Source organism: Kitasatospora sp. NPDC058046, from assembly GCF_042885595.1.
Lineage (GTDB): Bacteria > Actinomycetota > Actinomycetes > Streptomycetales > Streptomycetaceae > Kitasatospora.
On the sequence record NZ_JBHVRS010000017.1, the window covers coordinates 114,316 to 171,986 of the forward strand.

Here is a 57,671-nt window from a genome sequence, read left to right on the forward strand (position 1 = left end):
CTGTACGCCGACACGGGGTCAGCCGACGCCGAGCAGAACGGCGACGGCCACCAGGTCGTCCTCCCCGCGCCCGCGGGTTCGTACCTCCACGTCGGCCGGCGCACCGATTTTCCGCGTCTGCCGCCTCGGGGCGTTTTACGGCGGGGCGGCGGGAATTTCGACAATACTGGCGCCCGTTCGCCAGGAGGGGAATTTCTGCCGGACCGGCCGGCGATCGTATTCAATGGGCTCCGGCCGATCAGGCAACGCAGCGGCGGAACGGTCCGCCGTGGAAAAGGAGTGCGCATGGACAGCCGGTTGGATTCCGCCGAAGCTACCGTCGACGTCCTGTCGTTCAACATCCACCACGGGGAGGGAACGGACGGCGTCCTCGATCTGGAACGGATCGCCCGGGTGATCCGGCGCAGCGGTGCGGAGATCGTCGGGCTCCAGGAGGTGGACCGGCACTTCGACGGGCGCAGCCAGTGGAACGACCAGGTGGCGGAGCTAGCGCGGTCGCTCGGCTACCACCCGGCGTACGGGGCGAACATCGACCTGGACCCGGCGGCGCCGGCGGCTCCGCGGTGCCAGTACGGTACGGCGGTGCTGTCCCGGCACCCGATCACCCGTGCGCGGAACACCCACCTCTTCCGGTCCCCCGGGGAGGAGCAGCGCGGCCTGCTGCACGTCGAGATCGACCTCGGCGGAATTCCGCTGCAGGTCTTCGTCACGCATCTGGAGCTGTTCTCGGAAATCGACCGGATCCGCCAGGCGGAAGAAGTCGTGGAGTTGATCGGGGAAACCGGTCCGGCCATTTTGCTCGGCGATTTCAACGCCGCCCCGGGGACGTCGGAGATAACCAGGCTTCGGGCTGCTTTCACCGATTCCTGGACGGTTCTCGACGGTGGTCCGGTGGCGACGTTCCCGGCCGATGCTCCGCGGGACTGCATCGACTACGTCTTCGCGGGCCGGGGGGTGACGCCGGTGCGGGTCGGCCTGGTCACCGAGGAGCCGGTGGCCTCGGACCACCTGCCGGTGCTGGCCCGGCTGGTGGTCTCCGGCTGACCGCCGGCCCCCGAGGGTCCGGGCCGGGGCGGCGGGCCGGCCCGGACCCTCGGGAGGCGGTGGCGGTCACCCGTGCCGTTCCGCTTCCACCGCTTCGTACAGTGCCTTGATGTTGCCGCTGCCGAAGGTCGTGGCCCCGACCCGCTCGATGACCTCGAAGAACAGGGTCCGCCGAGGGTGCAGCGTCCGGGTGAAGACCTGGAAGAGCTGGCCCTCGTGGTCCTCGTCGACGAGGATGCCCAGGGCGGCGAGCGCGGGTACGGAGTGCCGGGTCAGCCGCAGCCGATCGGCGAGCATCCGGTAGTAGGGGCCCGGCGTCGACAGGAACGCCACCCCCTGCTCGGCCATCGTCCGGACGGTCCGCACGGCGTCGTCGGTGCGGAAGGCGATGTGCTGGACGCCGGAGCCGCCGTGGTTCTTGATGAAGTGGTCGATCTGGCCGGGTTCGCGGCTGGTGTCGGGCTCGATGATGGTGAGCGTGAGGCCGCCGGACGCCGACTGCACCACCTCGGAGTCCATGGCCTGGGCGCCGACGACGATCCGCTCGGTGAAGGTGTTGCGCAGGCCGAGGACCTGCTCGTAGAACGCGACGGTGGGCCGGAGCAGGCCCGCCTCGACGCACACCGCGAAGTGGTCGACCGCCAGCAGGCCGGTGTCCGCTTCCGGCTCGCTCCGCGGTGCCGGGGTGAAACCGGGCAGCGGCCGGTGGTCGGTTCCCGCGCGGCGCTGGACCAGGGTGTGCCGGAGGTCGCCGAAGCCGGCGACGGCCGCGGTGACCACGCCGTCCGTCTCCTCGGGTTCGGCCAGTGGCCGGGCGCCGCGCCGGACGGTCGCGGCGAAGGCGGCGACCACGTCGGGTACGGCCAGGGCGATGTCGGCGACGCCGTCCCCGTGCCGCCGGACGTAGTCGGCGGCGGGGTGGTCCTCCGCCAGGGCCTGGGTGAGGACCAGCCGGATGTGCTCCCGGCCGATGGCGACGGACCTCGCCTCGCCCGGCCGGTCGGCCGTGGCGTACACGGTGAACCCGTAGGCCCGGGCGTAGTGGCGTGCGCTGGCGTCGAGGTCCTCCACGTACAGCTCTACGTGGTCGACGGACAGGTCGAGCGGTATGCCGTCCGGGTGTGTCGTCATGGTGGTGGCCTCCTTGAGGGATGGTCTGCCGGGCGTGCCGGTACCGGTGCCGGTGACCGGTCCACTGGTGCTGGACCGGCCACCGCCAGGGCCCGCTACCAGGGGTCGACGCCGAGCAGCCGGCGGCCCAGCGGGGTCATCGCCGCGGTCTGCAGGTCGTTGTAGGAGTGACCGGCCGGGCGGTCACCGGGGCGTTCGCCGGCGTCCCAGGGCTGGTCGTCCCGCGCGTAGCGGACGAACTGGGCGACCCGGACCTCGGGGCGCCGGTTGTGCGAGGCGGCGTGCGGCATCAGATGGTGGGTCAGCACGAAGTCGCCTGCCTGCCCAGTCACTTCGACGCTCTTGAGATCCGGGATGTTGCGCCACTTGTCGTGCAGCTGCCGCCCCCGGCGGACGGCGCGGGACTCGGCCTCGACGATCCGGTGGCCGCCGGGCACGACGTGGATGCCGCCGCCGCCCGGGGCCACGTCCGTGAAGTAGTAGCAGCCCCCGATCTCGACCTCCTCGGGGGTGAGCAGGAACTCGTCCGCGTCCTCGGGTACCGCCGGGTCGATGTGCAGGTCCTGGCTCAGCTCACTGGGGTGCGCCGTGTCGTTGCGCATGGTGATGGCCACCGAGCCGTCCCGGACGAGCAGTCCGGGGTGCCCCAGGAGCTGGGCCGCCACCCGGTAGAGCCGCTCGTTCTGGAAGAGCGGGATGAACTCCGGTCCGTCGAAGGTCTGGTTCCCCGGGGTGTTGAAGGGCTTGAACCGGCCGTCGTACGCCTCCCAGTGGTCGGGGACGCGCAGGTCTCGCGGGAGCAGGTCGAGGATCAGGCCGGCGTGGTGCCTGGCCTGCTGCCTGGTCAGGACGCCGCGGATCAGCAGGTATCCGTCCCGCCAGAAGCGATCGACCTCCTCCTGGGACAGGACCGGCTCCGGCATTGCGTTGGTCATGGGTGCTCCGAGGGTCGGTGGGTCACGGATCGGTTGGCGCGGTCGCGTCCGCCGGGGGCCCGGTCAGCCGGCCGGCGCCGCGGGCCGGCCTCCGGCCCGGCCGGACGGACGGAGTTCCCGGGCCAGGCTGCGCAGGGTGGCCATGCCGCTGACCTGGGCGAAACCGGGCGGGTGGTAGCCGAGCCGGCGGAGCAGCTCCGCGAAGCGCGGGTAGTGCTCCGGCCGGCCGCCCGCCCGCAGGTAGCAGAGGTCGAGGTCCGGGGCCCGGCCGGGCCCGGTCCCGGTCCCGCTCAGGGCTGTGAGCAGCGCGGTGTCCTCGGCCGTGGCCGGGGGGCGGCCGGGGAGTGCCCGCCCGTCCGAGGCGTCGGCGCCGTCGATCCCGAACCAGTCGGGGACCGCCGGGATCGCGCCCGTGTGCGCGGCTCGGAGCAGTTCCTCCCGCAGGTCGAACGGGGTGAGCGCGCTGCCGTCGGCCGCGGTGACCCGGGCGGTCAGCCGGGGGGTGCCGGACGCGCCGCCGGGTTCGAGCGACACCCCGGCCGCCGTGACCCCGGGCAGGGCGAGCAGGAGGTCCTCGATCGCGCGGAGGTCGATCCACCGCCCGCCGGAGTGCCGTTCGCGGGGGCCTCGGGGAAGCCGGAGCAGTCCCACGGCGGACGCGACCTCGTCCGGCGAGCAGTCCCGGCCCGTCGCGGCCCGGGTCAGGACCAGCTCGACGCCGCGCAGCAGTGCCGCGCACTGCTCGGGTTCCAGGACCGTGGAATCGCCGTGGACGGAGAGCCGGACGGTGTGCGGGTCGGCCCAGCGGACCGACAGGCTGGCTCCGTACTCGTAGGAGGTCTCCGCGGTGCTCGCCCAGCTGATCCGGGAGCCGGGCCGGTCCGTGGGACCGGACCCGTCCGTCGAGCCAGGCCCGTCCGTGGAGCCGGACCCGTCCGTGGAGCCGGGCCGGCCCGTCGAGCCGGGCTCGGCCTCGATCAGCTCCCGCCAACCCTGGGGCGGCGGAATGAAGTTGAAGGCAAGGTCGGTGGAGAGGCAGACGCCTCGGCGGTGTTGGGCCTCGACCCGTTCGCGGATCAGGTCGAAGGGGTCGTACCGGCCGTAGGCGGGGTGCCCCTCGGCCAGGGTCCGCTGGACCTCGGCGGCCGCTTCCAGCAGGCTCCGGCCCTGCCCGCGGAGGGCCACCGGGGTGCGCTGCGCGGTGGCGCACAGCACGCGGCGGAGGTCGGCGTTGTGCCGGTTGTCGAGCGACACGTTGACGGTGCACGCGTCGGTGTCGGCACGCAGGCAGAGCAGTTGGGCGAAGGCGGCGAGGACGACGGCCGAGGGCAGCAGCCCGGTGTGGGCCATGCCGCGGGCGAAGAGGCCGTCCGCGCCGGGCAGGGTGAGCGTGCTCCGGTAGTAGCGGCCCGCCGTCCCTTCGCCCGGAGGGTGGTGCGGGTGCATCCGTGCCGGTGCGTGGGAGAAGTGCCGCCGCAGGTAGTCGAGCGCCCTGGTGCGTTCGGTGTCCTCGTCGGGGTCGGCCTCGCGCCGGGCCTGCTCGGCCGGCTGGATCCCGGGTCGCCGGTGCGGGACACCGGCGTCCGGGCTGTCCGGTCGTCCGTGCAGCAGGTCGGTGAGCTGCTGGTCCACCACGCCGTGGAACCCGGCGTCCACGGCCACGTTGTCGGCGACCACCGCCAACCAGCGCCGGTCCTCGGACCGGAGCAGGTGGAACTGCACGAGGAACCGGCCGACCCTGCCGTGGGTGTGCGCGGTGAACACCCGTACCAGGTCGGCCAGGCTCCGCTCGGCGGTGCCGTCCGGTGCGACGTCGACGACCCGCACCGGGGAGCCCGACGGGTGGACCAGCTGCCGCAGTTCTCCGCCGACGACGGCGAGGGAGGTGCGGAGGATCTCGAACCGGTCCTCCAGCGCGTGCACCAGACGCTGGGCGGCGGCCTCGTCGGTCCCCGCCGGGAGCGGCCGGAGTCCTTCGGCCAGCCCCTTCTCCAGGAACCACTGGAACTTCTGCGCCCTGGTCAGGGGCGCGTCGGCGGGGGTCCGGCCGCTCATGCGAAGCCTCCGGCGGGAGTCGGCCGCGGCGAACCGGCCGGAGCGCCGGCCGCACCGCTGGCCCGCACGGCGGCGGATCCGTCGGCCAGGGCGGACAGTCCGCGGATGGTCGGGGAGCCGATGACGTCACGCACCGTGACCGGGACGCCGGACAGCCGGGTCGCGGCGGTGGCCAGCTGCACCGCCGAGACGGAGTCGCCGCCGAGCGTGAAGAAGTCGTCGTCGATCCCGACCTCGGTGAGTCCGAGCATCTCGCGCCAGAGCGCGGCGAGCGCCGACTCCAGCTCGTCACGGGGGGCGGTCGGGGAGCCCTGGGCGGCATCGCGCTCCTCGGCGGGGGCGGGCAGCTTCGCCGCGTCCACCTTGAGGTTCGTCGTGAGCGGGATCGCCGGTATCACGGTGATCGAGGCCGGGCGCTGGTACCGCGGCAGCTCCGTCGAGAGCCGCCGGCGCAGGTCGGCCACCAGTTCCCGGTCGCGTCCCGCGCCGTCGGCGGTGCCGACAGGTCCGGAGGCCGGTCCGGAGGCAGGTCCCGAGGCCGGTCCGGAGGAGGGGACGACGTAGGCGTCGAGGCGCTTGTCCCCCGCGCCGTCGTCCCGGGCCACCACGACCGCGTCGTGCACCCCGGGGTGCCGGGTGAGCGCGGCCTCGATCTCGCCCGGTTCGATCCGGTAGCCGCGCACCTTGATCTGGCGGTCGATCCGGCCCAGGAAGCGCAGCGCCCCGTCCGGGCCGCGCCGGACGAGGTCACCGGTGCGGTAGAGCGGGGAGCCGGCGCGGTCGTCGGGGTCCGAGACGAAGCGTTCGGCGGTGAGTTCGGCTCGGCCGAGGTAGCCGCGGGTCATGCCGGCTCCGCCGATGTGGAGCTCTCCGCTCTCCCCGTCCGGAACGTCCTCTCCCTCCGGCCCGAGCACCCGGACCCGGACCCGGTCGAGCGGGGTGCCGATCGGGATCATCGTGGCGTCCGGTGCCATGGTCCGGACGTCCTGGTAGGTCGCGAAGCCCGTCGTCTCGGTCGGCCCGTACAGGTGGATCAGCCGCCCCGCGAAGGCCTGCCGCGCGAGGTCCGCCACCTCGGCCCGGATGGAGTCCCCGCCGAACAGCAGGGTGTGCACCCCGGAGAGGTCGGCGAGGTGCGCCGGCTCCAGCAGCCGGAAGACGGGGCTGGTCAGGTGCAGGACGGAGACGGCGTCCCGGTGGACCCGGCGGCAGAGGGCGGTCAGGTCGGTGCCGCCGAAGCTGTAGACGACGCAGGTCGCGCCGTTGAGCAGGGGACCCCAGATCTCGAAGGTGGAGGCGTCGAAGGACAGCGTGGCGAGGGCGGCGACCCGGTCGTCCGGCGCGATGGACACGTAGTCCTGATCGGTCACCAGGTGGACGACGCTCCGGTGCGGAACCAGGACGCCCTTGGGTGTTCCGGTGGATCCGGAGGTGTAGATGACGTTGGCGAGCTCCGGCCGGCCGACGGCGGGCGGGTTCCCGGAGGGGTGGTGGGCCGGGTCCTCGTCGAGCAGGACGACGGCCGCCCGGCCCGCGGGGAGCCGGTCGGCGAGCCGGCGCTGGGTCACCAGCACCGGGGCGGCGGTGTCCCGCAGCATGAACTCCAGCCGCTCGGCAGGGTATCCGGCGTCGAGCGGGACGTACGCGCCGCCCGCCTTCAGGATGCCCAGCAGCCCGACGATCATCGCCGCGGAGCGTGCGACGCAGATGCCCACGAGCGTGTCGGGCCCGACGCCCGCCTCGCGCAGCCGCCAGGCCAGCCGGTTCGCGCGGGCGTTCAGCTCGCGGTAGCTCAGCTGCGCGTCGTCCGCGACCACGGCCGTCCGGTCCGGGGCGAGCTCCGCATGGTGTTCGAACAGGGCGTGCACGGTGGCCCCCGGCTCGTCCCCGGTCGGTCCGTTGTTCCGCTGGATCACTGGCTGACTCCGTCCTCTCGTGCGCTGACCGGGTCGGTGGACACGGCGCCGCGTAATGCGTGTTGATGGGACCGACGCCGACGCCGCGCGGGTGGGCGGGAATCCCGGCGGCCGACGGGTCGCGCGGGTTCCCGTGAAGGTCCGGGTCGGCCGGGACGGAATTGTCAGGTGTCCTCGCTCCGGCCGGGCCGGGGAGACGGAAAGGGCCGACCGCGGCGCGTCCGGGAATTCCGTCGGATCCCGTTTTCCGCCGCACCGGGCAGGTGCCGGAACCTCCAGGAGCCTAAGCAATCGGAAGAGGTCCCGCCACCCTCTTCCGGGGAATACCGGCAATCATGCGCTATGTCCGATCCGACCCCGCTTGCCCAGATCGCCGGAGACACGCCCGGTTGTCCGATGGTCCGTCACATGCCCTCCAGGGAATCCCTGTCGAGCGCGCTGGAGGATCCGACTCCACTTGTGATCCGATGTGAAAATAGACGGCCAAAACGGGTCAAACGGGGACGCCGTCACCGTGAGATGCAATGTGCCATTGCACATCAACTGCTTGTCATGGACTATGGATCAAGAACCACGACGCCATGGTTCCGGAGCCGACCGGGGGGTTCGCGTATCCGTCGGAGCGTGACGGATACGTGGAACGGGACGCATTCCGCGCATCCCCGCAGGCATTCCCCCGGTCATTCGCGCCCGAGGCCCTGGCGAATTCGCCGAAGCGGCGGCATCAGGTGGGGCATTGCCACTGAATCGATGCACGAACATCGTGGGCTGGACCCGCCCCGTTCCAAAGGAGACCCGTGTCTGAGAACCGATCCTCGGCCCTGATCGTCGGAGCGGACCCGTACCTGATCCGGGCCGCGCTCCGCAACGGAATCGAGCCCGTCGTGGTGTACGGCCCCGGCCTGCGCGACTGGGGGTTCATCGGAATTCCGGACGGGGTCGAGACCGTCTTCGCCGAGGACACCTCCAGCGTGGAGAGCGTGCTGCTCGCGCTGCACCGGGCCGGCCTCGCCGACCGGGACTTCGACTGCGTCCACACCGGGGACGAGTTCGCCCTGGTCACCGTGGCGGCCCTGGGCGAGGTCCTGGGCGCCCCGGTCGCCGTGGACCCGGACACCGCCGTGCGGTTCCGGGACAAGTGGCTGCAGAAGGAGGCGCTCGCCGCGGCCGGCATCGAGGTCACCCGGTCCCGCCTGATCGAGGACGTCCACCACCTGGATCCGGCGAGCGTCGAGGACTTCGACAAGGCGGTCCTCAAGCCGGTCGCCGGTGCCGGCACCAGGAACACCTCGGTCGTCGAGGGCCGCGCCGGGCTGATCGCCCGGTGTGCCGAGCTCCGGCGCGCCGGCATGCCCCAACGGACCTTCGTTCTGGAGGAGTTCGTTGCGGGCGACGAGTGGATCGCCGACGGCGTGGTCTTCGACGGAGAGCTGCGGTTCCTCAGCGTCAGCACGTACGGCGAGCCCTGCCTGAGCACGGTGGACTTCAACCGGGCGCTCCAGGTCGAGGTGTTCGACCCCGTCACCGACGCCTCCGCCTACGACCTCGCACGCTCGGTCGTGGAACCAGCCCTGCGCGCGCTCGGCCTGCGGCGCGGCACCTTCCACATGGAGCTCTTCCACCAGCCGGACACCGGGAAGCTGGTATTCGGCGAGTGCGCGGCCCGGACCGGCGGACTGCTCCAACCCGAGCTGGTCGAAGCCAAGTTCGGCGTCGACCTGGCGCTCGCCGGGCTGCGCTGCGCGGCCGGGACCGACCCCCGGATCGAGCCCTCGGTGCGGCCCGACACGATCGGCTCCACCTACCTCAACAACCGTCCCGGCGTCCTGGTCGGCTACCCGACCCCGGCCGAGGTGCGCGCCCTGCCCGGGGTCGAGTACCTGCGGCTCGAACTCCCCTACGGCTTCCGCATGGCGGACGCGCTCGCGAGCACCACCGAGGCCGTCGGCCAGGTCGTGCTGAGCGGCCGCACCCGGGAGGAGTTCCGCGAACGCCGCGACTCCCTGACCGCGTGGTTCGACGAGCGGCTGCTGGTCGTGCCCGCGCACGCGAGCTACCCCGAACTGCGCCGGTGGCAGAAGGAGAACTGGCCGGAATCCGCTTCCTCCTTCGGCACCTACTCGGACGACTGAGGCCGCCCGCCGCCCGGGCCGCGGACCTCACCCGCGGGACGGCCGCCGCACGCGCCGAACCACTTCCCCCACCGCGTCTCGAAGGACCATCATGCAAAGCCACCACCGCTTGATCCGCTCCTTCCGTCAACTCACCACCGATGCCCTGCCGGCGGAAGCCCCCGTCGTCACGCTCTTCAGCGGAGGGCTCGACAGCAGCTTCCTCCTGCTGCGGCTGAAGAACGCCGGGTTCCGGAACGTCCACGCGTTGAGCGTGGACCTCGGCGAGGACGAGACCAGCGAACAGAAACAGCAGATCGCCGACGAGCTGGGTGTCCGGCTGCACGTCGTGGACGGCCGTGGAGCCTTCGCCGACGAGTTCGTGCGGGCGGCCATCGTCAGCCAGGCGGTCTACCTGGGGACCCACCCGGTGAGTTCGACCCTGAGCCGCCCGCTGATCGCCCGGTTCGCCGCCGAACTGGCGGCGGAGCTCGGGGCGGCGGCCGTCCTGCACACCGCCAACCGCTCCCAGAACACCATGCGCAGACTCAACGGCGCCCTGGAACTGCTCGGCTTCGACGGCGCCTACGGCAGCCCGTACGACCTCGACCCGGTGGGCCGGGAGGTCAAGATCCAGGAGCTGAAGGAGGCCGGCCTCGCCCGGATGAGCGAGCGCGTCGTGAGCGGCGACTCGAACCTCTGGTGCCGCGAGTTCGAGTCCGGGCTCCTGGACGACCCCGAGCAGCACGCGGTGCCGGAGCAGCTGTTCCGGTGGAGCGCGCGCCGACCGGCGGTCACCGAGGACGGCGTCGAGGTGCGGTTCGAAGGGGGCACGCCGGTGGCGGTCGACGGCACCCGCCTGCCGCTGGTGCCGCTGATCGACCAGCTGAACCGGCGGGTCGGCGCCTTCGGCCTCGGGCGGTACAGCGGCCTGGAGCACCTCGCCGGCGGCGAGAAGGTGCTGGAGATCCGGGAGATGCCGGCCGCCTGGCTCCTGCTGCGCAGCTACCGGCACCTCGAGTCGGCGGTGCTCTCGGCCGAGACGATCCGCGAGAAGATGCACCTCGAACAGCTGTGGGTGCGGGAGGCGTTGGAGGGCCGCTGGTTCGGCGAACTGCGGGCGGCCACCCAGTCGTTCATGGACTTCTGCGCCCGGCCGGTGACGGGCTCGGTGCGCTGGCGGCTCACGCCCGGCGGGGCCGAGACCCGGGCCATCGAGGCCGACCGACCGGTCTACCTGCGCGATCGGGAGAGCTGGGAGCAGCAGTCCGTGAGGGCGGAGCTCGCCGTGCTGGCGGGGGCCTGATGCGCGGCCCGTACCGTCCCGTACCCGCGCCGTCGGCCCGCTGCGGGAGCGGCGGGCCGACGGCGGGGGGCGCGGGACGTCAGCCGCCGAGGAGGTCCCAGGCCAGCAGGCCGGCACCGAGGCAGCCCGCCGTCTCCCCGAGTGCCGCCGGCACGATCTCCGGCATCCGCTCGAAGGCGAGCCGCTTCCCGACCGCCGCGCGCAGCGGTTCGAACAGGGTGTCCCCGGCCTCGGCCAGCCCGCCTCCGATGATCACGGTGCCCGGGTCGAGCAGGGTGAGGCAGGTGACGAGACCGTCGGCGAGCGCGGCCAGGGCGTCGTCCCAGACCGTCCGGGCGCGGGTGTCGCCGGCCTCCAGCGCCCGGACGCAGTCCGCCGCGTCGGCGGCGGGCCGGCCCGAGGCCGCGGCCCAGGCCCGTCCGACGGCCGAGGCCGAGGCGTACTGCTCCAGGCAGCCGCGCCGGCCGCAGGGGCAGGCGGCGCCTCCGGGCCGGACCACGATGTGGCCGATCTCGCCGCCGGCGCCGTGGGCGCCCGCCTCGATCCGTCCGCCGAGGGCGATCGCGCCCGCGATGCCGGTGCCGATGGCCAGGAAGAGGAACTGTTCGGTGCCCCGGCCGGCGCCGATCCGCTGCTCGGCGAGTCCTCCGGTGCGGACGTCGTGGCCGAAGGCGACCGGCACGCCGCCCAGGCGGTCGGCCAGCAGCGCGCCGAGCGGGAGGTCGTGCCAACCGAGGTTGGCCGCGAACACGACGGTGCCCGTGCCGACGTCGACGATGCCGGGCACGGCGACGCCCACCGCGGCCGCGGGCCGGCCGAAGCGGCGCTCGCCGTGGGCGCGCATTTCGGCGGCCGCCTCGAGCACCGATTCCACGACGGTGTCGGTGCCGCGTTCGCGAGGGGTTTCCCGGCGGGCCTGGTGAAGTAATTCTCCGCTGCTTCCGATCAGGGCGGACTTGATTCCGGTACCGCCCACATCAAGGGCTATGACGTGTTTCATGGGGGATGAGTATGGAGCATGCTCGGACGAGCTGGCAAACGTCCTGGAAAACGACCCGTAAAAGCCTCGTCGGTGCGCGCCCGCCGTTTTGTCCGGCAGGCCGGAAGAGTGGGAGCCTCCTGTGATCCTGACGGGACCAGAAATCGTTGAATCCGCCCGCGACGGCAGGATTTCCATATCCCCGTTCAACCGGGACCAGGTGAACCCGAACAGCTACAACGTCTGCCTCGGGGAGACGCTGATCACCTACACGGACAGCGTCATCGACGCGTACCGGCCCAACCGGACCGACGCCACCAAGATCGACTCCAGCGGCTTCGTGCTGGAGCCCGACCAGCTCTACCTGGGGCACACCGTGGAGGAGGTCGGATCCGACGTCTTCGTGCCGCTGCTCTTCGGGCGCTCCTCGGTCGGCCGGCTCGGGCTCTTCGTGGAGATCACCGCCCCGATCGGGGACATCGGCTTCCACGGCCAGTGGACCCTCATGCTGTCCGCGGTCCGACCGCTGCGGGTGTATCCCGGGATGAAGATCGGGCAGATCATGTTCTTCGACACGCTCGGCGATATCGAGCCCTATTCCGGGAAGTACCAGGGGGCGGTCGGTCCGCAGGAATCGCGCTACTGGCGGGACAAGTTGGGGCAGCCGTGATCCTCACCCGGGCGGAAATAGCCAGGTCGATCGACTCCGGTGACATCGTCATAGAGCCGTTCGACCCCCGAAGGATTTCCCCGAACGCCTACGACTGGCGACTCGGCGACACCATCCGGGTGTGCGAGTCCGAACTCGACGCGGCGCATTCCACGGAGTTCGAGGAGCGCACCATCCCGCCGGACGGCATGGTGCTGCTGCCGGGCAGGCTCTACCTCGGGGTCACCCACGAGCGCACCCATTCCGAGCGTTTCGCGCAGATGATCAACGGTGACCGCACGGTGGGCGCGCTGGGCGTCTGGGTGCACGTCTCGGCACCGCTCGGCCACGTCGGCCACGCCATCCGGTGGACGCTCGAGATCCGCGTCGTGCGCCCGGTGCGGATCTATCCGGGGATGACCTTCGGGAAGATCATCTTCCTCAAGACCCTCGGCGCGGAGGCCAGTTACCAGAACATGGGCCGGAAGTACACCCGGACCAGCGGCATCGACACGTCGCGACTGTACGAGGAGCTCGCGTGAACGTCCTCACCGGGATCGACCTCCCCCCGGACAGCCCCGGCGGCAGCGTCGAGCTGCTGCGCGACCTGTACGGCGGGCCGGAACCGCTCATCCCCGCCGACGTCTTCATGCTCGCCCCGGAGGACCGGCAGGCGCCCGACACCTCCGGTTCACCGGCCCTGCTCGCGGTGCCGGGCAAGACGGTGTCGGGGCCGGCGTTCTGGGCCTACGTGGACCGGCTCGGCGCCGCCGTCCGGGACAGGTACCCCGCCGCCGACCACGACGTGCTGCACCTCCAGCACCTGGCCTTCGGCGCGACGGCCGCCCTGCAGCAGGTCTTTCCCGACCGGCCGAGCATCGCGCTGGTGCACGGCACCGACCTGCTGTTCGCCGAGGACCACCCGACCCAGGCCGCCGTTCTGCGGGAGACCGCGGCATCGGCCGACGCGATCGTCGTCCCCACCGGGGCGTTGGCGGACCGGCTGCGCCGGATCGCCCCGGTCCCGTCGGACCGGATCGTCCACATCCCCTGGGGCGTCCCCGACCGGCTGCTGGCCGGCCGGCCCACCGGGCCGGGGCACCGCGCGGAGCGCGAAGCGGGCGTCCTGCGGGTGCTCTACGCGGGTCGGCTCACCGCCGAGAAGGCCACCTCCGGCCTGATCGCGGCGGTGGCCTCGCTCCCCGGGGTGGAGCTCTCCGTGGCCGCTCCCCCGGCGGAGTTCGCGGCCCTGGCCGCACGCTCCGACCTGTCGCGGGTGCGCCGCCTCGGCTGGCTGTCCCGGGAGGACCTGTGGCGCGCGTTCGGCGGACACGACCTCCTGATCGTCCCCTCGCTCCGGCTGGAGGCGTTCGGGCTGGTGACCATCGAGGCGCAGGCGTGCGGCCTGCCGGTCGCCTACCAGCCCGTGCCGGGCCTGACCGAGGTGCTCGGCCGCTCCGCGCTCCCGGTCGACTTCGGGGACTTCACGGCGCTCCGGGGCCGCATCGAGGAGTTCCTCCGCTCGCCGGAGCGGCTGGACGACCTGGCCGCGGCCGGCCTGGTCAACAGCGGGCGCTTCCCGCTGTCGCGGACCGCCGGCGACCTGGCCGAACTCTCCCGCCGGGTCGCGCGATGACGGCCCGGCCGACCACCGCGGCCCCTGCGCCCACCGGCGGGCCGGAGCGGGACCGGGGCGACGGCCCGCGGTCCGCGGACTGCGTGTTCTGCGCCATCGTCGGGGGCCGGCTGCCCGCCGCCGTCGTCCACGAGGACGAACGGACCATCGCCTTCCTCGACATCACCGCGGTCATGGACGGGCACACCCTGGTGATCCCCAAACGCCACGCCGCCGACCTCTGGGAGATCACCCCGGAGGACGCCGCCGCCGTGATGGCCACCGTCCACCTGATGGCCGGGCGGATCCGGGACGTGCTGGCTCCGGACGGCCTGACGCTGTTCCAGGCGAACCGGGACGCGGGCTGGCAGGACGTGTTCCACCTGCACGTCCACCTGGTGCCCAGGGCGGCCGGGGACCACCTCCACCGCCCCTGGAAGGCCGACCCGGTGCCGCTGGAGCGGCTCGCCGCCACCCGCGCCCGCCTCTCGGCACCGTCCCCCGAACACCCGGACCGGACCACGGTGTGACGGCTCCCCGACCAGCTCGATCCCGTCGGGCCAGAACGTGAAAGGCCTTGTGTGCGCGCCGACCTCTCCATCCTCCGAGACCGTTCCTTCCTGCTGCTGTTCTCCGCCCGGTCCGTCTCCCTGCTGGGTGACGCCATCGCACCGGTGGCGCTCGCCTTCGCCGTCCTCGGAATGCCGGACGGCTCGGGTTCGACCCTCGGGATCGTGGCCGCCGCCCGGATCGCCGCCCAGGTCGCGTTCCTGCTGTACGGCGGTGTCCTGGCCGACCGGCTGCCGCGGCACCGGGTCATGGTCGGGGCGGACCTGGCCGCGGGTCTCGCCCAGGGAGCGGTCGCGGTCCTGGTGCTGACCGGGACGGACTCCCTGGCGGGCCTGGTCGTCCTGTCGATGGTCAGCGGCGCCGCCAGCGCGCTGTTCACCCCGGCGTCCCGGAGCGTCACGGTGCGGCTCGTGCCCGCCGAGAAGATCCAGTCCGCCAACGCGCTGGTCCAGCTGTCGATGAACGCGGGCAGCATCGGCGGCGCGGCGCTCGCGGGCGTGCTGGTCGTCCTGCTCGGCGCCGGCTGGGCACTGGTGGTGGACGCGGCGACGTTCCTGGTGTCCGCGGTGCTCCTCGCCGGAGTCCGGCTGACCGGCACGGCGGACCAGCCGTCGCCCACGGAGGAAGGGATATTCTCCCAACTCCGGCACGGGTGGCGGGAGTTCACCGAACGGACCTGGCTGTGGGCGGCGGTGGCGCAACTCGCGCTGGTGAACGTGTGCATCGGCGCCGGCTTCATCGTGCTGGGACCGGTCGAGGCCGAGGCGCACCTCGGCGGCGCCTCCGGATGGGCCGCCGTCCTCACCGCGCAGGCGGTCGGCTTCGTGGCGGGCAGCCTGCTGGCCATCCGACTGCGGCCCCGCCGGCCCCTGCGGGCCGCGGTGCTGTTCACCCTGGGGATCGTGCCGTCCCTGGTCGCGCTGGCCTGCGCCGCGCCGGTCGCCGTCACCGCCTGCGCGATGTTCGTCACCGGCCTCTGCATGAGCCTCAACGACGTCACCTTCCTCACGGCACTGCAGAAGCACGTGCCGGAGGAGTCGATGTCCCGGGTGATGTCCTACGACGCCTTCGGCTCGTTCGTCTTCCTCCCGCTCGGCCTGGCGGTCGCCGCCCCGATCGCGGACCGGGTCGGCATCGGCGCCGTCTTCCTGGGCGCGGCCTGCCTGGTCGCCGCGACCGCGGGCGTCGTGCTGGCCGTCCCGGGGGTCCGCACCCTGCCGTCCGAGCCGCAGCCCGCGGCGGGGGCGGAGGCGGGGGCGGACCGTCCGCAACAGGCTTCGGCAGCAGTGCCGGCATCCGTCCGTACGACCAAGGAGGACCAATGACCGACGACACCCGGCAGCAGGACACGCGCGGTTCCGTGGCGGCACCGGAAGCCGCCGGGCCACCGCGCGACACGCTCCAGGAGACCTTCGCCCGGATCTACGCCAGCGGGGCCTGGACGCTGACCGAGGACAGCGGGGCCGACGACGACGAATCCCGCTCCGGCCTCGGGTCGAACCTGGCCCAGACGGCCGCGCTGCGTGCCGAACTGCCGTCCCTGCTCACCGGACTCGGCGTCCGGAGCCTGCTCGACGCGCCGTGCGGGGACTTCTTCTGGATGTCCAGGGTCGACCTGGGCGTCGACCGCTACATCGGTGCCGACATCGTCCCCGCGGTGGTCGAGCGCAACCGGGCGCGCTTCGCCCGCGCCGACCGCGAGTTCCGGGTCCTCGACCTCACCCGCGACCCGCTGCCGGAGGTCGACCTGGTGTTCTCCCGCGACTGCCTGGTGCACCTCGGAGACGACGACGTCCACCGCGCGCTGGACAACATCCGGCGCAGCGGCTCGACCTACCTGGCGACGACCACCTTCACCGGGCGGGCCGGGAACGAGGCCGCCACCGAAGCGGGCGGCTGGCGTCCGCTCAACCTCCGACGGGCCCCCTTCCTGCTGCCCGAGCCCTTCCGGTTGATCGACGAGCAGTGCACCGAGGTCTACGTCACCGAGGAGGACGGCAGGCGGGTCGAGCACCGCTTCGCCGACAAGTCGATCGGGGTGTGGCGGATCGCCGACCTCTAGACCCGCCGTCCCGGTCCACCCTTCCGACCCGTCTTCCCGGTCCGCCCCCGGACCGCCGCCCCCTCAGCCCCACAACGAAGGAGAACCCTTGCCCCAGGACCAGCCCTCGGCCCTGATCGTCGGCACGGACCCGTACGCGATGCGCGCCTGCCTCCGGAACGGCATCACGCCGTACGTGGTGCACGGCCCGCACCTGGCGGACTGGGGCTACCTGAAGCTCCCGGACGGGGCCGTGGGGATCTTCGCCGAGGACCCGACGAGCATCGAGAGCGTCCTCCTCGCCCTGCGCCGGACCGGCGCCGCCGAGCGGGAGTTCCGCTTCCTCCAGACCTCCGACGAGGAGGCCCTGGTCACCGTCGCGGCCCTCGCCCGGGTCCTGGACCTCCCGACGGCCGTGGCCGCGGACATCGCCCCGAACTTCCGGGACAAGTGGCTGCAGAAGCGGGCCGTCGCGGCGGCCGGCCTGGACGTCGGCGCCTCGCAGGTCATCGAGGACATCCACCACCTGGATCCGTCCGCCCTCGCGGACTTCGACAAGGCGGTGCTCAAGCCCATCGCCGGGGCGGGCACCCGGAACACCTCGGTCGTCCGGGGGCTGTCCGAGCTGATCGACACCTGCGCCGGGTACCGGCGCCGGGGCGTTCCGCAACGCACCTTCGTCCTGGAGGAGTTCACGCCGGGCGAGGAGTGGATGGCGGACGGCGTGGTCTTCGACGGCGAACTCCGGTTCCTCAGCGTGGGCACCTACGCGGAGCCGTGCCTGACCGCCGTCGACGCCAACCGGGTGCTCCAGCTGGAACGCTTCGACCCGACCGAGGACGCGGACGCCTTCGCCCTGGCGCGGCCGGTCGTGACCGAGGCGCTGCGGGCCCTCGGCCTGCGGCGCGGGGTGTTCCACATGGAGCTGTTCCGCCGGCCCGACACCGGCGGGCTCGTGTTCGGCGAGTGCGCCGCCCGCACCGGCGGCGGGCTGATCTCCGAAGCGGTGGCGTTCAAGTTCGGCGTGGACCTGGGCGAAGCCGCCATCCGGTGCGCGGAGGGGATCGAGCCGGCGATCGAGCCGGCCGTCCGCCCGGAGAGCGTCAGCACCCTCTTCCTCGCCAACCGGTCCGGCGTCCTGGTCGGCTATCCCTCACTGGAGCAGATCCGGGCCCTGCCCGGTGTCGAGCACGTGCGGCTGGACCTCCCGTACGGCTTCCGGACGGGGGACACGGTGCAGGACACCACCCAGGGGGTCGGGCAGGTCATGCTGAGCGGGCGCACCCGGGAGGAGGTGCGCAGCCGGCGCGAGTTCCTGACCCGGTGGTTCGACGAGCGCCTGGTGGTCGTGCCCGCCCACGCGACGTACCCGGAACTGTGGAGCTGGCAGCGGGCCAACTGGCCGGAGACCGCCTCGGACTTCCGCACCTACGCGGAGCCCGAGCGGCAGCGCTGACCCGCTCGGCCCGGTTCGAAAGGCAGTGAGCCGGCTCCTCCGCGGAGGAGCCGGCTCACTGCCCCTGCGGCGGTCGCAACGGCCGACCGCCCGGAGTGTCGCCTACGGGTGGGTGTTCTTGACCGTGGGCTGCGTCTTCTGGTTGTAGATCTCCTTGCCGTCCGCGTTGTAGGCGTGGACGTAGGGAGCCGGGGGGAAGGCGTTCGCGTCGGAGCCGGTGGAGATGGCAGCCGTGTAGGCGAACGCGCCGCCCGCCATGACGGCCGGGTACTCCGTCGCGTCGTCGCCGTAGCTGATGGTGACCTTGGCGACGTCGGCGGTGTAGTGCCCGGCGCCCAGCGAGAGGACCTGCCCGGCACCGGCCGGCGTGCTGAAGCTGTCGAAGAACTCGACCAGGTGACCGGTGCCCCACAGGCGGTCGTTGATGAACGTCGCGGGCGAGGACATGCTGGTGCCCTTGTCGCCCTTCGACTCGCACTGCACGTACTGGCCGGCGGAGTCGACGGCGACGACCACGCCGTCGGTGTCCGACGAGGCGACGGGAGCGCGGACCCCGATCACCGCCTGGTACTGCGAAGCCTCGGAGCCCAGGCAGGAGGCCAGGATCCCGGCGACGGTGCCGGCGTCGATCGGGGTCGTCGTCGTGCTGGTGACGGTGGAGGCCGCCGGGGTGGCAGTCGCTCCGGTCGCGGCCGAGCCGCCGCCGGAGGCCGGGGCGGCAGGCGCGGCAGGGGCGGCCGGCGCGGCGGCGGGCTTGCTCTGGGCCGTGGGGGTGGCCGTGGGGGTGCCGGTCGCGGCGGTGGCCATTCCCCCCGCGGTCGCGATGGCCGCGGCGGTGGCGGTGATGATCATGATCGGGCGGATACGCATGAATCCGTGTCCCTTCCTGCGGGCGTCCGGTTGATGCCCGCGCCCCTGTACGCCTCCCGACGCCCGAGCGGTCGCATCCCGCGCGTGTGATCCAGGTCATAGGCCGTCGATGTAACCCTGGGACGGCGCTCGTGCGTACAGGGCGGGAGGCTCCACCCAGGACGCACGGCTGACCCGCCGTGGCCGAGGAGTGCTCCCTCGCGCACCGCCCGTGCCGCGAGCTGACGGACAGCCCCGGAGGAGAGGCCCTTGATGACGCCACAGGAGTTCGACGCGTTCTACGCGGCGTCCTTCTCCCGCCTCACCGGGCAGCTCTACGCGATAACCGGCAACTGGTCCGAAGCCCAGGACGTGGTCCAGGAGGCCTTCATCCGCGCCTGGGACCGCAGGCGCACCTTCGACCCCGGCAACGCCCCGGAGGCATGGATCCGGACCACGGCCCGGCGGCTGGCCCACTCCCGCTGGCGGCGCCTCGCCCGGGGCCTGCACCTGGCCGGACACCACCACCGCCACGAACCGTCCACCGTCGAGCCGCCCACCGAGGAGCACCTGATGCTGGTCACCGCGCTCCGCGACCTACCCGAAGCACAGCGGATCGCCCTGGTCCTGCACCACATGTGCGACCTCTCCATCGAGCAGGTCTCCGCCGAGACCGGCGCCGGCATCAGCACCGTCAAGAGCCGCCTCGCCCGCGGCCGGACCGCGCTCGCGGCCAGACTCTCCGACCGGACCCCGACCAGCGAGGAAGGAAAGCTCCGTGTCTGACCCCGTCCACGACAGCCTCGACGACCGGCTGCGGCTGCTCGGCACGCAGATGCCGGCACCGACCCTGCCCGCTGCGGAGATCCGCAGACGCGCCGACCGGCGCCGCCGCCGTCGACACGCCCTCGGCGCGACCGTGGCCTGCGCCGCGGCGGCCCTGTGCCTGGCTCTCCCGTCCGTGCTGAACCCGCCGGGGCCACAACACCCACCGGCGCCACAGCAGGGGCCGGCCGCCACAGGCACCCCCTCCGTGCCGGCCTCCCCCCACCCCCCGGCGGCTTTCACCGTCACCAGCACGACGACGACTCCGATCGAGGCCGGGGCCGTCGCCGAGATCCTGGGCTCCTGCCTGGGCTCCGAGGCGTCGCAGTACCAGGCGGTGATCGGGGTCCGCGCTCCCGTCGCCTCCTCGGACACCGACGGCGTGGTCGTCGCCGTCGACTCCGCCGGCCAGTACGTGCAGTGCGAGTCGAAGGGCCGGGCCGGGCACAGCATCTCCCTCCCCCCGACGTTCATCAACGACCGTCTGTGGGGCGCCGGCCACCTGGTCGAGTTCTTCGACAGCTTCAACGCCCCGACCGGTGCCGGGCAGGTCCTCTCGCTGGGCGCCGGGCACTACACCGCCGACGTCGCCAAGGTCACCATCAGCTACGGCGACGACCCGACGCAGTACCCGGCCGTCATGGCGGGCGGCGCGTTCGCCTACACGGCTGCCATCTCCACCGGCCCCGACGCGAACGCCTTCCCCCCGACCCCCTACGTCCACGCCTACAACGCGGACGGCAAGGAGATCTACAACCAGAGGACGCAGCCCACGGCCAAGGACACCCACCCGTAGGCGATGCCCCAGGACCTCAGCCGAGTCGCTTGAGCATCTTGACCGAGGTCGTCTCGTAGCCGAGCGACTCGTAGAGGCCGCGCGCGCCCGTGTTGAACCCGAAGACGCTGAGCCCGAGGGTATGGGCGCCCTGCGCCCGGGCGTACTCCTCGCCGAGGAGCATGGCCCTTCGCCCGAGGCCCAGCCCGCGCTTGTCGGCGTCGATCGCGATGTCCCAGACCCACCAGGAGCCGGCGTCCTCGCTCGTGTCCGGTCCGATCCAGAGGTGGCCGACGGTGGCCCCGGCGGCATCGACCACGTCGAAGAGCGCGTGCCCGGGGCTCGGTGCACCGGAGGGGAAGTAGCGGGCCATGCTGTCGGCCGCGTGCCGGCCGGCGTCCTCGGGCGTCTGCCCCGCAGCGACGAGGTCCTTGGCGTACTCGGCCCGGCTGCGATCGAGCCAGGCGGGCAGGAGTCGGGCGTCCATGGGGCGGAGGGTCGTAGACATCGGGCCAGCCTGCCACACTGCCGGCGCTGGAGCACTCCAGTTCCCGTCCAGGCGTTGCGACCAACCGTCAGCAGCGCGAACCCCGCCCGTTGTGGCAGCAGTTCGGGGGTCGGCGACCGGACGGGGGGTCAGTGGCGGTTGCCGAGGGCGAAGAGCAGGATGACGAAGCCGGCGAACAGGTGGGTGCCCAGGATGTAGATCCCGGCGCGGATGAGCATGGCCTTGCGCCGCTTCTTCTCGTCACCGGTGGCGCTGCTCATGGTCGGTACTCCTGGGGTCGGGTCGTGGGGCGGTCGTGGCGGGGCCTCGGGCGGATGCGCGGGCGCCGGGCGGTCATCGGTCCGTTCCCTTTCGTACCGTGGCCTCCGCCAGGACTCCGGTGGTCCGCAGCTCGGTGCGGGCACGGGCGATGGCGTCCGGTGTCCGGGCGAAGACCCGCCCCTGCCGCTGGAGGGTGTCCAGGACGCCGAGGGCGTCCAGGGTCCGCCGGTGGCCGTCCGGCACCCCCGCGGCCAGGACGAGGATGCCGCGCCGTTCCAGCTTGCCGATCGCGTCGCCCAGCGCCAGGGCGCCCGTGGAGTCGATCGCGGTGACGTGGGACAGGCGCAGGATGACGGCCTTGACGTCGGTGGTCTCGGCGAGTTGGAGCAGGAAGCGGTGTGCGGCCGCGAAGAACACCGGCCCGTCTATCCGGTAGGCGACGATGTGCTCGGCGAGCAGCGCCCGCTCCTCCTCGTGGTGGTCGGCCGGGGCCAGGCCGTCGTGCAGCGGCACCTGCTGGAGCCGCGCGGACCGCGCGACCTGGCGCAGGGCCAGGATCCCGGCGACGGCCAGGCCGACGACGACGGCCGTGACCAGGTCGAAGGCCAGGGTCGCGGCGGCGGTCAGCGCCAGAACGGCGGCCTCGCCGCGTCCGCTGCGGGCCAGCGCCCGCAGCGACGCCACCTCGACCATCCGGACCGCCGTGGCGATCAGGACGCCCGCGAGCGCGGCCAGCGGGATGCCCTCGACGAGCGGAGCTGCGGCGAACACGACCACCGCGAGCACGGCGGCGTGCACCAGGGCGGCGAGCCGGGAGACGGCGCCGGAGCGGACGTTGACGGCGGTACGGGCGATCGCGCCGGTGGCGGCGACGCCACCGAACAGCGGGGCGACCAGGTTGGCCACTCCCTGGCCGAACAACTCCCGGTCGCTGTCGTGCCGTTCGGAAGCACTCATCGCGTCCGCGGCGGTCGCCGACATCAGCGACTCCAGCGCCGCCAGCGCGGCGACCGCGAGGGCCGCGGTGAGCAGGTTCGGCACCGCGCCGGGGTCGAGGAAGCCCAGCGACGGCAGCGGCAGACCGGCCGGGAGGTGGCCGATGGTCGCCACGTCCAGGTGGGCGAGGTCGGCCACCGCGGTCGCGGCGGCGACGGCGAGCAGCGAGAACGGGATGCCGGGGCGCAGCCGTGCGCCGACGAGCATCACCGCGGCGACGGCGAGCGCCACGGCGGGCGCGGCCGGGTGCGGGTGGCGGGCGAAGTCGGCGAGGGCCTGTCCGGCGACGGCCACGACGTTCTCGGCGTCGCCCTTGGTGACGCCGAGGGCGGCGGGCACCTGCTGGAGTCCGATCACGCCGGCGATGCCGAGGGTGAAGCCCTCGACGACCGGCGCGGGGACGTAGGCCATGAAACGGCCGGCCCCGCCGAGGGCGAGGGCGACCAGCAGCAGGCCGGCGATCAGGCCGACGGTGAGGACGCCGGAGGTGCCGTACCGGTGCACGATCGGCACCAGGACCACGGTCATGGCGCCGGTCGGTCCGCTGACCTGGAGGTTGGAGCCGCCGAACACCGCGGCCAGCGCCCCGGCGACCACGGCGGTGGCCAGCCCGGCCTCGGCCCCCGCGCCGGAGGCGACGCCGAAGCCCAGCGCGAGCGGCAGCGCGACGATCGCCACCGTCAGACCGGCCACCAGGTCCTTGCGCGGCGAGCGCCCCATGGCGGCGAGGGCCGCGCGGTTCGGCAGCACGGCCCGGACGCGCCCGGCGGCCCGGCCCGCGAGGGTGGCCCGTGTGGCGCTCACGCCGTCTGCTCCGCCGCGTCCGGAAGCCCGGCCGAGCGCAGCTCGGCGAGCAGCGTCCCCTGGTCGGCGATCATCTCGGTGAGGATGCGGCGCGCGGCCCGCAGCAGCTCCGCGACGTCCGGCGTGCTCAGTGCGTAGACCACGGTGTTGCCCTCGCGGGTGGCCGTGACCAGGTTGCTGCGGCGCAGCACGGAGAGCTGCTGGGAGAGGCTGGACGGCTCGATCTCGATCGAGGCGAGCAGCTCGCGCACCGGACGCGGACCGTCCTGGAGCAGTTCCAGCACGCGGATGCGCGCCGGGTGGCCGAGCGTGCGGAAGAACTCCGCCTTCGCCTGGTAGAGCGGGACGGCCATGCTCAGTCCTCTTCCTGTTCCTCGGCGGTGTGCTCGATCTCGATGCCGTGCTGGGCGGCGATCCGCAGCAGCTGTGTGACGCGTCCGGCGTACGCCTGCGCGCTGTCCTCGTCACCTGCCGCCCGGGCGGCGGCCCGCTGCCGGCGGGCCTCGTCGAGCTGCTCGCGAAGCTCCTGGTCGAATACGTCGCTCATGCGCCCCTCCTCGCCGCCGGCGCTGCCGCGCGCGACCGCATCTCTGCCGAGTACAGGGCAGCATCATCTATGCACTTGAAGAATTCTTCAAGTTCCCACTTCTGCACATCGATCTCCGCCCGGCCCGAGGACGCGGTGATCGACAGCGGCCCCGGCCGCTCCACGCGCCGTCGGCGGCGGAGCGTGGAGCGGCCGGGGCCGGCGGACCGTGCTACGGGCGAGGGGTCAGGCGACGGCTCCGGCCGGGGCGGGCGCGCTCGCGCGGTGCGGGGTCGAAGTCGGGGCCGGGGGCAGCGGCTTGGCGCGTCCGGCCCGCACGCCGTTGCCGATGATGACGATCTCGGCGAGCTCGTGGACCGCGACGACGGCGGCGAGGCCGAGGAAGCCGAGGAGGGCGAGCGGCATCAGACCGACGATGACCGCCAGGGACAGGCCGACGTTCTGGAGCATGATCCGCCGTGCGCGGCGGGCGTGGTCCAGGGCCTGGGGCAGGTGGCGCAGGTCCTCGCCCATGAGCGCGACGTCGGCGGTCTCGATGGCGACGTCGGTGCCCATCGCCCCCATCGCGATGCCGAGGTCGGCGGTGGCCAGGGCGGGGGCGTCGTTGACGCCGTCGCCGACCATCGCGGTCGGGCGGAGGGTGCGGAGCCCGCCGATGATGCGGGCCTTGTCCTCGGGGCGCAGGTCCGCGTGCACGGTGTCGATGCCGGCCTCGGCGGCGAGGGCCCGGGCGGTGCGTTCGTTGTCGCCGGTGAGCATCACCACGGTCAGGCCGCGGGCGCGGAGGCGGTCGACGACCTCGCGGGCCTCGGGGCGCAGTTCGTCGCGTACCGCGATCGCGCCGATCACCGTCGCGTCGTCCTCGACGAGGACGGCGGTGGCGCCGGAGTCCTGCATCGCGGTGACGGCTTCGGCCAGCGGGCCGGGCTCGATCCAGCCGGGGCGCCCGAGCCGGACGGGGCGGCCGTCCAGCCGGCCGGTGAGGCCGGCGCCGGTGACCGCCTCGACGTCCGTGGCGACGGGCACGCCGGGGGCGGCGGCCAGGACGGCCTCGGCCAGGGGGTGTTCGCTACGGGCCTCCAGCGCGGCGGCCACGGCGAGGACGGTGTCGCGGCTGTGGCCGTCCAGGGTGGCGACGCGGACGACGGCGGGCCGGTTGCGGGTGAGGGTGCCGGTCTTGTCGAGGGCGACGGCGCGTACGGCGCCGAGGGCTTCGAGGGCGGCTCCGCCCTTGACCAGGACGCCGAGCCTGCCGGCCGCGCCGACGGCGGCGACCACGGTGACGGGTACGGAGATGGCGAGTGCGCACGGGGAGGCGGCGACCAGGACGACCAGGGCCCGCTCGATCCAGGTGGCCGGATCGCCCAGCAGGGAGCCGACGAGGGCGATGAGGGCGGCGGCGACCATGATGCCGGGCACCAGGGGCTTGGCGATCCGGTCGGCGAGGCGCTGGCCGGCGCCCTTGCGGGCCTGTTCGGCCTCCACGATCCGGACGATCCGGGCCAGCGAGTTGTCCTCGGCCGTGCTGGTGACCTCGACCTCCAGCACGCCGGTGCCGTTGATCGCGCCCGCGTACACCTCGCTGCCCGGACCGGCCTCGACGGGGACGGACTCACCGGTGATGGCGGAGACGTCCAGGGCGGTGCGGCCGGCGCGGACGGTGCCGTCGGTGGCGATCCGCTCGCCGGGCCTGACCACCATCGTGTCGCCGATGCGCAGTTCGGCGGGCGCGACGGTCCGCTCGGTGCCGTCGCGCAGCACGGTCGCCCGTTCGGGCACCAGGTTCAGCAGGGCGCGCAGGCCGCGGCGGGTGCGGGCCAGGGACCAGGCCTCCAGGCCCTCGCTGACGGAGTAGAGGAAGGCCAGCATGGCGGCCTCGCCGACCTCGCCGAGGAGGGCCCCGCCCACGGCGGCGATCGTCATCAGCGTGCCGACCCCGACCTTGCCCTTGGCCAGGCGGCGCAGCGTGGCGGGTACGAAGGTCCAGGCGCCGACGACGAGGGCGAGCGCGTTCAGCGCGGTCACCGCGGTCACCGCGGTCACCGCGGTGTCGGACGCGCCGGACCAGCCGGCGATCAGTCCGGCCAGCAGCAGGACGCCGGCCACGGCGGCGGCCCGCAGCCCGCCGACCTCCCAGAGCTTCTCCGGTTCGCGCTCCTCCCCTCCCTCCACGGTCTTCCTGTCGTCGCCGCAGCCGCAGGCGTCGCTCATCGGCCGGCCCCGGTGCTGTCCGGGGCGGGCGCCGCCGGGGTGCCGTAGATCGGGCAGAGGTCGACGGCCTCGCCGGTCGCGGCGAGCAGCTGCTCGGCCGAGGCCAGCAGGTCCAGCAGTTCCGGGCGGGCCAGGAAGTACAGGGAGGCCCGGCCCTGGGGGCGGGAGTCGACCAGGCCGCAGTCCCGCAGGCAGGCCAGGTGCGCCGAGACCGTGGACTGGGCCAGGCCCACGCAGCCGACCAGGTCCACGACCTTGGCCTCGCCCCGGGCCAGGCGCAGCAGGATCGCGAGGCGGGCCGGGTCGCCGAGCGAGCGGAACAGGGCCACCACTGCCGAGGGCGCGCCGCACGAGGTAGTGGCCGAGGGCCCGGCCGCCGGGCTATTCATCGTCATGTAACGATGATAGCTGTCGATGCCGATGTCATCGCTCCAGACGGGCTGTCGCGGCCCGGTTCGACCGCGACCGCATCCGGGAGAGGACGCCGGAGAGACAGGTCGTCGCCGTCGCCACGGGCGGCCACGGCGGCCGCTTGGGGCGCGGGGACGCCGTCCACGCCCTCCCCCGACACCGCACGACACGTCCTGCGCGAACCCGCCAGCCCCACCCCCCTCTCCCAGCCAGTCGTCCCCCGAGAGCTGTCGCGCGCGGTCGGCGGTCCGACCATCACCCCACGTCAGCGCAGCACTTAGGCGACCCTCGGTCGACGGCCCGTCCACCCGGCCCCGGAACCACTCGCGACCCACCAGAACACCACACCCCACGCCTCGCCGAAAACACGGAGGGAAATGACCGAGAACACGTGAGGCCAGACTTCGTTCGATTGACCGTCACAAAAGCGGTCTGGATACTGATCGAGCACGACGCAACCGAAACTCGTTGCGAAGCGGTCTCCGATTCGACATTTCATCCGACTGAGGAGAATCCATGATCTCGAAAGCCAAGAAGGTCGTGAGCTCGATGGCGATGGCCTTCGCCGCGGCCGCCACGCTCACCGTGGCCGTGCCGTCCGGCAACGCCTTCGCCATCGACCACGTCCAGTGCGACGGGAGCCGCAACGACTTCCTGAAGATCTGGTCGCACCTCGACGGCCGTGACAGCGTCGACTGCTACGCGAACGGGGGGTCGATCGGCTTCGGCGGGTGGTGGGTCGACCGGATCTCCACCGGGAACAACGACCTGGTCTACTCCGACGCCAACGGCGACTCGGTGCGGATCAACCGCTGGACCGACATCTCCTTCCCGAACCGCCCGCCGCGAGTCAACTCCATCCAGATCCTCTGACGAACCGGCGGAGCGAACCCCGAACATAAATTCGCCCGACCGAATCACCGGGAATTCCCACAGTGCTTCGATCGCCACCGAATCTTCTGTGACGTGAATTCGCTCCACCCCGGCTCACCGGCGCCGGCCACCCCCTCCAGGGGCTGGCCGGCGCCGGCATGCTGCGCCACGGCTGCCCGCCGAGCCCCGAACTCCGCACTCCGCACTCCGCAGGGGAAACCGGGTGCGGCAGCGCGGCCCTGCCTGGCATCATGGCGCCCATGATCACGTGTCGAAAGGCCGATGCCGCGTAGACGGCCCCGCGCACTGCGCGCCGAACGACCGGCCTCCCGCGTCTCGGGGCCGACCCCTCCGCTCCGGATCCACGGACTCTCCGACAGGGCGAGCCTGGCCGTCCACCGGGTCGAGCGCCTGAGCGAGAGCTTCTACCTTCACGCGGGCGCCACCGACCGGGCACTGCGGCGGTACCGCGAGTTCCTGCACCCGCCGGGAAGACGTCCGCTGTACCCGCAGGAGTCGCATTGCCCGTGCCCGGGATGTTCCTTCGACGACGTCAGACACGCACGCGACGTGCTGGAGGAAGTCCTGGAGCGACTGCCGGAACGGGCCCGTGCCGAGCTCGGCCGACTCGTGAAGGCCCTGGACACGGTGTTCTTGCGCCGTACCCTCCCCGACCCGTTCGCGGACCGGCGCCAGTGGCGCACGGAGTTCTGGTGGTACCGCCGCCTGGCCGACAGGTCGGAGTGGGGGTGACGGGTGGCGGTTCTCCGGTGCCCGCCGGGACGACGAAAGGCGGTGGTCCCCGGAGCACGGGCTCCGGGGGCCACCGCCGGTCAGGCTGTCGTGCTAGCCGCGACGACGGGTGCGGCGGGTCGCGAGCGTCAGGCCGCCGCCCAGGAGCAGGAGGCTCCCGGCCAGCTCGGCGAGCCGGGTGTCGGTGCCGGTGCCGGTGCCGGTGTTCGGCAGGTGCCCGTGTGCCTCCGTCGTGGTCACCGTGGTGGTGGACGGCGGGGAGGTCACCGGCGGGCCGGACGGCGGAGTGCCGGTCGCGGTCGCCGTGTTGGTGATCTTCCCTCGGTCGATGTCCGCCTGGGTGACCGTGTAGGCGGCCGTGCAGGTGACCGACACACCCGGGGCGAGCGAGGCCGCACCCGCCGGGCAGGTCACCACCGGCGGCGTCCCGGAGCCCGAGAACGCCGTCTCGTTCACCGTCACGTCCGTCAGCGTCACGTTCCCGGTGTTCGTCACCAGGTACGCGTAGTCGACCGTCTGTCCGACCGCCGAAACCGTCGTCGGGGACGCCGACTTCGCGATGGTGAGCGCCGGCTCAGGGGTGTTCGGGACGGTGGTCGAGGACGGCGGGGAGGTGACCGGCGGGCCGGACGGCGGAGTGCCCGTCGCCGTCGCCGTGTTGGTGATGCTGCCCGCGTTGAGGTCCGCCTGCGTCACGGTGTAGGTGGCTGTACAGGTCACCGAAGCGCCGGGGGCGAGCGAGGCCGCAGCCGGCGGGCAGCTCACCACCGGCGGCGTCCCGGAGCCCGAGAACGCCGTCTCGTTCACCGTGACGTCCGTCAGCGTCACGTTCCCGGTGTTCGTCACCAGGTACGCGTAGTGCAGCACCTGGCCCACCCCGGTCAGCGCCGTCGCGTCCACCGACTTGACGATGGTGAGCGCCGGTGCGGGCGTGACCGTGACGGTCACGGTGGACGGCGGGGAGGTGACCGGCGGGCCGGACGGCGGCGTACCCGTCGCCGTCGCCGTGTCGGTGATCTTGCCGCTCTGCAGGTCGCTCTGGGTGACCGTGTAGCTCGCCGTGCAGGTGACCGACGTGCCAGGAGCGAGCGAGGCCGCAGCCGGCGGGCAGGTCACCACCGGCGGCGTCCCGGAACCGGAGAACGCCGTCTCGTTCACCGTGACGTTCGTCAGCGTCACGTTCCCGGTGTTCGTCACCAGGAAGCTGTAGTCCACGACCTGCCCGACCGCCGAAACCGTCGTCGGCGACGCCGACTTCACGATCGTGAGGGCCGGCTCGGGGGTGTTCGGGACGCTGGTCGAGGACGGCGGGGAGGTGACCGGCGGGCCGGACGGCGGCGTGCCCGTCGCGGTCGCGGTGTTGGTGATCTTTCCTCGGTCGATGTCCGCCTGGGTGACCGTGTAGCTCGCCGTGCAGGTGACCGACGCGCCGGGGGCGAGCGAGGCCGCACCCGGCGGACAGGCCGCCACCGGCGGCGTCCCGGAACCGGAGAACGCCGTCTCGTTCACCGTGACGTTCGCCAGCGTCACGTTCCCGGTGTTCGTCACCACGTACATGTAGTGCAGCACCTGGCCCGCCGCCGTCAGCTCCGTCGCGTCGACCGACTTGACGATGGTGAGGGCCGGGTTGGCGGTGGCCGTGACGGTCGCGTTGGACGGCAGGGAGGTGACCGGCGGGCCGGACGGCGGCGTACCCGTCGCGGTCGCCGTGTTGGTGATGCTGCCCGCGTTGAGGTCCGCCTGCGTCACCGTATAGCTCGCCGTGCAGGTGACCGACGCACCGGGGGCGAGCGAGGCCGCAGCAGGCGGACAGGCCGCCACGAGCGGCCCCCCGGAACCCGAGAACGCCGTCTCGTTCACCGTCACGTCCGTCAGCGTCACGTTCCCGGTGTTCGTCACCAGGAAGCTGTAGTCCACGACCTGCCCGACCGCCGAAACCGTCGTCGGGGACGCCGACTTCGCGATGGTGAGCGCGGGCGTCGCCGGGACCGGGGTGTTCGTGAAGGTGCAGAGCACCATCGGGCTGTTCTTGTCCTCCACCGTCGCCGGGAACGGCAGGTTGAAGGTGGTCACCCCGCTGCCCGAGGCGACCGGGGCGTTGCCGTTGGCCGTGTCGACGCAGTCGTAGGTGGTGGTGTAGTCGGAGAGGCTTCCGGAGGCCGCGGTCTCGGTGAGGGTGTAGGTGGTGCCGGACAGCGCGATGACCGGGCCTGCGGGGGGCGACTGGACGCCCGTGCTGGTGCCGGTCGTGGTGGCGGTGTTGCCCTGGGTGACGCCACCGCCGGTGATCTCCAGCGTGAACTGGTCGTTGGACATGGTCGACTCGGCGAAGCGGCCGACGATGTCCTTCTGCAGGGTCAGGGTCGGGTTGGTGGAGCAGGCGCCGAGGTCCACGGAGAGGAAGGCGTTGTTGGTGTACGGCGTGGGACCGGCCGTGACCGCACCGGTGTTCGGGTTGAGCCGCTCCAGGTAGGTGGTGGTCCCCGAGGTGAACTCGATGTAGAGGTTGCCGACGTTGTCGAAGGCCGCCCCGTTGAAGGACCTGTCCGTCGGGTTGTCCAGGGTGCTCAGCGTCGTGCTGGTCAGCGGCACACCGGTGGCCGACCCCGTGGTGGGGATCGGTGCGGAGACCCGGCCGATGGCGGCGTCGGTCCCGACGGAGGAGAGGATGTAGAGGTTGCCGCCCGCGTCGAAGGTGATGTCGCCGTTGGGGCCGGAGGTGCCGGTGACCGGCAGGTCGAACGTGCCGATCACGCCGGGGATCGCGGTGTTGGTGGTGGTGTTGAACCCGTAGAGGGTGGCCACGCCGGGCGTGGTCGCGGTACCGGGCTCGAAGCTGGCGTAGTAGTAGATGCCGTTGACCGGGTTCACCGCGCCGGCGACGAAGGAGTCGCTGGTGGGACCGGCGGATCCGGTGTAGACGGTCCAGGCGCCGGTGGCCGCGTTGTAGCCGTACACGTTCACGGACCCGCTGACGGCCGGCGTCTGGTCGACCACGTAGGCGGCGGTGCCGCCGTCCGTGATGCCGAGGGCGTTCGTGAAGCCGGACCCGGCGGGGAGCGTGCTCACCGTCGTGGCGGTCACGTTGGCGCCGCCGACGGTGCCGGAGGCCAGGGCCAGCAGGGTGCCCGTACCGGCGCCCGAGGAGCCGCGCTGGACGGCGTAGATCGTGTTGCCGCTGCAGTCCAAGGGGGGGCCGGGCGCCCGGGGGGCGTGGCCGGCCGGGGCCGTGCCCGACGGGGGGACGCTCTCGGCGGACGGCACGGACGCTGGGGTGCTCACCGCGGACGACAAGGGGGATGGGGCCTGCGAGGCGTTGCCCTGGACGGGGGCGGCCTTCGCCGAGGCGGCGTCCGGGGCCTGCCACTCCAGCACCACAAGTCCGTTGCCGCCGTCACGTCCGTCCCGGTCGCCGGGCTTCACCGGGGCGGCGGGGTGAGCGAAGCCGCCGAAGCCGGCCCCGGCGACGTACTGGCGCTCGGTCAGGTGCGACGCCAGGCCCGCCGGAACGTCGCCGCCCCCGGAGCCGACGGCCGTGCCGCCCTCGCTCGGGGAGGTGCCGCCGTCGGCCGCCAGCAGGGTGCGGGCCGAGGCGTGCGGCTCGTCGGCCAGGACGCTGGAGGCGCCGCCGCCGAGGGCCGTACGGGCCGCCGGGGAGCTCGAGTCCTCGGAGTGCGCCCGCCCGCCCTGGCCGGGCACCACCGTCAGCCGCTGCCCCGGCGTCACGTCCAGCAGTGCGGTCGCGAAGGCGCCGGCGGCACCCGGTCGGTTCCGGTGGTCGGCGCCGGCCGTTCCCGCGGGGCTGTCGGCTTCGGCGGCCGCGCCCGCGCCCCAGGCCTTCGCCCGGACGGAGGTGACGCCGGGGGGAACGGTGAAGTCCTGGCCGCCACCGGTGTGGGTGAAGGCGAGGCAGTCGGTGTAGCCCGGGTCGGGCGGGCAGGCCTGGGCGGCGTGCGCGGCGGGGGCGGCCATCAGCGGGACGAGCGACAGCGGTGCCAGCGTCAGCACCGCTGCCAGCACTCCGGACCAGCCGCGCCGCTTCGACGCGGCACGGTTCGACGGACGAGCCGGGACGGTACTGCCCCGCACCCCGAAGGCCGGGGCCAGGCCCCGGCGACGTCTGACTTTGGGCATCGAGGACTCTCCAGGGTGTGCACAGGACTCTGGATGACGGAGTGAACACGCCATTGGGCGACGGGACGACTATGCCGTCTCCACCATCCGGGTCGGTCCGGCACGCTGGGGAGGTCATCCCGGCGGCCCACACGAACGGTCCGACCACCGCGCTCGACGCCCGTCGCGCGCCCCCTGCACCGGGTGCGACCGACCGCGACGGCCTCGACCCGGGTCAGTGCCACGTCTGTTGACGCATCGTCATATGAACTAACTGCGTCGAGCGGAGTCGGCCCCCACCCGCGCCGGCGAGGGCGGTCCGGCCGTTGAGCGCCGCCGGACGCGGCGAGGCCGGTGCCGTCCGGGAGCGGCGGCTCCCGGACGGCACCGGCCTCACGGTGCGGGAAGGGCTACCAACGGCGGCGCGGCGCCGGAGGGTTGAGCTTGGCGGCGAGCGCCGAGAGGAAGGTCGGGAGCTTGTCGACCATGGCCTTGGGGACCGGGGTGGTCTCGACGCTGCCGGTTCGCACGTCCTCGACGAGGAGCGTGTACGTGCCGTTCTCCTCGACGAGTTCGGCGGCGAAGAGCAGTGTCCTGGTGGAGGTTTCCATCGGGGTTCCTAGGCTTGGGTGTCGTTGAGCCAGGCGGTCCACGCCGCGGTGGCCCGCTGCTCGTCGGCGTCCTCGGCGAACAGGTGGTGGCCGAGCCAGATCGGCACGTTCCAGGTGCTGCCGTTGAAGAACCGGTAGAGCGCGTCCGGGCCGCGCAGGCCGACGAAGTCGGGGCTGAGCCAGTCCACGACGACCTCCTCCGGCCCTCCGTCCGTACCGGGGACGTCGAGCCGCAGGCGGTCGCCGACGGCCGCGTCGGCGGCGAGGCCGAGGCGCAGGCGCAGGGCGGCGAAGTCGGCCGGGTCGGCGGTGGGTTCGGGGCGCGGGGCCCTGACGTAGACGGCGGGGCGGCCGGCGAAGTGCCGCAGGTACTCGGCGAGGCCGTGCTGGTAGAAGTCGACGTGCTTCTCGGCCGCGTCCGACTTGGCGTCCCACATCCAGGCCTCGTCGACGACGCCCGTGTGCACCCAGTGGATGCCCATCCGCAGGTGGCTCGTTCCGCCGTCGGCGGGCTCGATGTGGTAGCTGAGCGTGTTGGAGAACCCGCCGTCCTGGGTCGCCCGGACGGCGAACCGCCGCGGCGGCTCCCACGCCACGACGGTGGAGTCGCCCCGGCTGGCCTTTCCGCCGACGCGCGGCTCGACCTCCATCGGGTACAGCCAGCCGAGGTTGCCGGCGCCGGTGGCGACCGCGTCCCAGACCTGTTCGGGCGTGGCGGGCAGGTCCTGTTCCCGGCGGACCTCGAACTCTCGGGCCATGGTCGGTACTCCTTCGTCGTCGTTCATGGTCAGTGGTCGTCGTTCATGGTCAGTAGGTGACCGGGAGGGCGCTCAGCCGCCGTTGCAGCGGGTTGGGCCGCCAGTCCAGCGCCGCCTCGTCGGCCAGCCGCAGTTCGGGCAGCCGGCGCACCAGCGTGCCGATCGCCACCTCGGCCTGGAGCTTGGCCAGCGGGCCGCCGAGGCAGAAGTGCGGGCCGTGGCCGAAGGTCAGGTGCCGGTTGCCGGGGCGGGTCAGGTCGAGCCGGTCGGGGTCCTCGAAGCGGTCCGGGTCGCGGTTGGCCGCGGCGAGGAACAGGTACGCCAGGTCCCCCTCCCGCAGTGTCCGTCCGCCGATCTCCAGGTCCTCCGCGACGACCCGGACGATCGCCTGGGTCACCGTGTCGTAGCGGGCGAGCTCCTCGACGGCGCCGCGGATCAGCCCCGGATCCGCGCGCAGCCGGGCCAGTTGGTCCGGGTGGCGCAGCAGGGCGAGGACGCCGTTGTTGATCAGGTTGGCGGTGGTCTCGTCGCCGGCGGTGATCAGGACGAAGCAGGTGGACAGCAGTTCGGAGTCGGTGAGCCGCTCGTCCTGCGCCTGGGTGGCGACCAGGGCGCTGATCAGGTCGTCGCCCGGCGCGCGCCGGCGCTCCCGGATGAGCCCGGACAGGTACTCCTCGTACTGGTCGATCGCCGCCTCGGACTTGTCGATGTCCTCGGTGAGCCGGCCGAAGCGGCGGAACCAGCCCTTGACCCGCGGCCGGTCCTCTTCCGGGATGCCGAAGAGCTCGCAGACGACGGACATCGGCAGCGGGGCGGCGACCGCCTCGATCAGGTCCATGCTCCGCCCGGCCGCGACCGCCTCGTCGACGAGCCGGTCGACGATGCCCTGGACCCCGTCGCGCAGCGCTTCGACGCGCCGGGCGGTGAAGGCCCGGTTGGCCAGCTTGCGCAGCCGGCTGTGGTCCGGCGGGTCGGTGTTGGTCATCACCCGGCCGAGCCGGTCGGTGAGCCGGCTCAGGGCCTTCAGGTCGCCGCCGAGCGCGCTGTAGGCCCGGGTCATCCGGTCGCGGTCGTTGGACAGCCGCAGGTCGCCGAGAGCCGCCTCGATGTCGGCGTACCGGGTGAGGTACCAGATGCCCTGGTCGCTGCGGTGGACGGGGCTCTCGCGCCGCATGCGGGCGTAGAAGGGGTACGGGTCCCGCCGGGCCTCGGGGGTGAGCAGGTCCGCGGCGAAGTCGTGGGACGGGACGGGGTCGTGGGCCGGGGCGAGGCCCGCCGCGGGGCGGGCCTCGTCCGTGGTGTCGGTCGGGTTCACTACGGGCCGCGCTACTTCCGGGTGTCCATGGCGTCGGCGAGGCTCCTGGGCCGCATGTCGGTCCAGGACTTCTCGACGTACTCCAGGCAGGCGGCGTTGGTGTCGGGGCCGTGGACGACGGTCCAGCCGTCGGGGACGTCGGCGAACTGGGGCCAGAGCGAGTGCTGGTTCTCCTCGTTGACGAGCACGAGGAAGGTGCCGTCCTGGTCGTCGAAGGGGTTGGTCATGGGTCAGTCCTCCTGGTGGGAAAGGGTGGTGGTGCCGTCGGTGTCGCCGACGGCCTCGGTGATCCTGGCGGCCAGGACCGGTCCGATCTGGGCCAGCGAGCCGGCCTGGGTCATCCGGTCGTGCCGGGTGGTGATCTCGTGGGACTCGATCCGGCCGGTGACGTAGGGGCGCCAGGTCTCGGGCCCGGCGTTGTCCTCGGCGCGGTCGATCGTGGAGTTGAACAGCAGCAGGTCCCCGTCGAAGCCGCCGGGGACGAAGTCGACCGCCAGCTTCGAGTTGTTGATCATGATCTCGACGATCACCTCGACCTGCCGCTCGGTCAGGCCGGCCAGCGCGCTGCCCCGGCGGTTCAGCACCTCGGCGACCTCGGCGTAGGTGATCTCCCGGTCGCCCAGTTCGTCCGGGTCGACGTCGAGCACGCCGACGAGCACGTCCCGCACGGTGGGCACCGGAGCCACCTCGAACCGCACCTCCTTCACCGGGTAGGCGTCGAGGATCGCCAGCAGTGCGGTCCGTTCACCGCGCGACTGCAGCTCGCAGGCGAGCGCGTGGGCGATCAGCCCGCCGGCGGACCAGCCGAGCAGCAGGTACGGGCCCTCCGGCTGGATCTTCTGGATCTGGTCGGCGTAGTCCGCCGCCATCTCCTCGTAGGACGTCGGCAGGGGTTCGGGCCGGCCGAGGCCGCGCGCCTGGATGGCGTAGACCGGGTGCTGCGGTCCGAGGTGGTTCAGCAGGCCGCTGTACGACCAGCTGATGCCGCCGCCGGGGTGGACGCAGAACAGCGGCGTCCCGGTCCCGGTCGAGCGCAGCGGCAGCACCACGTCCAACGCGTCCTCGGGGTCGTCCATGACCAGCCGCTCGGTGAGACCGGCCACGGTCGGCGCCTCGAACAGCATCCGCAGACCCAGCTCCAGGCCGAGGGTCTCGCGGACCCGGGAGGCCAGCCGGGCGGCCAGCAGCGAGTGCCCGCCCAGGTCGAAGAAGTTGTCGTCGATGCCCACCTGCTCCCGGCCGAGGACCTCGGCGACGAGGCCGCACAGCAGCTGCTCCTGCGGCGTCCGGGGGCCGCGCCCGGCGGTCGAGGACCCGTACTCGGGGGCGGGCAGGGCAGCCCGGTCGAGCTTGCCGTTGGCGGTCAGCGGCAGCGCGTCCACGGTGACGAACGCCGCCGGCACCATGTAGTCGGGCAGGTCGCGGCGCAGCCGGCCGGACAGCTCGCCCGCCTCGGGCGCCCCCTCCGGGGTGGGCACCAGGTAGGCGACCAGGCGCTTGTCGCCGGGCCGGTCCTCACGGGCGACGACGGCTGCCTGGGCGACGCCCGGGCAGCCCGCCAGGACGGCCTCGATCTCGCCGGGCTCGATCCGCAGGCCGCGCAGCTTGACCTGGTGGTCGGCGCGGCCGGCGAAGTCCAGCGTGCCGTCGGTCCGCCAGGAGGCGAGGTCGCCGGTGCGGTACATCCGGCTGCCGGACGGCCCGTACGGGTCGGCGGTGAAGCGCTCCGCCGTCAGGCCGGCCCGTCCGAGGTAGCCGCGGGCCACGCCCGTCCCCGCGAGGTACAGCTCGCCGACCATGCCGGTCGGCGCCGGGCGCAGCCGCTCGTCGAGCACGTAGGCGCGCATGTTCGCCATCGGCCGGCCGATCGGCACGGTCGCGGCGTGTTCGGGGAGGTCGTCCACCGGGTGCCGGGTGGCCAGGGTGGTGGCCTCGGTGGGCCCGTAGCCGTTGACCACCTCGATGCCGGGGCAGGCCTCCCGCACCCGGGCGACGGCGGCCGGGGAGACCACGTCGCCGCCGGTCCACACCTCGCGGACCCCGGCGAGCAGGCCCGGGCGCTCCTCGGCGACCAGGCGGAACAGTCCGGCCGTGAGCCACAGTCCGGTCACCCCGTGCGCGGTGATGGTGTGCTGGAGCAGGTCGAGGTCGAGCTGCTCCGGCGGCGCCACGACGACCCGGCCGCCGTTGAGCAGCGGCACCCACAGCTCGTAGGTGGAGAGGTCGAAGGCCGTCGGGGAGTGCATCAGCACCCGCGCGTGTCCGCCGCCCCGCCACTCGGGGGTGAGCGCGAGGCCCACCACGTCGCGGTGGGTGACGGCCACCCCCTTCGGCCGGCCGGTCGAGCCGGAGGTGTACATGATGTACGCCAACTGCTCCGGCGCACAGGGGACTTCGACGTCGGAAGGATCGGCCGCCGCGGACCGCTCCAGTGCGGTGAGCACCTCCCGGGTGAGCACCAGCGCGGCCCCGCTCTCCCGCAGGATCAGGTCGACCCGGGAGGAGGGGAAGCGCGGGTCCAGCGGCACGTAGGCGCCGCCGGCCTTGATGATCGCCAGGATCGCCACGACCAGCTCCGCCGAGCGGTCCAGCATGACCGCGACCGGCGTCTCCGGCCGTACGCCCTGGCGGATCAGCGCCCGCGCCAGGCGGGCGGCCCGCTGGTCGAGCTGCGCGTAGGTCAGCTCGGTGCCGCCCGCGACGACCGCGACCGCCTCCGGGGTGGCCCGCACCTGGCGGGCGAACAGCTCCGGCACCGCGGCCCGGGGCAGCTCGGCAGCGGCACCGGTGGACCCGGCGAGCAGTCGGCGGCGTTCCTCGGCGGGCATGATGTCGATCCGGCTGATCGGCCGGTCCGGGTCGGCGACCGCCGCCCGCAGCAGCCGGGCCAGGCGCTCGAACAGCAGCTCCACGGTGGGCGCGTCGAACAGGTCGGTGGCGTACTCCACCGCGCCGACCAGGCCGTCGGGGGCGCCGTCCTCGCCGAACCGCTCGGCCAGACTGAAGGTCAGGTCGACCCGGGAGGTGCCGGTCGGCGCCGCCAGGTGGCCGGTCTCCAGCCCCGGCAGCGCGAACTCGCCGACCGGCGCGTTCTGCAGGGCCAGCATGATCTGGAACAGCGGGTGGTGGGCCAGCGACCGCGCGGGGTTGACCACCTCGACCAGGTACTCGAACGGCACGTCCTGGTGGTCGTACGCGCCGAGCGCCTTCTGCCGGACCCGGCCGAGCAGTTCGGCGAAGGACGGGTCGCCGCCGGTGTCGGTGCGCAGCACCAGGGTGTTGACGAAGAACCCGACCAGCTCGTCCAGCGCCTGGTCGGTGCGCCCGGCGATCGGGCTGCCGATCGGGATGTCGGTGCCGGCGCCGAGCCGGGTGAGCAGGGCCGCGAGGCCGGCCTGGAGCACCATGAACATGCTGGCGCCGCGCGCGGCGGCCAGGTCCCGCAGGGCCTGGTGCAGTTCGGCGTCGAGCCGGACCGCGACCCCGTCGCCGCGCTGGGAGGCCACCGGCGGCCGCGGCCGGTCGGCGGGCAGTTGCAGTTGCTGCGGGACGCCGGCCAGCTCCTCCTTCCAGTAGGCCAGTTGCCGGGCGAACAGGCTGTCCGGGTCGGCGGCGTCACCGAGCAGGTCGCGCTGCCAGGCGCTGTAGTCGGCGTACTGCACCGGCAGCGGGGACCACCGCGGGGCCTCGCCGCGGCAGCGGGCCGCGTAGGCCGCGGCGAGGTCACCGGAGAGCGGGCCCATCGACCAGCCGTCGGCGGCGATGTGGTGCACCACGACCAGCAGGGCGTGCCGGTCGGGGGCGAGCGCGTACAGCTCCGCCCGGACCGGCGGCTCCGCGGCCAGGTCGAAGCCGCACCCGGCCGTCTCCGCCAGGCGCCCGGCCAGGGCGCTCCCGTCGATCTCCACCACCGGCAGTGCGGGGCGCGCCTGCTCGGCGCTCAGCACGACCTGGTACGGCACGCCGTCCGTCTCGCGGAACACCGTCCGCAGGCTCTCGTGCCGGGCGACCACGTCCGCGAGCGCGGCGTGCAGGGCCGGGCGGTCCAGCTCGCCGGTCAGGCTGAGCGCGAGCGGCATGTTGTAGGTGGCGCTCGGCCCGTCCATCCGGTGCAGGAACCAGAGACGGCGCTGGGCGAAGGAGAGCGGCACCCGGTCGGGGCGGGCCTGGGCGGTCAGCGCGGGCCGCGCCGCTCCGGAGCCGTCCAGGCGGGCAGCCAGCCCGGCCACGGTGGGGGTCTCGAACAGGGTCCGGACCTCCAGCTCCGCGCCGAGGGTCGCCCGGACCCGGGAGGCCAGGCGGGTCGCCAGCAGGGAGTGCCCGCCCAGGTCGAAGAAGCCGTCGTCGACGCCGACCTGTGCCAGGCCGAGCACCTCGGCGAACAGCTCGGCGAGGAGCTGCTCCTGCGGGGTGCGCGGCGCCCGTCCGACCGCGACCGGGCCGAGGTCGGGGGCGGGCAGAGCACGGCGGTCGAGCTTGCCGTTGGCCGTCAGGGGCAGCGCCTCCAGCGCCACGAACGCCGAGGGGACCAGGTAGTCGGGCAGCCGGTCCCGCAGCCAGTCGCGGAGTTCGCCCAGGAGGGCGCTGGTGCCCCGGTTTCCGGTCGGGCGGTTGGTCAGCGAGGACAGCGGCGCACCCGTGGCCCGGGCCGGCCGGTACGCCTCGACCGGGGAGCCGTGGAGCGCCCGGGGGTCGGTGAAGACGACGTCCACGGCGTCCGCCGCGGTGGCCGACCAGGTGACGGCCACCGGGCGGCCGAACTCCGAGCCGAGGGCGTGGAAGTCCTCCGGGTCGGGCAGGTCGGCGTCCTCCGGGGCGTGCAGGCGTTCCAGCAGCTCGGCGAGCGAGCCGTCGCCGTCCTGCACCGCCCTGGCCAGTGCGGCCTCCCGCGCCACCCGGCTGTTCGGCACCCCGGTGATCCGCAGCGCTTCGAGGGGCGACTGGCCGAGCAGCTCGCGCAGTTCGGCCGGTCCGGCGACCTGCCGGCCCCAGGCCAGTTCGACGGACCGCTCCGGGGCCGCCGGGGTGACCGGCGGCTTGTGCAGCGTCACGTCGTAGCGGTAGCGGGTCAGCTCGTTGTGGTGGCGGCCGCGCTTGACCTCGACGACCGCCGTGCCGATGTCCGTGCCGTGCTCCCGCAGGGCAGTGAAGAAGTCCGGGTCGACCAGGAGCTCCTTCTCCACCCGCAAGGCCTGCTCCACCGTACGGCGCACCGAAGCGAGGTCCGCACCTTCGCCGACCCGGTGAAGCTGGACGGCGGTGGCCAGCGGGCGCAGCAGCCGCAGGTTGCGGACGTCGCCGACGAAGAGCGCGCCGCCGGGGGCCAGCAGCCCCATCAGCTTCCCGATCACGTCGGCGAGGTAGTCGGCGGACGGGAAGTACTGCACCACCGAGTTGATCACGATGGTGTCGAACTCCCCGGCCGGGAGCCCGTCGGTGTCGTGCGCCGGGCGGGTCTGCAGGACGACCCGGCCGGCCAGCTCCTCCTGGCCGGCCACCTGGGCGGCCAGCGCGTCGATCGCGGTGGCGGAGAAGTCGGTCGCGAAGTACGTCTCGCAGTGCGGTGCGACCTGCGACAGGAGCAGGCCGGTGCCGACGCCGACCTCCAGCACCCGGCGGGGGCGCAGGGCCAGGATGCGGGCCACCGTGGCGTCCCGCCACTCCCGCATCTGCTCGACCGGAATCGGGCTGGCGTCGTAACTGCTGTTCCAGCCCACGAAGTTCTGGCCGAAGCCGGCGTCCTCGGGAACGATCGGCAGGGCGTCGTAGATATCCTGCCACTCGCCCACGTGGTCCGCTTCCAGGGCGCTGTCGCGGGCCTCCTCCTGGCGGGGGACGACGTAGCCGATGAGCCGGTCGTCCTGGGCGAGGACGGCGGCCCGGGCGACGGCGGGGTGCTCGGCCAGCGCCGCCTCGACCTCGCCCGGCTCGACCCGGAAGCCGCGCACCTTCACCTGCTCGTCGGCGCGGCCGACGTACTCCAACTGCCCGTCACCGAGCCAGCGGACCAGGTCGCCGGTGCGGTACATCCGGGCGCCCGGCTCGAACGGGCAGGCCACGAACCGCCCGGCCGTCAAGCCCGGCCGGTCCAGGTACCCTCGCGCCAGACCCGCACCGGCGACGTAGAGCTCGCCGGGCACGCCGGGCGGCACCGGCCGCAGCCGGTCGTCCAGCACGTACACCCGGGCGTTGGCGATCGGCCGGCCGATCGGCGGCACACCCGCTCCCGCCGTCAGCGGGTCGCTCATGGTCGCGCAGACCGTGGTCTCCGTCGGGCCGTACGCGTTGATCATCCGCCGGCCCGGCGCCCAGCGCGCCACCAGCTCCGGCGGGCAGGCCTCCCCCGCCACCACCAGCGTCGACACCGCCACCGAGCCCTCCGGCACGGCGGCCAGGACGGACGGCGGCACGGTCACATGGGTGACCGCGAGGCCCGGGTCGGCCAGTGCGGCGACCGGGTCCCCCGCCGGGGGCAGCACCAGAGCCGCGCCGCGCAGCAGGGCGGTGTAGATCTCCGACACCGAGGCGTCGAAGCTCGGCGAGGCGAACTGCAGCACCCGGCTGCCGGGTTCGATCGCGAACCGCTCGATCTGGGCGGCGACCAGGCTCGCGACACCGCCGTGGGGAACCACGACGCCCTTGGGACGGCCGGTCGAGCCCGAGGTGTAGATCACGTACGCCGGGTGCCGGACGTCGAGAACGACCTCCGGGTCGGTCTCCGGCCCGTCGCCCCCGGCCACCATGGCGGGGTCGTCGACCAGCAGCGCCGGGCGGGCGTCCGCCAGCATGAAGTCGATCCGCGCCCGCGGGTACGCCGGATCCACCGGCAGGTACGCCGCCCCGGCCTTCAGGACGCCCAGGACGGCGACCACGGCTTCCACCGAGCGCGGCAGCGCCACCGCCACCAGTTGCTCCGGGCCCACCCCCTGGGAGATCAGCGCGTGCGCGAACCTGTTGGCCCGGGCGTTCAATTGACGGTACGTCAACTCGACGTCGCCCCGGACGAGGGCGACCGCGTCCGGCGTCGCCGACACCTGCGCCGCGAAGGCCTGCGGCACCGGAACCGCGGCCACCTCACGGGCGGTCGCGTTGCCGCGCTCCAGCAGCCGGTGCCGCTCCTCGCCGTCGAGGAGGTCGACCGCGCCGATCGACCGGTCCGGGTCGGCGGTGACGGCCTCCAGCAGGAGCGTCCAGCGCCGTACCAGGGCCTCGACCGTCGAGCGGTCGAACAGGTCGGTGGCGTACTCCGCCGCGCCGACGATCCCGGCCGGGCTCCCGTCCGGACCGAACTGCTCGACGAGGCTCACCCCGAGGTCGAACTTGGCCGTTCCGGTGGCCACCGCGTAGGTGGCCACCTCCAGGCCCGGCAGCGAGAACCGGCCCATCGGGGCGTTCTGCACGGCCAGGATGGTCTGGAACAGCGGGTGGTGCGACAGCGACCGGGACGGGTTCAGCACCTCCACCAGGTGCTCGAACGGCACGTCCTGGTGGGCGTACGCCGACAGCGCCGCCTCCCGCACCCGCCCGAGCAGTTCGGTGAAGCTCGGATCACCACTGGTGTCCGTCCGCAGCACCAGCGTGTTCACGAAGAACCCGACCAGCTCGTCCAGCGCCTCGTCGGTACGACCCGCGATCGGCGAACCGATCGGGATGTCCGTGCCCGCGCCCAGCCGGGTGTACAGCGCCGCCAGCGCCGCCTGCAGCACCATGAACAGGCTGGTGCCGGTGGTCCGCGCCAACTCGGTCAGCGCGGCGTGCAGTTCGGGGCTCAGCTCCAGGCCGACGTGGTCCCCGCGCCAGCCGGCGACGGCCGGCCGCGGCCGGTCGGCGGGCAGCTGGAGCAGCTCCGGCAGGTCGGACAGCTGGCGCTTCCAGTAGTCGAGCTGCTCGGCGAACCGGCTCTGCGGGTCGGCGGCGTCGCCGAGCAGGTCGCGCTGCCAGAGCGTGTAGTCGGCGTACTGCACCGGCAGGTCCGACCAACCGGGTGCGCGGCCCGTGCTCCGGGCGGCGTACGCCTCGGCGAGGTCGCGGGCCAGCGGGCCGGTGGACCAGCCGTCACCGGCGATGTGGTGCATCACCAGCAACAGCACGTGCTCGTCCGGCGCGACCGCGAACAGCTCCGCCCGCAGCGGCGGCTCCGCCGCCAGGTCGAAGGGCCGCCGGGCGAACTCGGCGAGCCGGCCGTGCAGTTCGTTCTGCGGGACCTCGGTCAGCCCGGCCCGGGGCCGGGCCTCGGCCGGGTCCAGGACCCGCTGGCACGGGACGCCGGCCACCTCCGGGAAGACCGTCCGCAGGCTCTCGTGCCGGGCCGCCACGTCGGCCAGCGCCTCGTCCAGCGCCGCCCGGTCGAGCGTCCCGGTCAGCTGGAGGGCCAGCGGGATGTGGTACGTCGCGGCCGCGCCGTCCATCCGGTGCAGGAACCAGAGCCGGCGCTGGGCGAAGGACAGCGGTACGGCCTCCGGCCGCTCCCGTACGGCCAGCGTCGGGCGTGCACTGCCCGCCTCGGCCAGCGCCCCGGCCAGACCCGCCACCGTGGACGTCTGGAACAGCGCGCGCAGCCCCAGCTCCACGCCGAGCACCGAGCGCACCCTGGCGGCCAGCCGGGTGGCGAGCAGGGAGTGCCCGCCGAGGTCGAAGAAGTCCTCGTCGACCCCGACCTGCGGCCGGCCCAGCACCTCGGCGAACAGCTCGCAGAGGATCTGCTCCTGCGGGGTGCGCGGCGCCCGGCCCGCCGCCGTGGGCACGGACTCGGGCGCGGGCAGCGCCGCCCGGTCCAGCTTCCCGTTCGGCGTCAACGGCAGCGCCTCCAGCAGCACGAACGCGGACGGCACCAGGTAGTCCGGCAGGCGCTCGCGCAGGTGCGCCGCCAGCTCCGCCGGACGGGCGGAAACGCCGGGCCTCGGAACCACATAGCCGACGAGGCGCTCGTCCCGGGCCAGGACCGTCGACTGCGCGACGGCGGGGTGCCCGGCCAGGGCCGCCTCGATCTCGCCGAGTTCGATCCGGAAGCCGCGGACCTTCACCTGGTCGTCGGCGCGGCCGACGTACTCCAGCTCGCCGTCGGCGCGCCGAAGCACCAGGTCTCCGGTGCGGTACATCCGGGCGCCCGGCTCGAACGGGCAGGCCACGAACCGGCCCGCCGTCAGCCCCGGCCGGTCCAGGTAACCCCGGGCCAGACCCTCACCGGCGACGTACAACTCCCCCTGCACACCCGGCGGCACCAGGCGCAGCCGGTCGTCCAGCACGTAGACCCGGAAGCCCGCGACCGCACGGCCGATCGGCGGTGCACCCGCTCCCGGCGCCAGCGGGTCGCTCATCGTCGCGCAGACCGTGGTCTCGGTCGGGCCGTACGCGTTGATCATCCGCCGGCCCGGCGCCCAGCGCGCCACCAGCTCCGGCGGGCACGCCTCCCCCGCCACCACCAGGGTGCCGGCCGTGACCTCGGCGCCGTCCACGGCCGCCAGGGCCGAAGGCGGCAGGGTCACATGGGTGACACCGAGCCGGCGGTCCGTCAGCGACTCCAGCGGGGCCTCGGCCGAGGCCAGGACGAGGGCGGCGCCGCTGAGCAGGGCGCTGCAGACGTCCCAGAACGAGGCGTCGAAGCTGGGCGAGGCGAACTGCAGCACCCGGCTGCCCGGCCCGACGCCGAGGCGCTCGACCTGCGCCGCCGCCAGGCCCGCCACACCGCCGTGGCTGACCACGACGCCCTTGGGGCGCCCGGTCGAGCCCGAAGTGTAGATCACGTAGGCCGGGTGCCGGACGTCGAGAACGACCTCCGGGTCGGTCTCCGGCCCGTCGCCCTCGGCCACCATGGCGGGGTCGTCGACCACCAGCACCGGACGGGCGTCCGCCAGCATGAAGTCGATCCGCGCCCGCGGGTACGCCGGATCCACCGGCAGGTACGCCGCCCCGGCCTTCAGCACACCGAGGACCGCCACCACCGACTCCACCGAGCGCGGCAGCGCCACCGCCACCAGCTGCTCCGGGCCCACCCCCCGCGCGATCAGCGCTTGAGCGAACCGGTTCGCCCGGGCGTCCAGCTCGCGGTACGTCAGCTCGGCCTCGCCGCAGACCAGCGCGACCGCGTCCGGCGTCGCCGCCACCCGTGCCGCGAACAGCTCCGGCAGGCTCGCCCCGGCCGCCCCGCCGTCGACAGCGGGCAGCAGCTCGTGCCGCTCCTCGGCCGACAGCAGGTCGATCCCGCCGATCGGCTGCTCGGGTGCGGCGGCCACCGCGGTCAGCAGCCTGGTCCAGCGGGCGACCAGGGCCTCGACCGTTGAGCGGTCGAACAGGTCGGTGCTGTACTCGACCGCACCGCTGAGCCCGGCCGGCGCGCCGTCGGGCCCGTGCTCCTCCGCGAACCCGAAGGTCAGGTCGAGCCGCGCTGTCCCGGTGAGGACGTTCACCCCGGAGACCCGGACGCCCGGCAGCTCGAAGTCGCCGCCCGGCGCGTTCTGCACGACCAGCCCGGTCTGGTACAGCGGGTGGTGGGAGAGCGAGCGGGACGGGTTCAGCGCCTCCACCAGGTGCTCGAAGGGCACGTCCTGGTGCGCGTACGCCGACAGCGCCGTCTCCCGGACCCGGCCGAGCAGTTCGGTGAAGCTCGGGTCGCCGCTGGTGTCCGTCCGCAGCACCAGGGTGTTGATGAAGAACCCGACCAGCTCGTCCAGCGCCTCGTCGGTCCGGCCCGCGATCGGCGAGCCGATCGGGATGTCCGTGCCCGCGCCCAGCCGGGTGTACAGCGCCGCCAGCGCGGCCTGCAGCACCATGAACAGGGTCGCACCCGAGCGTCGCGCCAACTCCACCAGTGCCGCGTGCAGTTCGGCGTCGATCCGGACGTCCAGCAGGTCGCCGCCGTACGACATGGCGGCCGGGCGCGGCCGGTCCGCGGGCAGCGGGAGCTGCTCGGGCAGCCCGGCCAGCGCCTCCTTCCAGTAGGCGACCTGGCGGGCGAACAGGCTGTCGGCGTCGTGCTCGTCGCCGAGGATCTCGTGCTGCCACAGGGTGTAGTCGCCGTACGTGACCGGCAGCGGCGGCCAGGCCGGCGCCCCGCCGCCCTGGCGGGTGGTGTAGGCGGTCGCCAGGTCGCGGGCCAGCGGGCCCATCGACCAGCCGTCCCCGACGATGTGGTGCATGACCAGCATCAGCACGTGCTCGTCCGGCGCGACCGCGAACAGCTCGGCCCGCAGCGGCACTTCCGAGGTCAGGTCGAAGCCGCGCACCGCGGCCTCGCGCAGCAGCGCGGGCACCTCCGCCTCGCCGGCCGCGCGGACCGTCAGCGGGACGGCCGCCTCTGTGCTGTCCAGCACCCGCTGGAACGGGATTCCGGCGGTCTGCGGGAACACCGTGCGCAGCGTCTCGTGCCGGGCCACCACGTCGGCGAGCGCGGCGCTCAGCGCGGCCCGGTCGAGGCGGCCGGACAGCCGCAGGGCCAGCGGCATGTGGTACGTGGCGCTGGGCGCCCCGAACTGCTGGAGGAACCAGAGCCGGCGCTGGGCGAAGGACAGCGGCAGCGGTTCCTCCCGGCGCGGCCTGGGCACCAGCGCCTGCCGCGCGGTGCCGGCGTCGTGCAGCCCGGCGGCCAGCCCGGCGGGTGTCGGGGTCCGGAACAGGCTGCGCAGCTCCAGCTCGACCCCGAGGGTCGCCCGGACCCGGGACACCAGCCGGGTGGCGAGCAGGGAGTGCCCGCCCAGCGCGAAGAAGTCCTCGTCGACCCCGATCCGGGCGAGGCCCAGCACCTCGGCGAACAGCTCGCACAGGATCTGCTCCTGCGGCGTGCGCGGCGCCCGGCCCGTCTCCCTGGCCGTGGCCTCGGTCGCGGGCAGCGCCTCTCGGTCCAGCTTCCCGTTCGGCGTCAGCGGCAGCGCGTCGAGCAGCATGAACGCGGACGGCACCAGGTAGTCCGGCACCCGGCCGCGCAGGTACGCCGTCAGCGCCGCCGCGGTCGCCCCGCTCCCGGCCGACGGGACGACGTACGCGACGATCCGGTCCTCGCGGGCGAGCACCGCGACCTGGGCGACGCCCGGGTGGGCGGTCAGCTCGGCCTCGATCTCGCCCGGTTCGACCCGGAAGCCGCGCACCTTCACCTGGTGGTCGACCCGGCCGGCGAACTCCAGCTCCCCGTCGGCCCGCCAGCGCACCAGGTCGCCGGTGCGGTACATCCGGCTGCCCGCCGGACCGTACGGGTCGGCGACGAAGCGCCCGGCGGTGAGCCCGGGCCGGTTCAGGTAGCCCCGGGCCAGGCCCGCCCCGGCCAGGTACAGCTCGCCCAGCACCCCGGGGGCGACCGGGCGCAGGGCCGAATCCAGCACGTAGACACGGCAGTTGGCGATCGGACGGCCGATCGGCACCGGCAGCGGGCAGTCCGCCGGGTCGGCCGGCAGCGGGTAGGCGGTGATCACATGGGTCTCGGCGGGGCCGTAGTGGTTGTGCAGCACCCGGCCGGGCCGACGGCCCTGGAAGCGGCGCACCGCACCGCTCAGGCGCATCGCCTCACCGGCCTGGGCGACCAGCCGCAGGTGCGGCAGCTCCAGCCCGGCCTCCTCGGCGGCCTCGGCGAGCGCCTCGACCACCAGGTTGGGCGCGAACAGCTCCTCGACCCCGTGCCGGTCCAGCCAGTGGGCGAACAGCTCGGCGCTGCGGCGCTGCTCCTCCGTCGGCACCACCAGGGTCTTGCCGTACAGCAGCGCGGAGAGCACCTCCTGCACCGAGACGTCGAAGCTGATCGCGGTGAACTGCGCGGTGCGCGTGCCGGGTTCGCCGCCGACGGCCTCGTGGTGCCACTCCAGCAGGTTCAGCAGCCCGGCGGCGGGCATCACCACGGCCTTGGGCCGACCGGTGGAGCCCGAGGTGTAGATGACGTAGGCCGGGTGCCGTGCGTCCACGGTGACGACGGGGTCGGTCTCCGGGTGGTCCCCGTCCGGTGTGACGGCCGCGAGGTCGTCGAGCACCACAGTCGGCCGGGCGTCCTCCAGCATGTACGCGATGCGGGCGGCCGGGTAGTCCGGGTCGACCGGCAGGTACGCCGCACCGGTCTTGAGCACCGCGAGGACGGCGACCACCAGCTCCGCCGAGCGCGGCAGCCGCAGGGCGACGGTCCGCTCCGGCCCGACGCCCCGCGCGATCAGCGCGTGCGCCAGCCGGTTGGCCCGGGCGTTCAGCTCGCCGTACGTCAGCACGGTGGACTCGAACACCACCGCCTCGGCCTCCGGGGTCGCCCGGGCCCAGGACTCGAACAGGGCGGGCAGGCTCTCGACGGGCACCGGGCGGGCGGTGTCGTTACGCACGACCAGCAGCTCGTGCCGCTCCTCGGCGGTGAGGACGTCGATCCGGCTCAGCGGCCGGTCCGGCTCGGCGACCACCGCCGCCAGCAGCCGCAGCCACCGGGCGAGCAGCGTCTCCACCGTGGCGTGGTCGAACAGGTCGGTGCTGTACTCGACCCGCCCGACGATGCCCTCGGCCGGCCCGCCGGTGCCGCCGTGCTCCAGCAGGTGGAAGCCGAGGTCGAACATCGCGGTGGGCGTGCGCACCAGGAGGATCTCGGAGTCCAGACCGTCCAGCGCGAACTCGGTGCGGGGCACGTTCTGCAGCGCGAGCAGCACCTGGAACAGCGGCTGCCGGGCGAGCGACCGGGCCGGGTTGAGGGCCTCGACGACGTGCTCGAACGGCAGGTCCTGGTGGGCGTACGCGCCGAGCGCGCCCTCCCGGACCCGGGCCAGCAGCTCGGCGAAGGTCGGGTCACCGCCGGTGTCGGTGCGCAGCACCAGGGTGTTGACGAAGAAGCCGACGAGGTCGTCCAGCGCCTGGTCGGTCCGGCCGGCGATCAGGCTGCCGACCGGGATGTCGGTGCCCGCGCCGAGCTTGTCCAGCAGCGAGGCCAGGGCGGCCTGCAGCACCATGTAGACGCTGGCGCCGTGCTCCCGGCCCAGCCGGACCAGTCCGGCGTGCAGTTCGGCGTCCAGTTCGACGTCGAGGTGTCCGCCGGCGTAGGAGGGGGTCGCGGGGCGGTGGCGGTCGGCGGGGAGCCGAAGCTGCTCCGGCAGGCCGGCCAGTGTCCGCGTCCAGTGGTCCGCCTGGCGGGCGAACAGGCTGTCCGGGTCCGCCGCGTCGCCGAGCAGGTCGCGCTGCCAGAGCGTGTAGTCGGCGTACTGCACGGGCAGCGGCGCCCACCGCGGCTCCTCGCCCCGGCGGCGGGCCGCGTACGCGGTGGCCAGGTCGGCCGCCAGCGGGCCCAGCGACCAGCCGTCACCGGCGATGTGGTGCATCACCAGGAGCAGCACGTGCTCCTCCGCCGGGAGCTCGAACACCTCGGCGCGCAGCGGCGGTTCGGCCGCGAGGTCGAATCCGCGCGCCGCTGCCGCCGCCAGCCGTTCCGGCAGGGCCGGTTCGTCGACCGGGGTGACCGACAGCGTCGGGCGTGCCGCTCCAGCGGGCAGCACCTGCTGGTGGGGAACCCCGTCCACGGCCGGGAAGACGGTGCGCAGGGTCTCGTGCCGGGCACTGACGTCGCCCAGCGCCGCCTCCAGCGCCGCCAGGTCCAGCGGTCCCGAGAGCCGCCACGCGAGCGGCATGTTGTAGACGGAGTCGGCGCCCTCCAGCTGGCGCAGGAACCACAGCCTCCGCTGGGCGGACGACAGCGGCACCAGCGCGGGCCGCTCCGCCCGCTCCAGGGCGAGCCGGGCCCGGCCGGCCCCGCCGAGCCCGGCGGCCAGCCCGGCCACCGTCGGCGTCTCGAAGAGGGCGCGCAGCTCCAGTTCCACCCCGAGGGCGGCCCGCGCCCGGGCGACCAGCCGGGTGGCGAGCAGGGAGTGCCCGCCGAGCTCGAAGAAGTCGTCGTCGGCCCCGACCTCGGCCACGCCCAGCACCTCGGCGAACAGCTCGGCGAGAACCTGCTCCTGCGGGGTGCGCGGCGCGCGGCCGGTCGTCGGCGCGGTGTGGACGGGTGCGGGCAGCGCGCGCCGGTCCAGCTTGCCGGTGGCGGTCAGCGGCAGGCTCCTCAGGGCGACGAAGGCGGTCGGGACCATGTACTCCGGCAGTCGCTCGCGCAGGTGTGCCCGCAGCTCCTCCGGCCGGAGTTCCGCCCCGGTGACGGCCACCGGGTAGGCGACCAGCCGCGCGTCCCCGGCCCGGTCCTCCCGGACCGTCACGGCGACCTGGGCGACCTGCGGGTGTTCCGCCAACGCCGCCTCGACCTCGCCGAGTTCGATCCGGAAGCCGCGCACCTTGACCTGGTCGTCGGTCCGGCCGAGGAACTCCAGGTTCCGGTCGGCGCCCCAGCGGACCAGGTCGCCGGTGCGGTACATGCGCGTGCCGCTCGGACCGAACGGGTCCGCCACGAAGCGGCCGGCGGTGAGGCCCGGCCGGTTCAGGTAGCCGCGGGCCAGGCCCGCCCCGGCGAGGTACAGCTCGCCCGCCACGCCCGCGGGCACCGGGCGCAGCGTGCCGTCGAGGACGTACAGCCGGAGGCCCCCGAGCGGCCGGCCGATCACCGGGCGCGGACTCGATCCCAGCGGTGCGACGACGGCGTCCACCGTGCATTCGGACGGCCCGTAGTAGTTCAGGCAGGACACGCCCTCGACGGCCCGCAGCCGCTCCCACAGCTGGTCCGGAACGGCCTCCCCGCCCATCGAGACCACCGAGGGCCGGCGCTCCGGGTCGTCCAGGAGTCCCCGGGCGACGAGCTCGTGCAGGTAGGACGGGGTGGCGTTGACATAGTCCAGCCCGGCGCGCCTGACGTAGTCGACGAAGGCGTCCGGGTCGGACCAGGTCGCCTCGTCCAGGACGTGCAGTTCGTGGCCCGCGTACAGGCTGGACAGCTGGTCGCAGGAGGCGTCGAACGACACCGAGGTGGTCAGCCCGATGCGCAGCCGCTCCTTCGTCCCCCGGGGGAACAGCAGCGGACGCTGGCTGACGAAGAGGTTGAGCAGGCCGCCGTGGGTCGACAGCACGCCCTTGGGCCTGCCGGTGGAACCGGAGGTGTAGATCACGTAGGCCGGGTGCCCCGGGTCGATGGCGACCAGCGGGTCCGTCGCCGGGCAGTCGGCCACCAGGGCGGCCGTCGCCGGGTCGTCGAGCACCAGCCACCCGGCCGGACCGGCTTCCGGCAGCCCGTCCCGGGTCCGGGCGTCGGTCACCACCAGGACCGGGCCTGCGTCGTCCAGCATGTGCCCTATCCGCGCGGCCGGGTACTCGGGATCGACCGGGACGTAGGCCGCCCCGGTCCGCAGCACGGCGAGGATCGCCACGACCAGTTCGGCCGACCTCGGCAGGGCGACCGCCACCAGGCGCTCCGGCCTCGCGCCCCGGGCGATCAGGGCGTGCGCCAGCCGGTTCGCCCGCGCGTCCAGCTCCTCGTACGTCAGCGAGACGTCCCCGCTCACCAGCGCCACCTGGTCCGGCGTCGCCCGCACCTGCGCCCGGAACAGCTCCGGCACGCTCGCGGCCGGGAGCTCCACCTCCGGTCCGGTGCCCAGGGCCGCCAGGTCGCCGTGCTCCTCGGCGGAGAGCAGGCCGTACCGGCTGAGCCGCCGCCGCGGGTCGGCGACCACGGCGCGGAGCAGCCGCTCCAGGCGCCCGAACATCGTCTCGACGGTGGCCGGGTCGTAGAGGTCGCCGGCGTACTCGACGAGCCCGTCGATCCCCTCCGGGGAACCGTCCGGCGCCTGCCGCTCGGACAGGGTGAAGATCAGGTCGAGCTTGGCGGTGGTCGTCGTCAACGGCATGTCGTCGACGTGCAGTCCGGGCGGCGCGAAGTCGGCCCGGGGCGCGTTCTGCAGCACCAGCATGACCTGGAACAGCGGGTGGTGCGCCAGCGAGCGCACCGGGTTGAGGGCTTCGACCAGGTGCTCGAACGGCAGGTCCTGGTGGGCGTACCCGGCCAGCGAGGTGTCCCGGACCCGGTCCAGCAGTTCGGCGAAGGTCGGATCGCCCGAGGTGTCGGTGCGGAAGACCAGGGTGTTGACGAAGTAGCCGACCAGCTCGTCCAGCGCCTGGTCGGTCCGGCCGGCGACCGGGCTGCCGACCGGGATGTCGTCGCCCGCGCCGAGCTTGCTCAGCAGCGCCGCCAGGCCGGCCTGGAGGACCATGAAGAGACTGGTGCCGTGCTCGCGGGCGAGCGCGCGCAGCGCACGGTGCAGCTCGGCGTCCAGTCCGGCGTGCACGAAGCCGCCCCGGTGCGAGGCGACGGCCGGGCGGGGCCGGTCGGCGGGCAGCTGGATCCGCTCCGGGAGGCCGGCCAACTGCCGTGTCCAGTAGGCCGCCTGGCGGGCGAACGGGCTGTCCGGGTCGGTGGAGTCGCCGAGCAGCTCGTGCTGCCACAGGGTGTAGTCGGCGTACTGGACCGGCAGGCCCTCCCACCGCGGTGCCCCGCCGCGGCAGCGCGCCGCGTAGGCGGCGGTCAGGTCCTGCGTGAGCGGGCCCAGCGACCAGCCGTCACCCGCGATGTGGTGGAGCACCAGCTGGAACACGTGCTCGTCCGGCGCCAGTTCGAACAGCTCGACCCGCAGCGGCGCATCGGCCGCCAGGTCGAACGGCCGGTCCTTCGCCGCCGCCATCAGGGTGGACAGCCCGGCCTCCGTGGTCCGGCTCACGAGCAGCCGCGGGCGGGCCGCCACGACGTCCAGTACCCGCTGGTGCGGGACGCCGTCGACGACCGGGAAGACGGTCCGCAGGCTCTCGTGCCGTCCGACCACGTCTGCCAGGGCGGCCTCCAGCGCCCGCCGGTCCAGCTCCCCGGACAGGCGCCAGGCCAGGGCGATGTGGTAGTTCGCGCCGGCGCCCTCCAGCTGGTGCAGGAACCAGAGGCGCCGCTGCGCGAAGGACAGCGGGACCGCCTCGGGGCGCTCGCGCCGCACCAGGGCGGTCTGCGCCGGTCCGGCCGCCACCAGGGCGGCGGCCAGGGCGGCCGGGGTCGGCGCCTCGAACAGGGTGCGCAGCGGCATCTCCACGCCGAGCGTCGCGCGGATCCGGGCGGCCAGGCGGGTGGCGAGCAGGGAGTGCCCGCCGAGGTCGAAGAAACCGTCCTCGACGCCGGCCGACGCCACGCCCAGGACCTCGGCGAACAGCTCGCAGAGCACCTGCTCCTGCGGGGTGCGCGGGGCGCGGCCGGCCGACGCCGGGGCGAGGTCGGGGGCGGGCAGGGCCCGGTGGTCCAGCTTGCCGTTGGCGGTCAGCGGCAGCGCGTCCAGCGCGACGAACGCCGAGGGCACCATGTGCTCCGGCAGCCGCTCGGCGAGGTGCTCGCGCAGCTCGGCCGGGCGCGGTTCGGCGCCCGGGGCCGTTACCAGGTAGGCGACCAGCCGGGTGTCGTCGGCGCGGTCCTGCCGGGCGAGGACGGCGACCTGGGCGACGCCGGGGTGTGCGGCCAGCGCCGCCTCGACCTCGCCGAGTTCGATCCGGAAGCCGCGCACCTTCACCTGCTGGTCAGCCCGGCCGACGTAGCTCAGGCCGCCGTCGGCCGCGCGGCGCACCACGTCACCGCTGCGGTACATCCGCGACCCGGCCGGTCCGAACGGGTCCGCGACGAACCGCCCGGCGGTCAGGCCGGGCCGGTTCAGGTAGCCGCGCGCCAGGCCGGGGCCCGCGACGTACAGCTCGCCGGGCACGCCCGGGGCCACCGGCCGCAGGCCGTCGTCGAGCACGTACGTCCGCAGGTCCGGGAGGGCCGCGCCGATCCCGCCGGCGCCGGTGCCGGCGGGGTCGAGCGCGGCGTGGGTGACGTGCACGGTGGTCTCGGTGATGCCGTACATGTTGACCAGCCGCGGCGCGTCCTCCGGGTGCCGCTCGTACCAGCTCGCCAGCCGGGCGTGCTCCAGTGCCTCGCCGCCGAACACGACGGTGCGCAGGGCGAGTTCACGCGGCTGCTCGGCGTCCGACTGCATCAGCTGGTAGAAGGCGGACGGCGTCTGGTTGAGGACGGTCACCCGCTCGCGGGCGAGGAGTTCCAGGAAGCGGCCGGGCGAGCGGCTGGTCTCGTGGTCCACGACCACGAGGCGGCCGCCGTGCAGCAGCGGGCCCCACAGCTCCCAGACGGAGAAGTCGAAGGCGTAGGAGTGGAAGAGCGTCCAGGCGTCGTCGGCGGTGAAGCCGAACAGCTCCTCCGTCGTCCGGAACAGGCGCACCACGTTGCGGTGCGGGACCACGACGCCCTTGGGGTTGCCGGTGGAGCCGGAGGTGTAGATGACGTACGCCGGGTGGCCGGGGTCGACGGCGACCCCCGGGTCGGTGTCCGGCCGCCCGTCCAGGTCGGCGGAGTCCAGCAGCAGCCGGTCCAGGTGGTCCGCCCCCGGCAGCTCGCCGACAGCGCTCGTGGTGACGAGCAGCGCGGGCCGGGTGTCCTGGAGCAGGTAGGAGATCCGGGCCGCCGGATACGTCGGGTCCACCGGCACGTAGGCGCCGCCGGCCTTGAGCACCGCGAGGACGGCCACGACCAGCTCCGCCGAGCGCGGCAGGGCCAGGGCCACCAGTTGCTCCGGGCCCACGCCCCGGTCGATGAGCGCGTGCGCGAGCCGGTTGGCTCGGGCGTTCAACTCGCCGTAGGAGAAGGTTGCTTCACCGTCCATGAGGGCGACGGCGGCCGGGTCGGCCCGGACCTGCCGCTCGAAGAGCGCGGTCAGGCTGCTGCCTGGCGCGTCCTCCTTCTCGGTACGGGCCGGGAGCAGCGCGCGGAGCTCCTCGGCGGACAGCACGTCCACCCGGCCGATCCGTCGGCCCGGGTCGGCGACGACGGCGCGCAGCAGCCGCAGCCACCGGTCGACGATGCCCGCCGCGGTGGCCTCGTCGAACAGGTCGGTGCTGTACTCCAGGACGCCCGAGAGGCCCTCGGGCTGTTCGGCCAGGATGAAGGTCAGGTCGCACTTGGCCGTCCCGGTGTGCACCAGGTCGGTCGTCACCCGCAGCCCGGGCAGGTCGACGGTGTCGAGCGGCGCGTTCTGCAGGGCGAGCATGGTCTGGAACAGCGGGTGGTGCGCCAGGGTCCGGGTGGGGTTCAGCGCCTCCACCAGGTGCTCGAACGGCACGTCCTGGTGGGCGTACGCGGCCAGCGCGTCGGAGCGCACCCGGCCCAGCAGTTCGGTGAAGGACGGGTCTCCGGAGAGGTCGGTGCGCAGCACCAAGGTGTTGACGAAGAAGCCGACCAGGTCGTCCAGGGCCTCGTCGGTGCGGCCGGCGATCGGGGTGCCGATCGGGACGTCGCTGCCCGCGCCGAGCTTGCCCAGGAGGGCGGCCAGCCCGGCCTGGAGCACCATGAACAGGCTGGCACCGCCGTCGCGGGCGAGCTCGCGCAGGCCCTGGTGCAGCTCGGCGTCGATCCGCACCGGCAGGTGGGCGCCCCGGTAGGACATCACCGCCGGGCGGGACCGGTCGAAGGGCAGCTCCACCTGCTCGGGCAGGTCCGCCAACCGCTCCCGCCAGTAGGCGAGCTGGCCGCTGAGCAGGCTGTCCGGGTCGGCGCCGTCGCCGAGCAGCTCCCGCTGCCAGAGGGCGTAGTCGGCGTACTGGACGGGCAGTGGCGACCACTGCGGCTTCGCACCCCCGGTGCGGGCCGCGTAGGCGGTCCGCAGGTCCCGCAGGAGCGGCCCCGCCGACCAGCCGTCACCGGCGATGTGGTGCACCACCAGCAGCAGCACGTGTTCCTCGTCGCCGAGCCGGAAGAGCTCGGCGCGCAGCGGCGGCTCCTCCGCGAGCTCGAAGCCGTACCGCGCCGCCTCTCCCAGCAGGTCCGGCAGCTCGCGCCCGCCGGCCTCGGTCACCCGCAGCCCCGGCCGGGCCTCGTCGGCCTCCAGGACCCGCTGGCACGGCACGCCGTCGACCACCGGGAAGACGGTGCGCAGGCTCTCGTGCCGCTCGACCAGGTCCGCCAGGGCGGCGTCCAGGGCCTGCTGGTCGAGGGTTCCGGACAGCCGCAGCGCCAGCGGGATGTTGTATGTGGCGCTCGGGCCCTCCATGCGGTGCAGGAACCACAGCCGGCGCTGCGCGAAGGACAGCGGGACGGCCGCGGGCCGCTCGCGCCGCCCGAGTGCCGGGCGGGCCCGGCCCGCGACGTCCACCGCCGCGGCCAGTCCCGCCACCGTCGGGGCGTCGAACAGGTCGCGCAGCCCCAGCTCCACGCCCAGCACCGACCGGGCCCGGGCGACCAGCCGGGTGGCCAGCAGGGAGTGCCCGCCGAGGTCGAAGAAGTCGTCGTCGGCGCCGGCCTCCGGTACGCCGAGCACCTCGGCGAACAGCCCGGCGAGCAGCTGCTCGGTCGCGGTGCGCGGTGCGCGGCCCCGGTCGGCGGGCTGCCGGTCGGGCGCGGGGAGGGCCCGCCGGTCGAGCTTCCCGTTCGGCGTCAGGGGCAGGGCGTCCAGCAGCACGAAGGCCGAGGGCACCATGTGCTTGGGCAGCCGCTCCCGGAGGTGTTCGCGCAGGGCGGTGTCGGTGACCGTGGCGCCGGGCTCGGCGACGGCGTAGGCGACCAGCCGGGGCTCGTCCTCGGTGCGCACCACGGCGGCGGCCCCGGCGACCAGCGGGTGCTCGGCGAGGACGGCCTCGACCTCGCCGAGCTCCACCCGGAAGCCGCGGACCTTGACCTGGTCGTCGGTGCGCCCGAGGAACTCCAGCTGCCCCTCGGCGTTCCAGCGCACCAGGTCGCCGGTGCGGTACATGCGCGAGCCGGCCGGACCGTACGGATCGGCGACGAACCGCCCGACGGTGAGGCCCGGCCGGTTCAGGTAGCCGCGGGCCAGGCCGGGCCCGGCGATGTACAGCTCGCCGGGCGTGCCGGCCGGCAGCGGCCGCAGGGCGCCGTCGAGCACGTGGAGCCGGACGTTGGTGGCGGGCCGGCCGATGACCGGGAGCGGGCTCGACCCCACGGAGGCGACCACCGGGTTGACGGTGCACTCGGACGGTCCGTAGAGGTTGAGGCAGGACACCCCGTCCGCCGCCCGCAGTTCCGCCCACAGCCGCTCCGGGACGGCCTCGCCGCCGGCCGCGACCAGCGCCGGGCGCCGGTTCCCGTCGGCCAGGAGCCCGTGGGCGACCAGGACCTGGAGGTAGGACGGGGTGGCCTCGACGTAGTCCAGCCCGTGGCGCGCCGCGTAGCCGACGAAGGCGTCGGGGTCGGTCCAGGTCTCGTGGTCCAGGACGTGCAGCTCGTGGCCCGCGAACAGGGCGAGCAGCTGGTTCCACGAGGCGTCGAAGGACACCGACGTGGTCAGGGCCACCCGCCGCCGCGGCCGGTCGCCCGTCACCGGCAGGAGGTGGACCTGCCGGAGGTCGGTGAGCAGGTTGAGCAGGCCGCCGTGGGTCGGCGCCACGCCCTTGGGCCGGCCGGTGGAGCCGGAGGTGTGGATGACGTACGCCGGGTGGCCCGGGTCGACGGCCGCCATCGGGTCGGCCGGCGACTGGTCGTTCACCAGGTCGGCCGTCGCCGGGTCGTCGAGGACCAGCCGGTCGACGGAGCCCTCCCCCGGCAGCCGCCCCGCGCTGAGGGTGTCGGTCACCACCAGGGCCGGGCGGGCGTCGTCGAGCAGGTGGGCGATCCGGGCGGCCGGGTACTCGGGATCGACCGGGACGTAGGCCGCCCCGGTCTTCAGCACCGCGAGGATCGCCACGACCAGCTCGGCCGACCTCGGCAGCGCCACCGCCACCAGCCGCTCCGGCCCGGCGCCCCGGGCGACCAGGGCGTGCGCCAGCCGGTTCGCCCGCGCGTCCAGCTCCCCGTACGTCAGCGACGCTTCCGGCCCCACCACCGCGACGGCGTCCGGCGTGGCCCGCGCGTGCTTGCGGAACAGCTCCGGCAGGGTCTCGGCCGGGAGCTCCGCCGTCGGCCCGGTGCCGAGGGCGGCCACCTCGCGGTGCTCCTCGGCGGTGAGCAGGTCGATCCGGCTCAGCGGCTCGTCCGGGTCGCAGTCCGCGACGGCGTCGAGCAGGGCGATCAGCCGCCGCTGGTGGGCGGCGAGGTCGTCCGCGCCGTACGCCTCGGGCGAGCCGTGCAGCCTGAGCAGCGGCGGGTTGCCGTCCCGGTAGTCGAACAGCCAGACGGCCAGGTCGCTGGTCGACCCCGACACGAAGTGGTGCACGGAGGCGGGGTGCCCGGCGAAGGTCGGCCGGGAGTTGAACGCCATGATGTTGACGATCAGCGGGAACGCCGTCCCGATGCTGCCGGGGGCCCCGAGGTCCCGCAGCAGGTCCTCGCTGCGGTACCGCTCGTGCGCGACGGCCGCCTCGACCTCCCGCGCCGCCTGGGCGACGAGGTCGCCCCACGGCATGTCCGGT

General features: G+C 73.9%; 33 protein-coding genes (1 of these 33 running past the window's edge). 14 read left to right on the forward strand and 19 right to left on the reverse strand.

Translation table 11 applies throughout. The features are described 5' to 3' along the window. The first annotated feature begins 285 nt into the window (after positions 1–285). Positions 286–1,044, forward strand: a complete 759-nt coding sequence (locus ACFVU7_RS29720; protein ID WP_388048097.1) for an endonuclease/exonuclease/phosphatase family protein — start codon at positions 286–288, stop codon at positions 1,042–1,044. Positions 1,045–1,110: 66 nt separating this feature from the next. Here ACFVU7_RS29720 and hppD read toward each other — a convergent pair whose 3' ends face one another. The 4 genes from hppD to ACFVU7_RS29740 form a co-directional block, all read right to left on the reverse strand. Beyond that, a complete protein-coding gene (gene hppD, locus ACFVU7_RS29725; protein WP_388048099.1) occupies positions 1,111–2,175 on the reverse strand; it encodes a 4-hydroxyphenylpyruvate dioxygenase in 1,065 nt (354 codons plus the stop codon). A 95-nt stretch (positions 2,176–2,270) separates the two neighbouring features. Next, positions 2,271–3,110 carry a phytanoyl-CoA dioxygenase family protein gene (locus ACFVU7_RS29730; RefSeq protein WP_388048100.1) on the reverse strand — a complete coding sequence of 280 codons (840 nt, stop codon included), beginning with the start codon at positions 3,108–3,110 and terminating at the stop codon, positions 2,271–2,273. Between the two features lie 63 nt (positions 3,111–3,173). Beyond that, a complete protein-coding gene (locus ACFVU7_RS29735) occupies positions 3,174–5,165 on the reverse strand; it encodes a hypothetical protein (protein ID WP_388048102.1) in 1,992 nt (663 codons plus the stop codon). Further along, positions 5,162–7,081: an amino acid adenylation domain-containing protein gene (locus tag ACFVU7_RS29740; RefSeq protein WP_388048103.1), complete on the reverse strand. Its 1,920-nt coding sequence runs from the start codon at positions 7,079–7,081 to the stop codon at positions 5,162–5,164. The genes ACFVU7_RS29735 and ACFVU7_RS29740 overlap by 4 nt, the downstream gene beginning before the upstream one ends. Before the next feature lie 797 nt (positions 7,082–7,878). Here ACFVU7_RS29740 and ACFVU7_RS29745 point away from each other — a divergent pair. Next, positions 7,879–9,213 carry a hypothetical protein gene (locus ACFVU7_RS29745; RefSeq protein WP_388048104.1) on the forward strand — a complete coding sequence of 445 codons (1,335 nt, stop codon included), beginning with the start codon at positions 7,879–7,881 and terminating at the stop codon, positions 9,211–9,213. Between the two features lie 91 nt (positions 9,214–9,304). Continuing rightward, positions 9,305–10,498: an argininosuccinate synthase-related protein gene (locus tag ACFVU7_RS29750; protein WP_388048106.1), complete on the forward strand. Its 1,194-nt coding sequence runs from the start codon at positions 9,305–9,307 to the stop codon at positions 10,496–10,498. Between the two features lie 79 nt (positions 10,499–10,577). Here the strand turns inward: ACFVU7_RS29750 and ACFVU7_RS29755 are convergent, their stop codons facing one another. Beyond that, entirely contained in the window at positions 10,578–11,498 is a 921-nt protein-coding gene (locus tag ACFVU7_RS29755) for an ROK family protein (protein ID WP_388048108.1), read from the reverse strand. Positions 11,499–11,619: 121 nt separating this feature from the next. On the opposite strand from ACFVU7_RS29755, the gene dcd reads away from it, so the two are divergent. From dcd to ACFVU7_RS29790, 7 genes are all read left to right on the forward strand, one after another. Beyond that, positions 11,620–12,147 carry a dCTP deaminase gene (gene dcd, locus ACFVU7_RS29760; protein ID WP_049649174.1) on the forward strand — a complete coding sequence of 176 codons (528 nt, stop codon included), beginning with the start codon at positions 11,620–11,622 and terminating at the stop codon, positions 12,145–12,147. After that, positions 12,144–12,668, forward strand: coding sequence for a deoxycytidine triphosphate deaminase (locus ACFVU7_RS29765; RefSeq protein WP_049649173.1), 525 nt, complete (start codon positions 12,144–12,146; stop codon positions 12,666–12,668). The genes dcd and ACFVU7_RS29765 overlap by 4 nt, the downstream gene beginning before the upstream one ends. Beyond that, a complete protein-coding gene (locus ACFVU7_RS29770) occupies positions 12,665–13,762 on the forward strand; it encodes a glycosyltransferase family 4 protein (RefSeq protein WP_388048110.1) in 1,098 nt (365 codons plus the stop codon). Before ACFVU7_RS29765 ends, ACFVU7_RS29770 begins: the two co-directional genes overlap by 4 nt. Then, entirely contained in the window at positions 13,759–14,271 is a 513-nt protein-coding gene (locus tag ACFVU7_RS29775; RefSeq protein WP_388048112.1) for an HIT family protein, read from the forward strand. Before ACFVU7_RS29770 ends, ACFVU7_RS29775 begins: the two co-directional genes overlap by 4 nt. A 51-nt stretch (positions 14,272–14,322) precedes the next feature. Continuing rightward, positions 14,323–15,636 (forward strand): MFS transporter, encoded by a 1,314-nt coding sequence (locus ACFVU7_RS29780; protein ID WP_388048114.1) that lies wholly within the window; start codon positions 14,323–14,325, stop codon positions 15,634–15,636. Beyond that, positions 15,633–16,373, forward strand: coding sequence for a class I SAM-dependent methyltransferase (locus ACFVU7_RS29785; RefSeq protein WP_388048116.1), 741 nt, complete (start codon positions 15,633–15,635; stop codon positions 16,371–16,373). The genes ACFVU7_RS29780 and ACFVU7_RS29785 overlap by 4 nt, the downstream gene beginning before the upstream one ends. A gap of 88 nt (positions 16,374–16,461) precedes the next feature. Then, positions 16,462–17,808 carry a hypothetical protein gene (locus ACFVU7_RS29790; RefSeq protein ID WP_388048118.1) on the forward strand — a complete coding sequence of 449 codons (1,347 nt, stop codon included), beginning with the start codon at positions 16,462–16,464 and terminating at the stop codon, positions 17,806–17,808. Positions 17,809–17,910: 102 nt separating this feature from the next. Here ACFVU7_RS29790 and ACFVU7_RS29795 read toward each other — a convergent pair whose 3' ends face one another. Continuing rightward, entirely contained in the window at positions 17,911–18,678 is a 768-nt protein-coding gene (locus ACFVU7_RS29795) for a hypothetical protein (protein WP_388048120.1), read from the reverse strand. 252 nt (positions 18,679–18,930) lie between these two features. On the opposite strand from ACFVU7_RS29795, the gene ACFVU7_RS29800 reads away from it, so the two are divergent. Together ACFVU7_RS29800 and ACFVU7_RS29805 are read left to right on the forward strand one after the other, a co-directional pair. Further along, on the forward strand, positions 18,931–19,443 hold the full coding sequence (locus tag ACFVU7_RS29800; RefSeq protein ID WP_049649167.1) for a SigE family RNA polymerase sigma factor: 513 nt from the start codon (positions 18,931–18,933) through the stop codon (positions 19,441–19,443). Next, positions 19,436–20,278, forward strand: a complete 843-nt coding sequence (locus tag ACFVU7_RS29805; RefSeq protein WP_388048122.1) for a hypothetical protein — start codon at positions 19,436–19,438, stop codon at positions 20,276–20,278. The genes ACFVU7_RS29800 and ACFVU7_RS29805 overlap by 8 nt, the downstream gene beginning before the upstream one ends. Before the next feature lie 16 nt (positions 20,279–20,294). On the opposite strand, the gene ACFVU7_RS29810 is transcribed toward ACFVU7_RS29805, so the two are convergent. The 7 genes from ACFVU7_RS29810 to ACFVU7_RS29840 form a co-directional block, all read right to left on the reverse strand. After that, positions 20,295–20,744: a GNAT family N-acetyltransferase gene (locus ACFVU7_RS29810; protein ID WP_388048124.1), complete on the reverse strand. Its 450-nt coding sequence runs from the start codon at positions 20,742–20,744 to the stop codon at positions 20,295–20,297. Between the two features lie 149 nt (positions 20,745–20,893). Then, positions 20,894–21,025 carry a DUF6126 family protein gene (locus ACFVU7_RS29815; RefSeq protein ID WP_220450012.1) on the reverse strand — a complete coding sequence of 44 codons (132 nt, stop codon included), beginning with the start codon at positions 21,023–21,025 and terminating at the stop codon, positions 20,894–20,896. Between the two features lie 73 nt (positions 21,026–21,098). Then, complete coding sequence (locus ACFVU7_RS29820; RefSeq protein ID WP_388048200.1) at positions 21,099–22,742, reverse strand: SulP family inorganic anion transporter; 1,644 nt, start codon at positions 22,740–22,742, stop codon at positions 21,099–21,101. 80 nt (positions 22,743–22,822) lie between these two features. Then, positions 22,823–23,179 carry a helix-turn-helix transcriptional regulator gene (locus ACFVU7_RS29825; protein WP_074005869.1) on the reverse strand — a complete coding sequence of 119 codons (357 nt, stop codon included), beginning with the start codon at positions 23,177–23,179 and terminating at the stop codon, positions 22,823–22,825. Positions 23,180–23,181: 2 nt separating this feature from the next. Next, on the reverse strand, positions 23,182–23,373 hold the full coding sequence (locus ACFVU7_RS29830) for a hypothetical protein (protein ID WP_388048126.1): 192 nt from the start codon (positions 23,371–23,373) through the stop codon (positions 23,182–23,184). Between the two features lie 225 nt (positions 23,374–23,598). After that, positions 23,599–25,584, reverse strand: a complete 1,986-nt coding sequence (locus ACFVU7_RS29835; protein WP_388048128.1) for a heavy metal translocating P-type ATPase — start codon at positions 25,582–25,584, stop codon at positions 23,599–23,601. Beyond that, on the reverse strand, positions 25,581–25,979 hold the full coding sequence (locus ACFVU7_RS29840; protein ID WP_388048130.1) for an ArsR/SmtB family transcription factor: 399 nt from the start codon (positions 25,977–25,979) through the stop codon (positions 25,581–25,583). Before ACFVU7_RS29840 ends, ACFVU7_RS29835 begins: the two co-directional genes overlap by 4 nt. A gap of 532 nt (positions 25,980–26,511) precedes the next feature. On the opposite strand from ACFVU7_RS29840, the gene ACFVU7_RS29845 reads away from it, so the two are divergent. Continuing rightward, positions 26,512–26,868 carry a beta/gamma crystallin domain-containing protein gene (locus ACFVU7_RS29845; RefSeq protein WP_049649160.1) on the forward strand — a complete coding sequence of 119 codons (357 nt, stop codon included), beginning with the start codon at positions 26,512–26,514 and terminating at the stop codon, positions 26,866–26,868. 570 nt (positions 26,869–27,438) lie between these two features. Then, on the forward strand, positions 27,439–27,621 hold the full coding sequence (locus ACFVU7_RS29850; RefSeq protein ID WP_380745461.1) for a hypothetical protein: 183 nt from the start codon (positions 27,439–27,441) through the stop codon (positions 27,619–27,621). Between the two features lie 93 nt (positions 27,622–27,714). On the opposite strand, the gene ACFVU7_RS29855 is transcribed toward ACFVU7_RS29850, so the two are convergent. The 6 genes from ACFVU7_RS29855 to ACFVU7_RS29880 form a co-directional block, all read right to left on the reverse strand. Next, positions 27,715–31,755: a hypothetical protein gene (locus tag ACFVU7_RS29855; protein WP_388048132.1), complete on the reverse strand. Its 4,041-nt coding sequence runs from the start codon at positions 31,753–31,755 to the stop codon at positions 27,715–27,717. Positions 31,756–32,144: 389 nt separating this feature from the next. Next, positions 32,145–32,345: a hypothetical protein gene (locus ACFVU7_RS29860; protein ID WP_049649157.1), complete on the reverse strand. Its 201-nt coding sequence runs from the start codon at positions 32,343–32,345 to the stop codon at positions 32,145–32,147. 8 nt (positions 32,346–32,353) lie between these two features. Then, positions 32,354–33,103, reverse strand: coding sequence for an SRPBCC domain-containing protein (locus ACFVU7_RS29865; protein WP_380775374.1), 750 nt, complete (start codon positions 33,101–33,103; stop codon positions 32,354–32,356). A gap of 49 nt (positions 33,104–33,152) precedes the next feature. Further along, positions 33,153–34,418 (reverse strand): cytochrome P450, encoded by a 1,266-nt coding sequence (locus ACFVU7_RS29870; protein WP_388048134.1) that lies wholly within the window; start codon positions 34,416–34,418, stop codon positions 33,153–33,155. 11 nt (positions 34,419–34,429) lie between these two features. Further along, positions 34,430–34,645, reverse strand: a complete 216-nt coding sequence (locus ACFVU7_RS29875) for an MbtH family protein (RefSeq protein ID WP_074005862.1) — start codon at positions 34,643–34,645, stop codon at positions 34,430–34,432. A gap of 3 nt (positions 34,646–34,648) precedes the next feature. After that, a protein-coding gene (locus ACFVU7_RS29880) for a non-ribosomal peptide synthase/polyketide synthase (RefSeq protein ID WP_388048136.1) crosses the window boundary here: on the reverse strand, positions 34,649–57,671 show its 3' portion. The gene runs 914 nt beyond the window's last position; only the last 23,023 of its 23,937 coding nucleotides appear in the window; its start codon lies beyond the right edge, outside the window; the stop codon is at positions 34,649–34,651.

What these genes read in the sequence shown, in the direction of transcription:
- ACFVU7_RS29720 (WP_388048097.1), top strand. Translation starts at nt 286, where the DNA reads ATGGACAGCCGGTTGGATTCCGCCGAAGCTACCGTCGACGTCCTGTCG.
- hppD (WP_388048099.1), bottom strand. Translation starts at nt 2,175, where the DNA reads ATGACGACACACCCGGACGGCATACCGCTCGACCTGTCCGTCGACCAC.
- ACFVU7_RS29730 (WP_388048100.1), bottom strand. Translation starts at nt 3,110, where the DNA reads ATGACCAACGCAATGCCGGAGCCGGTCCTGTCCCAGGAGGAGGTCGAT.
- ACFVU7_RS29735 (WP_388048102.1), bottom strand. Translation starts at nt 5,165, where the DNA reads ATGAGCGGCCGGACCCCCGCCGACGCGCCCCTGACCAGGGCGCAGAAG.
- ACFVU7_RS29750 (WP_388048106.1), top strand. Translation starts at nt 9,305, where the DNA reads ATGCAAAGCCACCACCGCTTGATCCGCTCCTTCCGTCAACTCACCACC.
- ACFVU7_RS29755 (WP_388048108.1), bottom strand. Translation starts at nt 11,498, where the DNA reads ATGAAACACGTCATAGCCCTTGATGTGGGCGGTACCGGAATCAAGTCC.
- ACFVU7_RS29775 (WP_388048112.1), top strand. Translation starts at nt 13,759, where the DNA reads ATGACGGCCCGGCCGACCACCGCGGCCCCTGCGCCCACCGGCGGGCCG.
- ACFVU7_RS29785 (WP_388048116.1), top strand. Translation starts at nt 15,633, where the DNA reads ATGACCGACGACACCCGGCAGCAGGACACGCGCGGTTCCGTGGCGGCA.
- ACFVU7_RS29795 (WP_388048120.1), bottom strand. Translation starts at nt 18,678, where the DNA reads ATGCGTATCCGCCCGATCATGATCATCACCGCCACCGCCGCGGCCATC.
- ACFVU7_RS29800 (WP_049649167.1), top strand. Translation starts at nt 18,931, where the DNA reads ATGACGCCACAGGAGTTCGACGCGTTCTACGCGGCGTCCTTCTCCCGC.
- ACFVU7_RS29810 (WP_388048124.1), bottom strand. Translation starts at nt 20,744, where the DNA reads ATGGACGCCCGACTCCTGCCCGCCTGGCTCGATCGCAGCCGGGCCGAG.
- ACFVU7_RS29815 (WP_220450012.1), bottom strand. Translation starts at nt 21,025, where the DNA reads ATGAGCAGCGCCACCGGTGACGAGAAGAAGCGGCGCAAGGCCATGCTC.
- ACFVU7_RS29820 (WP_388048200.1), bottom strand. Translation starts at nt 22,742, where the DNA reads ATGGGGCGCTCGCCGCGCAAGGACCTGGTGGCCGGTCTGACGGTGGCG.
- ACFVU7_RS29825 (WP_074005869.1), bottom strand. Translation starts at nt 23,179, where the DNA reads ATGGCCGTCCCGCTCTACCAGGCGAAGGCGGAGTTCTTCCGCACGCTC.
- ACFVU7_RS29830 (WP_388048126.1), bottom strand. Translation starts at nt 23,373, where the DNA reads ATGAGCGACGTATTCGACCAGGAGCTTCGCGAGCAGCTCGACGAGGCC.
- ACFVU7_RS29835 (WP_388048128.1), bottom strand. Translation starts at nt 25,584, where the DNA reads ATGAGCGACGCCTGCGGCTGCGGCGACGACAGGAAGACCGTGGAGGGA.
- ACFVU7_RS29840 (WP_388048130.1), bottom strand. Translation starts at nt 25,979, where the DNA reads ATGACGATGAATAGCCCGGCGGCCGGGCCCTCGGCCACTACCTCGTGC.
- ACFVU7_RS29845 (WP_049649160.1), top strand. Translation starts at nt 26,512, where the DNA reads ATGATCTCGAAAGCCAAGAAGGTCGTGAGCTCGATGGCGATGGCCTTC.
- ACFVU7_RS29855 (WP_388048132.1), bottom strand. Translation starts at nt 31,755, where the DNA reads ATGCCCAAAGTCAGACGTCGCCGGGGCCTGGCCCCGGCCTTCGGGGTG.
- ACFVU7_RS29860 (WP_049649157.1), bottom strand. Translation starts at nt 32,345, where the DNA reads ATGGAAACCTCCACCAGGACACTGCTCTTCGCCGCCGAACTCGTCGAG.
- ACFVU7_RS29865 (WP_380775374.1), bottom strand. Translation starts at nt 33,103, where the DNA reads ATGGCCCGAGAGTTCGAGGTCCGCCGGGAACAGGACCTGCCCGCCACG.
- ACFVU7_RS29875 (WP_074005862.1), bottom strand. Translation starts at nt 34,645, where the DNA reads ATGACCAACCCCTTCGACGACCAGGACGGCACCTTCCTCGTGCTCGTC.